Below are 57,671 nucleotides of genomic sequence, written 5' to 3'. Positions count from 1 at the left end.
GGGCAAATTCGGCGATCAGCATGGTGATTTTTCCGATTGACTGTGGAGTGCGCTCCGCAGTTATAGCCTGTGTTCGTCCCAATCAGGAGAGTGAAAATGACGAACACCGACACGAAGATCCCGCAGGTCGCCCTGGGTCGGAACGGCCCGCTGGTCGGCATCCAGGGCCTTGGCTGCATGGGGATGAGCGAGTTCTACGGCGCAGCCGACCCGGCGCAGTCGCGCGCGACGCTCGATCTGGCGCTGGAGCTTGGCGTCACGCTTTTCGACACCGCCGATATGTATGGTGTTGGCAAAAATGAAGAATTCCTTGCTCCATTCCTGCGGGCCCATCGCGGCGCTGCGCAGATCGCCACGAAATACGGCTACCGGCGCAGCGCCGATGCCCCCGATGACTGGGGCGTCACCAATGATCCTGCCCATATTCGCCGCGCGGCCGAGGCTTCGCTGAAACGCCTCGGGGTCGAGGTGATCGACCTCTACTACATGCACCGCCGAGATCCTTCGGTGCCGCTGGCCGACTCCATCGGCGCCATGGCGGATCTGGTGGCCGAGGGGAAGGTGCGCGCGCTTGGCCTGTGTGAAGTGGGCGCGGCCGAACTGGCCGAAGCCCATGCGATCCACCCCATCGCGGCGCTGCAGTCGGAATGGTCGGTCTTCTCGCGTGATATCGAGGACGAGGTTGCCGGCACGGCCGCACAGCTCGGCATCGCCGTCGTGCCCTACGCCCCCTTGGGCCGGGGCTTGCTGACCGGGCAGCTGGCATTGGCTGCCGACGATGCGCGGCGCAGCTTCCCGCGCTTTTCCGAAGACAATCTCGATGCCAATACCCGCGCGGCCGAGACGGTGACGTCCTTGGCCCGTGCGCGGGGCGTGACGCCTGCACAGGTCGCACTGGCCTGGCTGCACGACCGTGCCCGGGTCTTCGGCGTGACCGTGATCCCGATCCCCGGCACCCGCAAGGCGGCGCGTCTGCGCCAGAACCTCGGCGCGCTGCAGATCACACTGACCGAGGCCGAGCTCGCCGCGCTGGAGGCGCTGGCGACACAGGTGCAGGGGCAGCGGGTGTGAACAACCGCCCCTGGAACGGACCTATCGTGCTGCGAGGAGTCGCCGGACCACCTCGAGCAGGGATGCATCGCCATAGGGCTTGCCAAGATAGTCGTCATATTGCGGCGGCGGGTCCTTCGGCACGTTCCGCTCCGGAATCGAGGTTGCCAAGATGATCGGCGTTTTCACGCCCCGGTCGCGCAGCTGGCGGATCATTTCCAGACCGTTCATGCGCGGCATCATGTAATCGGTCACGATGAGGTCGGGCCCGGAGGTCAGCGCCTCGGCAAGGCCCGCTTCCCCGTTCGCGGCAACAAGAACCGCAAACCCCTCGTCCTCAAGGATCATCCTGCTGCCGAAGGCGATGACAAACTCGTCCTCTACGAGGAGTATCGTTGCCATCCTATTCGATCTCACCATCGCCGGCAGCGTCCGGACGGTGCTTCTGCGACTCGGCGCCTCCAAATAGAACGCCCCGGTCGGTGATGTGAAAGACCTCCGGATAGGCATCAAACTCGCTGTCGCGGATCTTGAGTACCAGCAGCTCCCGGTTCATGATCCGGGTCCGCCGCTGCGGATCGTTGTCCTCCTGCAGCCGCACATAGTGCGTGAGGATGACGTTCTCGACCATGCTGGACAGTTCTTCAGTCATGATCTGGTCCGGCATGAACAGGCTGGTCAGCTCAAGCGAATAGATGACAGTCGTCTCGCTTGCCCGCAGGGTGTTGTTGATGGCGTTGATGAAGAGAGGCAAGCGCTCCGGGAACAAGAAAGCATGGCGCAGCGCACCAATGCCGTCAAAGAAGATCCGTTTGACCTTTCTTTTCTCGACCGCCTGCAGCAGCCGATGGCCCAACTCGTCGGGCAGATTTTCCGCCGGTGACTGCCACAGGATCTCGAGAGCGCCGGACGCGAGCAGACTGTCAATGTCGATCCCGATGCTTCGTGCCTTGGTCCGAAGCCGGGCGGGCGTCTCGTAGAACCCGAAGAGAAGCCCGGGCTCTTCAGGCGTTGCCTGAGAGAGGAACTGCAGACCGAGCGTGGTCTTTCCCGTCCCGGACGGCCCGGCGAAGATCGTTGATGATCCGCTTGGATAGCCACCACCGATCATCCGGTCGAAACCCGGGATTCCGGAACGAACGCGCACGTCAGCTTCTGACTCTGCAGGTTGCCGGGTCAGCGCCGCCTCGAGTCGCGGGAAGATGCTGATACCATTGTCGGTGATGCGGAAGTGGTGCCGACCGCGCAGATGCCTCCCTCCGCGTTGCTTCTTCAGGATCATGCTCCGAACGGAACGGGCGCCGCACATCTCGTCGAGCAGTTCGATCCAGCCGTCGACCATTGTGTGCTCGGGAGACCCTGGCGGGCGATCTTGGTTGGTCAGGATCAGGAGCGTGCATTGAGCGAGCGCCGCTGCGCCCTGAAGATCATGGATGAAGGATCTGAACTCCTTGTCATCCTCGGCTGTGTCCTGCGCGACGAACAGACCATCAAGGACGAGAAGGCTTGCCTCGTGGCGTCGCATTTCACGGTGGATCATCCTGAGCAGGCCGCTGAGCTTTTCCTCCACAAGCGTGGAATAGGCGCTCATGTAGTAGATGGAGCCGGGCACCGCCCCCTCATCAAAGAACCCCATGGTGCTCATGTGGTCGAGCATCCGGTCATGGGACTCGGCCAAGAGCGACAGGTAGAGCGTCTTTCTGCCATTGCGGGCAAGGTTGAAGCATAGCTGGTTGGCCAGCACGGTCTTCCCCGCCCCCGGCGGGCCCTGAAGGATGTAGGCACATCCAGGCACCAGTCCACCGCCAAGCACGACGTCAAACCCATCAATGCCTGTCGCGATGCGAACCTCAACGCCTGTATTCATCTCCACCTTTCCATGCCTGAAAGTCCGTCTGCGGGACATAACACATGGGCTCTCGGGTCCATGATGTAAACCACGTCATCGGCTGCACCTAGTTGCGCTCCGCCGCGTTGGGCCGCGCCTCCTGGCTTCCCAGTCCCCCGCCAGACATCGGATCCCGATGCCGGTCGGCCACGCGATCCTGCCGGCGCGACAAATGGAGTCACCTCCTGATTGATCAAGACTGCGAGCAGGCGAGAGAAGCCAGCAGGCTTCCCGCGAAGACGAGGGCAGTCAGCTTGCAACGCTCTTGAAGGCGCTCGCATCCCTCTCGCTCTGCATATGCAGGACCTCCCTGACGGCCTGTTCGAGCTGGGACTGAAAATATGGTTTGTCGAGCTTCAAGGCCACATTCGAATGATCCGCAGGCAGTTGTGCGTAGCCTGTCGCGAGGATTATGGGCAGGCTCGGGCGCGTCACCTTGATGGCTTCGGCGAGCTGGGACCCGTTCATTTTCGGCATCGCCTGATCGGTGATGACCAGATCCACCTCGGCCGCTTGGCTTAGAACTCTCAGGGCATCCTCGCCGTTATGCGCGGTCAGAACACGGTGCCCCATATCCTCGAGCATGGCTTGCAAGTTCATCAGCAGCAAGAAATCGTCGTCCACTGCCAGTATGACCGCTGTCCTTGCCCGATGCGCTACGGGCTCGCTCGGGGCGGGCCGGTTTCTCAGGGCAGGCGCGGTGCCCTGAGCAGCTGGAAGAATGATGGTGGCTTTGGTTCCTTCGCCAGGTTGGCTGGCAATGCGAAGCTGCCCACCGGATTGCGCGGCAAACCCATGCACCATGGGAAGGCCCAACCCGGTTCCCTTTGACGGACCCTTGGTCGTGAAGAATGGCTCCGTGGCACGGGCAAGTGTGGCGGGATCCATCCCGCCGCCTTGGTCGATCACCTCGATTGCGATCTGGTCGTCCTTGCCGATCTCCTTGACATGGTCCACCCGTATCTTGATCGCGCCGCCGTCAGGCATCGCGTCGCGCGCGTTGACGACCAAGTTCAGCAGCGCCATCTCGAGTTGGTTCTCATCAACATCGGCGACAGCTGTCACGCCCTCCTCCGGCAGCAGCAGTTCATGTTGCGGCCCGAGCGACCGCTGAAGCAGGTCCATCATTCCGCGCATCAGGGCGACAACATCCACGGGTTGGGGATCAAGGCTCTGGCGACGCGCAAAGGCGAGCATGCGTTGGACAAGAGTGGCGCCGCGCTGAACGCCTTGGATAGCAGTGTCGATCAGCTGTCGCGAACGCTCATCGGCAGTGGTCCGCTTCTGCAGCAATTCCAGATTGCCAAGTATGATGGAAAGCAAGTTGTTAAAGTCGTGCGCAACACCGCCAGTCAGCTGCCCCAGCATCTCCATCTTCTGGGTCTGCCGAAGGGCATTTTCGGCCTCCTTGCGCGCCGTCACATCTACGACCCCCTCGACGCATGATTGGAATTCTCCATTCACCTCACGCTCGATCTGGCTGGTAATCTCCACGTCGATCACCCTTCCATCGCGCGCCACGAGGTTCGCCTCAACGCCACGAGCTTCGCCGGCTTGCAGGAGCAAGGGCCAAATCGTCTCGGCTCGCTGGCGCGCAGAGTCGGCTGTCATGAAGGATCGAAGTGGCAGACCCACTACTTCGCTACGCTCATAGCCCAGCAGGGTGAGCCAGGCATCGCTGACATCGATGATGCGTTCTTCCTGGTCGACCGCATGTAGCGGGAGGGGCGTTCTGCGATAGAAAGACCGAAAACGTTCCTCGCTGTTCCTGAGGAGTTCCGCCTCCCGTTGGCTTTGCTGGGCAAGACGGCGGTCGAAGACAGCGGCCATGAGTGCCAGAGCCAGGATGGTGAAGGTAATCGCGGAGATGCCGATTGCCAGTGACTCATTGTTAACGCTAGGGGCCACGGATGTTCTGACACCCGGGAGCGGCGCATACATGACGGCACGCATGCCTGCGAAATGCATTCCCGATATCGCGGCCCCCATCACAACAGCAGCGATGAATTTCTCGACATGTCCCTTGTTCATGAGGGCGAGCCACAGAGCGGCTGTGGCGGCACTAATGGCGATCAGCAGGGAAACCGCGACCCAGACCGGGTCGTAGATCGCGCGCATGGGGATTTTCAGCGCAGCCATGCCGGTGTAGTGCATCGCGGCGATCCCCATACCCATCAGCGGGCCGCTCAGCAGCAATGCCTTCATCCGTTGCTGCCATTTGCTCACGATGACAAAGCCTGCACCCGTTCCGCAGACCGCCAGCAGGAATGACAGCACCGTTAGTCCGAGTGCATAGGATGGCTGCATTCCGGGCAATGAGTGGGCCAGCATGGCAACGAAGTGCATGGACCAGGTGCCCCCGCCCAATGAGAAGGCTGCACCCGAAATCCAGACCATGCGTGCGACCCGCGATGTCGCTGCTCCGGCTCGTCCTGCAAGATCCAACGCGGTATAGGACGTGGCAACTGCAATCAGTAGGGCAAGAAAGACAAGAGCTTCGTTATGAGTTCCGTGCATACCACCCCTTGCCACTGCCGTTAATCCGGAGACATGTTACACAAACAGGAGCAGGCGTGTTAGGTCGTTCTGCGATTGCCACAGCACCTGAACTTGCATTCAGAAACCCGGGCTTCAACCGGCGGAGGCGGAGATATCATCTGGGAGGCCTCCGCCGCCTATTGGTATCGACATTCAGCTTCATCCGAATTATCTATAATCGATGCACTCACCCCCCGAAGCGACCCACGCCACCCGCATCGCTCGTGTACTGGCAGACCGGATCATCACCGGCGAAATCGCGCCAGGTGCGCGACTGCGGCAGGACCATATCGCAGTAGAGTTCGGCGCAAGTCATGTGCCGGTGCGCGAGGCCTTCCGCGAGCTGCAGGCGCAGGGGCTGGCCGAAAGCCTGCCGCGCCGGGGCTTCCGCGTCACCGAATTCGACGTGGCGGAGTTGCGCGAGGTGGCCGAGATGCGGGCAAGCCTCGAAGCGCTGGCGCTGCGCCATGCCGCGCCGCATATCACCCGGGAAATTCTGTTGGAAGCAGAAGAGGTTACCCGCCGCGGCGACAGCGCCGACACGGTGCGCGACTGGGAGGCGGCAAACCGGCATTTTCACCGGCTGATCCTGGCGCCCAGCCGGATGCCGCGCCTGCTGCGGACCATCGACGACCTGCAGGCGGCCAGCGCCCGCTTCCTGTTCGCCGCCTGGCGGCGGGACTGGGAGGCGCGCACCGACCACGACCACCGCGCCATTCTGGAGGCGCTGCGCAAGGGCCGGAGCGATCTCGCCTGCGCGACGCTGGCCCGCCATGTCGGCTGGATCGGCAAGCGGAAACCTGCCACAAAAAATTCTGACCTGCGCGAGACTTACGAGATACCTGGCTGATTATCTATAATCCTGATTGCCGGCCGATCTCGCACCTCCGTAACTTTAGATGGATTACACATCCATCTTCGGAGAGCCCATGACATCGCTGACCTTCTCCCTGTCCCGCTCCGCCCCGCTGTGGCGCGGACTGGCCTTCGCGCTTTCCGGCGCGACGCTGATCACCCTTGGCGCGAAGGTCCAGATCCCGTTCTGGCCGGTGCCGATGACGCTGCACACGCTCGCGGTGTTTCTCGTTGCAGCCGCGCTTGGCTCCCGCCTCGGTCTGGCCGCCATGGCCGCCTATCTCGGCGCGGGCGCGATCGGCCTGCCGGTGTTTTCCGGCGCGCCCGAACGTGGCATTGGCATTGCCTATCTGGCCGGGCCCACGGGCGGCTATCTGGCGGGCTATCTGGTTGCGGCAGGGCTGATCGGGTGGCTGGCGGCGGGACGTGGCTGGATGGGGCGCGCCCTTGCGATGCTGGCGGGGCTTGTGGTGGTCTATGCAGCGGGGCTGGCCTGGCTCGCGATCTTCGTGCCGGGACCGAAGCTGCTGGCCGTCGGCCTCGTGCCCTTCCTGCCGGGAGATCTGGTGAAGGTCGCGCTGGCGACGACACTCCTCTCCGGCCTGAACCGCCTGAAGGGCCGCGCACAATGATCCGCACCGACTGGACGATGGCGGAGGCGCGGGCGATCCACGCCCTGCCCTTTCCCGACCTGCTGCACCGCGCGCAGACCACCCACCGCGCGCATTTCGACCCCACCGTGATCGAGACCGCCAGTCTGCTGAGCATCAAGACCGGCGGCTGCCCCGAGGATTGTGGCTATTGCTCGCAATCCGCGCATCACGACACCGGGGTGAAGGCGACCCGGCTGATGGGCGCGGATGAGGTGCTGGCGGCGGCGCGGCGCGCCAAGGCGGCGGGCGCGCAGCGGTTCTGCATGGGGGCCGCCTGGCGCAGCCCCAAGGACCGCGACATGGACAAGCTCTGCGACATGGTGCGGGGCGTGGCCGGGCTGGGGTTGGAGACCTGCATGACGCTGGGGATGCTCTCCCCCGATCAGGTGGCGCGGCTGAAGGCGGCGGGGCTCGATTTCTACAACCACAACATCGACACTTCGCCGGGCTATTACCCGCAGATCGCCAGCACCCGGACGATGGAAGACCGGCTGCAGACGGTCGAGGCGGTGCGCCGCGGCGGCATCAAGGTCTGCTGCGGCGGCATTCTCGGCATGGGCGAGGCCGAAGAGGACCGCATCGCCCTGCTGGTGGTGCTGGCCACCCTGCCCGCGCATCCCGAAAGCGTGCCGGTGAACCTGTGGAGCGAGGTCAAGGGCGTGCCGGTGCAGGACCGCGCTGCGGCGGTAGATCCCTTCGCACTGGTCCGCATCGTGGCGCTCGCCCGGATCCTGATGCCGGCCTCGGTGGTGCGCCTTTCGGCGGGGCGCACAGGGATGAGCGACGAGCTGGAGGCGCTGTGCTTCCTCGCCGGGGCCAATTCGATCTTCGTCGGAGATCAGCTGCTGACCACCGGCAACCCGGCTGCTTGGCAGGATGCGGATCTGCTGGTGCGGCTGGGAATGCACGTCGCCCCGGCGACGGTCCGGCAGGAGGCGGCAGAGTAACCTGCCGCATCCTGCTGCCCTTGGGCTTGATATCGGATGCGCTCACGGCCCAGTTCCACGCCAGACCGGCGAACCGCAAGAGGTCGCCGATGACAAAGATCTCGCTGATGACCGGACGGGGCGTGCCCCGTGCCGGCAGCAGTGCCCGAGCAGGATCATGAAGGGGCTTGTGGAGCGCCCGCTGATCCTTCGCTTGGAAGTGCGGGAGGGCGACGATCAGGCCGGTCGGCGCGTGCATGGCGGGGAGGTGAAGGCCGTGACCCTACATCCGTGAGCTTGGGCAAGCTGTGCCCATCCAGCGATCTGCAGCCGCCCGACGATGCTGCGGCAGAGGTAGAACCAGTGCAGCAGCAGGCTGTGTCACGGCGGGTAGGTGGCAATGGATGCCCTGGTCGGAAGCTGCGCAACGGCCAAGGGCCACTTCGATCCCTGCAGGGGCCCGCTGCGCACGAGCTTCAGGAAGGCCCGCGCCGGAGGCGACAGGGTTCTCCCCGAACGCCAGACCAGCCCAATCCGCCGCGAAGCGCCAAAATCGGCGATGGGGCGGATGATCAGATCACGCCCACCCAAGACCGGAAGCGTCAGCTGTGGCATGGCCGAGATCCCCAGACCCTGCGACACCAGCGCTCCGGCCGTTGCCAGATGCGACACCTCGAAGCGAGGCTCGACCTGAAGGCCCGCCAAGCCGCAGGCCCCGTCCAGTATCTCGCGGACACTTGTGCCGCGGGCCATGGCGATGAACGGCATGCCGATCAGCTCGGCCAGCGCATAGGGCCGATCCTCGGCAAGAAGCCCGTCGCGCCGGCCCACCGCGACGAACTGGTCCTCCATCAGCGCCTGGAACGACAGCTGGTCGCGCGTGCCGACGGTTCCGGCTGTAAAGCCCAGATCGGCCTCGCCATTGGCCACACTGGCCACCACCAAGTCCGACAATGCGTCGAGGATCCTGAGATCGACTTCGGGATGTGCCTTGGCGAAGCGCTCCAGCAACTCGGGCAGAAGCCCCGCAGTGACCGAGGGCAGACCCGCGATCACCAGCCGGCCGCGCCGGGCATTCAGGAAGGCCGCGAAGTCCGCAGCCCCCCCCGCCGCCGTGTTGAGCAGCCGTTCTGCCAGCCGGGCGAAGGCAAGACCCTCGTCGGTGGCCTCGACATTGCGGGTGTCGCGATCGAACAATCGCGCGCCAAGCCGGATTTCCAGCCCGGCGATCGACCGCGACAGCGTCGAGGCGGATTGCCCCAGCTTTTCCGCTGCAAGCCTGAAAGATCTGGCCTCGACCAGGGCGAGGACGGCACGACAGTCTTCGAGATCGAAATTATTGCGATTCATGCATGAATTATTGCGACGTTTACGGTTTTCGCAATGGTCAAACTGCGCATGATGTCGGGAACGGCTCGTGGAGGGGCCGGGAGGAGGAAAGATGATGACCAGACCCATTTGCGCCCTGACGGCGGCGCTGCTCTGTGCGAGCCCAGTGGCCGCTCAGCAGACCGACCTGCTGATCGGCTCGACCTCGGCCTCGTCCAGCCATTACGGCTATTTCGTTGCCGTCGGGCAGATCGTGAACGAGGCGGTTGAAGGGCTCAACGCCGCAGTCGTCGAAACCGGCGCCACCATGGACAACATTCGCCGGATGGAGCGCCAGCAGATCGATCTGGGTCTCGTCACCACGAACGTGGCGCAGCACGCGGTCTCGGGCACGCAGGAGTTCGAGGGCAAGACGCAGGATCTGTCGCTGCTCTGGGTCTATACCGGCGCGCCGCAGAACGTCATCGTCCGCGCCGATGCGGGCATCGACAGTCTCGAGGCGCTGGAGGGGCAGCGGTTCAACCCGGGCATCCGCGGCTCGGCCACGGAAACGACCACCGAAGCGGTCTTCGGCACGCTGGGTCTCACCGCGGACTGGGTGCGCGGCTCGACCACCGACATCGTCGACGCGATCAAGGACAATCGGGTCACGGGCTATGTCAAGTCCGGCTCCGGGCTGCGGCTGGATGCATCGACGATGGATGTGGCCACCTTCACCGACATCTCCGTGCTCGGCCTGTCGCCCGCCCAGGCTGACAAGCTGCGGGCCGAGATGCCCGACATCTCGATCGTCGAGATCCCGGAAGGCGCAGCCGAGGGTGTGCCGGCCTATACCACCTGGAGCTTCGGCGTCGGGGTCGGCACCACCTCGGCCATGTCCGAGGAGGATGCGTACAAGATCGTTTCGGCGGTGATGGCCGACAAGACGGTGCAGGTGAACGCGCTGGCCGAGCTGAAGGAGGCGAGCCTTGCCGATCTGACGCTGCAATACGGCACGGTTCCGCTTCATCCCGGCGCGGCGCGTTGGTTCGAGGAGAATGGCTACGAGCTGCCCGAGCAGCTTCGGCCAGCGGAGTAAGCCGCCATGCTTGGCCGGGTTCAACAGGCGCTGGCGCTGCTTCTGGGGCTGTTCGTCTTCTGGACGGCTGCCGCGGGTGCCTTCGAGGGGCTGCAGCAGCGGGCGCTGTTTCTGGGCCTGGTCACCACACTGGGCTTCGCCCTCTATCCTCTGGGCGCCGGTACAGGCTGGCGCCCCTTGGGGCTGGCGGTCGATCTGGCGCTAACCGCCGCCTCACTGGCGGCCTGCGGCTATATCGTCTGGAACTACGAGACGATCATGGGCGCGCTGCCCTGGGCCAGCACGCTTGACGTCGCGCTGACCACAGGCCTTCTGGTGGCGGTGCTGGAGCTGGGGCGCCGCACGGTCGGGATGATCTTTCCGACGCTGGTCGTGTTGGGTCTGGGCTATGCGCTCTTCGGCGGGAGCATCCCGGGGGCGCTGGGGCACAGGGGCTTCGACATCCAGTTCGTGACCGAGACGGTGTTTCTCGGCGATCTGGGCATCTGGGGCATGCTGACCGGCGTCGCCGCAACGGTCATCGCGGCCTTCGTGCTGTTCGGCGCTCTGCTGCTGCATTCGGGCGGCGGTCAGGCCTTCATGGATCTGGCGATGCGGCTCGGCGGGCGTCAGCCCGGGGGTGCTGCCAAGATCGCCACCATCGCCAGCGGGCTCTTCGGCATGATCTCCGGCTCGGCGGTGGCCAATGTCGCCACCACCGGCAATTTCACCATCCCGATGATGATCCGCCTCGGCTATCCGCGCCCCTTCGCTGCCGCGGTCGAGGCCGTGGCCTCCACCGGCGGGCAGCTTGCGCCGCCGATCATGGGAGCTGCAGCCTTTGTCATGGCCGAGATCCTCGGCGTGCCCTACGTCACGATCATGGTGGCGGCGATCATCCCGGCGCTGCTGTTCTATCTCGCCGTCTTCGTCACCGTGCATCTGGTGGCGGTGCGCCGCGGCCTCGCGACCGTTCCTGAGGACGAACTTCCGCCGTGGCGGGTGATCGCCGCGCCGCGCCGCGTGCTGCCGATCGTGACGGCGCTCGGCGGGCTCGGTCTCGGCATCTGGCTCGGGCGGTCGGTCGCGACCTCGGCCTTCTACGGTATCATGGGTCTTCTGGTTGCCTTCGTCGTGACCCAGGCAGGCCAGATGCCGCCCCGCACAATGGCCGGGAAGATCGTCGAGGGGCTGGTCGACGCCGGCAAGGGGCTGGTGATCATCGGCGTGCTGCTGGCGGGCGCGCAGGTGCTGGTGTCGATGATCAACCTCACGGGCATCGGCGTCACGCTGTCCTCTATGATCGTGACGCTGGCGGGCGACAATGTGGCTCTGGTGGCGGTGATCGTCGGCTTCGTCTGCCTGATCATGGGGATGGGCCTGCCCACCACGGCGGCCTATGTGCTGGTCGCCGCCGTTCTGGCGCCGGCGATGACTGCGGTCGGGGTCGACCCGCTGGCGGCGCATCTCTTCGTCTTCTACTTCGCGACCATCTCGGTCATCACGCCGCCGGTCTGCGTCGCGGTCTTCGTCGGCGCGGGCATCGCCCAGACCTCTTGGACGAGCGCCGCGGGCGAAGCGGTGCGGCTGGGGGCGGTGACCTATGTCGTGCCCTTCATGCTGCTGCTCTATCCCGGGATGATCATGCAGGGCGGGCCTCTCGCCATCGTCGAGGCGGCGATCTCTGGGCTGGTGCTGGTGCTGGCGATCCCGGGGCTGCTCTCGGGCACCCGGATCACGGGGCAGCGCGTTCTGGACGCCGCGATCTTCGCGGGCAGCATCGCGCTTGCGATCTGGCCGCATCCCCTCGGGCCGGTGTTGGCGCTCGGGCTGCTGGCGGGCGGCTGGAATTTCGGCCGCCGCCAGCGCGCGGGCGCGGTCTGACGCCATGGCTCTCCAAAGCGACAAGGACAATGCAGCAATGCAGGACAGCTTTCTGATCGGCAGCGGTGCCGGATTCTCGGGGGACCGGGTGGATGCCGCCATTCCGGTGGTTGAGGCCATCGCCGCGGCGGGGCGCGGCGGGGCGATCATCTTCGAGACGCTCGGCGAACGCACCCTGGCGCTGGGTCAGGTCGCGCGTCACGCCGATCCGGACCGTGGCTACGAGCCGCTGCTGCCACAGTTCCTCGCCCCAATTCTTGCCCCGGCGCTTCAGGCGGGCATCACCATCGTCGGCAATTTCGGCGCCGCGAACCCGCAGGCTGCCGCGCGGGCGGTGGCGGATCTGGCGCACGGTCACGGCTTGTCGCCGCGGATCGCGGTGATCAGCGGTGACGACATGCTGGGCAATCCGGCCTTTGCCGAGAGCGAACTCTGGGAAGGCGACGCGGGCCTGCCCGACCCCGAGAGCGCGCCGATCGCGATCAACGTCTATCTGGGTGCGCGCAGCATCGCCGAGGCGATCCGGGCAGGAGCGCAGGTCGTGGTCACCGGGCGCGTGGCGGACCCGGCGCTGGCCCTCGGCCCGCTGGTCGCGCATTTCGGCTGGGACTGGGACGATCTGGACCGGATCGCGGCGGGCACGATGATCGGCCATCTGCTGGAATGCGGCAGCCAGGTCTCGGGCGGCTATTTCGCCGATCCCGGCTTCAAGGACGTGGCCGGGATGGCGAGCCTCGGCTTTCCCATCGCCGAGGTCGCGGCGGACGGCTCGGCGGTGCTGGGCAAGGCGCCGGGCAGCGGCGGGCGGATCGACCTTGCGACCGTCAAGGAGCAGCTGCTCTACGAGATCCACGATCCCGCCGCCTATCTGACGCCCGATGTCACGCTCGACGTGACCGGGGTAAGGCTGGCGCAGCTCGGCCCCGACCGCGTTCAGGTCAGCGGCGCGCGCGGCCACCCGGCCCCGGCGCGGCTGAAGGCGACGGTCAGCTATCCGGGGGAATGGCTGGGCGAAGCGGGGATTTCCTATGCCGGCCCCAATGCAAGGGCGCGGGCCGAGCTCGCGATCCGCACGATCCGCGAGCGGCTGGCCCTGCGCGGCCTGACCCCGCGGCTGCGTGCCGACATCCTCGGCACAGTGAGCGTCTTCGACGACGATGGCGGCACCCTGCGCCAGCGCCAGAGCGGGCCCGCGGACGGCGACTTCCGCGCCCATTTCGCCTTCGGCGGCGACGAGAACACGGTGCGGGCCGCCTGCCAGGAGGTCGGCGCCCTCTACTGCTGCGGCCCTGCGGGAGGCGGCGGGGCGCGCATCCATATCTCGCCGCGCTTCGTGACCCGCAGCCGGATGATCGCCCGTGACAAGGTACGCTCAGGCTTCGAATTCCTGCAGGAGGCCCGGCCATGACACGTGTTCCGCTGCATCGTCTGGCCCATGGCCGCACCGGCGACAAGGGCAACCGGCTGAACGCCAGCGTCATCGCCTATGACCCCGCCGACTGGGATCTGCTGGTCGATCAGGTGACGGAGGCGCGGGTGCTTGAGCTGTTCGCCCACAAGGGAGCGAGCACCGTGCGCCGCTATCTGATGCCCGGCATGGCCGCTATGAACTTCGTGATCGAGGACGCTCTGGAAGGCGGCGTGAACACCGCTCTGTGCCTGGACTCCCATGGCAAGACGCTGTCCTTCCTGCTGCTGGCAATGGACATCGCGCTTCCACGCGATCACACTCTTGCCGCTGCAGGATGACGCTGTTTCAACACCGCGGAAACACAGCATTCGGCCCCACGCGCTTGGTCCAGCCGCGAGCCTGCACTGCAGTTTGCTCGATCCGGCCACCCACGGCAGGGGAGGCATTGTGCGCTGCTGCCGGTTTTGTGACAGTAGGTCAAGCTGGTAACTGTGTCTCTGTGCCCAGTTGAGGCTCTCATGGGACGCCAGCGCGCCGCAGCTTCACCCGACCGGCCACTCGTGCATTGCGCGGCACGTTGTTGCTTGCCAGGCCCATCTGGTCACCGGAAAAAAGTGGGCCGGCGCTTTGTCCCGGGCAGACATGACTTTCAGGGAAAGCTCGCTATTTCATGGCGTCTTGCCAGGGCAGCATCGCTCATCTGCCCCTGAATGCGACAAGGAGGCCGCCATCCGCTTTTCAGTCACCATCGCCCTCATTCTCGTTCTCTCCGCCGTGGGCTTGACCTACGAGATCGCCGCGGGTCGCGTGCTCGCGCCTTTCTTTGGCACCTCACTGCTGACCTGGACGACCGTGATCGCGACGGTTCTGGGTGGGTTTTCCCTGGGCAGCGCCCTTGGCGGGGTCGTGGCGGAACGGCCGCGCGCCGTCGCATTTCGCAGTGTCCGCAACGCGCTTGTTGCGACGGCGGTGCTGATGGCAGTGTCGCCAACGCTGCTCGGCCTGCTCCATGCCTGGGGCACACGTGGCACCGGGGGAATGATACTCAGCGTATTCCTCGTATTCTTTCCGGCATCTGTCTATGTGACTCTGCCGTCACCTTTGCTTGCGAAACTCGCAATGGAAGCGCGCCCGGGACGAGAGGGATCGTCACTGGGCCTCGTGCTCGCTGCAGGGTCGGTCGGGGCGATCTTTGGAGCCGTCCTCGCCGGGTTCGTGACCTTGCCTTTGATTGGCTCGACAGCGACCTTCGCCGCCTGCGGGGCAGTGGCGCTGCTCTGCCTACCCTTCGTTCGCGGCGGCCAGCCGGGGACGCCCGGCGTGACCATCGCGGCGGCGGCTTTTGTCGGCTTTGCTGGCCTCGCTGGATCTCCGGCCTGCCAATACGAATCCGGTCTGTCCTGCTTGCACGTCGTCCAGTCGGGCCCGGAAGTCCGCCTCGTTTCGGACGGCACATTGCAGGCAGCCGAGCGGATCACGCAGTTAGAGGCCGAAGATGGCATGGCCGGGCTTGTCCTGAGCTACACCGAGTGGCTCTGGGCGCGCATGGATCGCGATCTGGGGCTGGAGGCATCGGTTCTGTTCGTCGGTGGCGGCGGTTACACGCTGCCGACAAAGCTGCTCGCCTCGCGCCCGAAGGCGCAGGCGGTGGCCGTCGAGATCGACCCTCTGGTGACGAAGGTGGTGCGCATGCACATGCCGAGCGCAGCGCAAATGATCGGGCTGGCTGGCTATGACGCATCCGAAGATGACGGCGCAGACGGTCGGCTTGGCATCGTTCATGCCGACGGGCGGGTCTTCCTGAACGAAACAGAACGACGTTTTGACGCCGCCGTAATGGATGCGTTCTCCTCCGGCTCGGTCCCGGCGCATCTGGTCACGCGTGAGACCTTCGCCCGCCTGCGGGAGATCGTCGATGGGCCGATCTATGTGAACCTTCTGGATACACCCGACGGTCCCCTCGCGCGCGGCGTCCAAGCGATCCTGCGGGAATTCTATCCACACATCGAGGCCGTTCAGGGCCGGGTAAGCGCGCGCGGCCGAACCAATATCCTCTTCGTCGCCTCTCTCCGACCGCTTGAGCCCCTGGACAGTTTGCCAGACGGCTACGGCCCCGCACAAATCTCTGGCGCGCGCGCCTTTACCGACGATCGTGGGTGGGTCGGGCACAGGTAGATCTGACGAGCTAAGCGGTGGGTCAGTTCATTACGCCACGCGACAGCTTCGGGATGCTGCAGTGCGTATCTCCCAGACCAGACATTGGGGCTCGGGGATCACCTCGGATGTTTACGGCGCGCGCTCGATTTCGGGGCGGCGTGACAGCTGGAGACGGACGAGGCCCCTGCCCACGCGGACCAGACGCACGGGGCAGCATTTTTCCTCGAGCCGCTCCCGCAGAAGCAGGAGTCGGGTTTCGAGATTGTCCTTGAAATCCGGCAAGCGGAGTTCTGGGGCCAGCCGAATTTCGCGGTTCGAGAATTCCACGCGGCCTCCGATGAGATAGCGTTCAAGCAGATAGACCAGCAGCCGCCCGGCGACGCCGCGGATCACGTAGTCGTTGTCGATGAAGACACTGTCGTCGAAGACGTGGTGAACGACGCGGAAGCTGGCCGTCGGCAGCTTGGCTGCTGCCTTCAACGGGGCTGCCACCGCTTCGTCTGCCATGACTTCGCCAATCAGAAGCGTAGCCGCCGCGTGATTCCCGATCAAGGAAAGGGCCGCAGCATCGTCCCTGCGAAAGGCGAGGCGCCTGGGACTTTCAGCAAAAAGGATCCCGTAAAGCGTTCCCTTGACATACATCGGCACGGCGAGCTGGCTTTGCGCCTCGGTCATGCCCGGCAGGGGAATGGTGCGAGTTTCCTCCTCGGTCGAGGAGGTGTCGCGGATCGCCGACCCGAAGCGACGCAGCCGGCTCATGTCGCTGACCCGCACCGGCCGCCCAAGCGCCGCGGCCGCGCCCGCGATGCCTTGGCCCACTGCAACTTCCGATCCTACCCCGGTTCGGGGATAGCCGCGGCTGGCGAGTGTCACCAGCATCTCGCGTCCGGGATCGAGTTGGAACAGGATGGCCGCGGGCGCGTCGAGGAGCTTGCAGGCGCCATCGAGCGCGGTCTCGACGATCCCCGCCGTTTCGGTTTCGGCGGCGATGCGGGTGACAGCTTCGGCGGCCAGCGCAAGGCTCGGGCGTGGCGGTGGCGTCGGTTCGGGCTCCACTCCCTCGGGATGGGGAATGACGGTGATGTCGTCCACTTGGAAGACCGCCACACTGGCAAGGCGCATGACATCGGCCATCCCGACCTGAGCACTCGATGCGCGGAGGCTTGCGGTCATCGCCTCGAACAGCGGCCCCTCGGCCTCGTCGCGCAGCCAGGTCACGGCCAGCCGGACCTGCCGCCCGCTGGCCGCGTCTACCAGAATGACGCAAGCTTGGGGATTGTCGCGCAGGTTGCGGGCGGTCTTGCCGAAGAACTGGTTCGACAGCGCGATGTGATGATCGTCAATCTCCTCGAGATGGCTGAGATACGAGACATTGGGCACGCCATCGGCGGAGGTGGTGGCAATGATCGACGGGATCACCCCCTCGAAGCAGTCGCGAAGGTCGCCCAGCCGCAGGCTCATGTCACCACCTGTCCCGCCCGAGGGCCCGGCGTCTGCTCGAAGATGCGTTCCACATCCAGCGTGGCCATGACGATCTCACGCGCCGTCAGCCAGAAATCGACTGCCGAGTGTTCGACTCCGAAACTGACGAGACGTTGACGAAGCTGCGCGACATAGGCTTCGGCACGGTCGCAGTCGCGCGCATCGGCGGCGCGCAGTGTCGCCCGGCCCTTCAGTTGAAAGGCATGATAGCTTTCCGGGTCGACGAAGGTGACGGAGAGCGCGCTGTTGTTGCGCAGGTTGGCGACCGTCTCGGGCCAGAGCCTGCCCGATATGGCCACTTCCAACCGGCCGGGGGCGATCAGGCTGTGCCCGCCTGAGCCGCGCCCGATCATCGGTCGGTTCTCGGCGTCGCGGGTCGCAAGCGAGGTCAGCACCGGTCCCTGGATGAACTGGGCGATCACGGCAGGGATGATCATCGCGTCCGGCCCTCGCAGGAAATTGGTTAGGGAACATTTAGGAAAGCAGAGCTGCACTTAGCAAGCATTTAGGAAGCCCGTCATTCGGCGCCAGCTTATCGTCCCCCCACGACCAAATTCCAGCAGGTCCAATCCCATCCATGCAAAAATAAGGAACGAGAGACGATGAATTCTGTCACTGCCATATCCACCGAAACAGCCGAGACCTCGCATCTCTGGTTCGGAAATACGCGCGTCGCGATCCGCGTAGCGTCGCATCAAGGGGCCGACGGCATGAGCGTGATCGAGCACTGGATGCCCTGCGGCGAAGCCCCGCCCCTGCACATTCACCGCACCGAGGACGAAGTCTTCCATGTCATCAAGGGGCGGATGCGCTTTCGCATCGGCGAGCAGAGCCTCGTGGCGGGCGCCGGCGAGACGGTGCTGGCGCCGAAGGGCATCCCCCATCATTTCCGCGTCGAAAGCGAGGAAGGCGCGCAATGTCTCACGATCACCCGTGGCGCAGACTTCGAGACCATGGTGAGGGCGGTATCGCGCCAGACCGGCGCGGACTGGCTGCCGCCCTTTGTGATGCCGGATGCCGCAACGGCTGAATCCCTCACCGCAGCCTGTGCCGCCAACGGTATCGAGATCATCGGCATGCCGCTGCTGTGACGGCCCGCAAGCGTTCCCAAAGGATGAGCACCATGTTTTGCAGCCTCCGGATCGCATCCGCCCTGGTTGAACTGACGCTGGCCGCAGGGCCGTGGCTGCAGTTCAGCCGGGCGCGCCGCCCCCGCCCTCTGCGAACAACCCCGCGCATACCAGCGTCACCGGAAGCCTCGATCACTTCGGGCTGTCGCACTCGACCGCCCGTTGCGTAGGGTCCGAGGCACGCTCGCTTTGGTGCCGGAAAACCAGGTCATCTCGACTCTGCTGGTCGAGATCGACCCAAATCCGCCCCTACCGTGGTGGCCCACCACACATGATCTACGCATTACGATGACCAGCATCGGCGAGCCGCGCCGTCTTGGGTGGATCATTTTATCATGACCGTCAGCCGCTTAGAGAGGCAGGCGCTTTTTGCTTTTTAGGAATCCCGACAGTCGTTGCTTATCTTGCGCAGCGTCTGACAAGCCGAAATCCACCGGTATTTCCGGAAGTTGGCGCATGGCGTTGAAAAACTTGACGAACCGCCTGTAGACTTGCGTGACTCACCTCATCAAACACAAGGCGGGTGCGGGGCAGCATAGCCAGAAAGGCGATGCAAACCCGGAGTTTGCGTGTTTGAACCAAATTCTCGTCGTCACCAGATCAGGGAAGATAAAAATGCCTTCTTCAGCCAACGACCAATGGTGGGTTAACGATCAGATGCCGGATAATCCATTTGGCAAAAGTGAAGATTATGACGCTTTCCTGGATTATCTCGGTGATCTGAACCGAAGCTTGACGCCCGAAATCGCTGCTGAACCGCTGAGAATCAACCTTCAGGACCTCAATGATCATCCGGATTACAAGGCGGCTGCGGTTGGCGCCTTACAGACCTGGGCCTCGGTCACGCCGCTGCAGTTCGAAATCGTCGATGATGCGCCTTTCGATGAGACAACCGACTGGATGGAGGTGGTAAGCCCCGAACTGGGGGAGCCAAGCGATGGCAGCGCGTTTTCAGCCAATCGCTATGTCAGCATCGGGCAACGCTTTCATGATACCGAGCCGGACAAGACCGACATTGGCGGTTATGTATTCGACTCCTTCGTTCACGAATTCGGGCACGAATTTGGCCTGAATCACCCCGGCCTCTATAACTACAGCGGCCCCGGCGGCGTCCAGATCAATTACCTCAACAATGCAACATGGATCTATGATCGCCAGCAATACAGCGTCATGTCCTATTTCGATGGGATCGACGTCGGCGAAACCAGCCGCTGGTCTCCTTCGACACCTCTGACCGCTGATATCGAGGCGGTGATCCGTCGATTTTTCTCCGCCGTCGACGACGACGGGGTGCGGACATATCAGACCATCAACCTGAACACTGGCGACGACGTCTATGGCTTCAACAGCACGGTCTATGGCTATGAACTGACCTCTTCAGGTCTTCAGGCCGACATCGGATTTGTGATCCATGACACCGGCGGGACGGACACGGTCGACTTCTCTGGCTCCACCGCAGGCACGATCCTCGATCTGCGCGCCGGGCAGTTTTCCAGCGTGAACGGCCACAGCAACAACGTATCGATCTTTGCCGGGCACAATGCCGACCCGACGGAATACTATGTGGAGAACGGCATCGGCAGCAGCCATGACGACATCCTCATCGGCAACGGCGGCAGCAACGTGCTGGACGGGCGCGGTGGTGCCGACCGCATGGCCGGGTTCGGAGGGGACGATACCTACTTCGTCGATTCCGCCGACGACATCGTGCGCGAGACCGCGGATGGTGGGACGGACACGGTCATCGTGCTGACCGCGGGTCTGGACCTTGGCGAGATCGCGAATGTCGAGTCCATCATCTACGCCGAGGGGTCACCGACTCCAACGGATGACGGGGGCGACGAAACGCTGCCCGGCGGCGGTGGCGCGCTGACCAGCATTCTTGTCGGCGATGCGGGCAACGAGACGCTCGACGGCGGTGCAGCGGGCGATACGATCCTCGGTCGGGGCGGTGATGACCTGATCATCGGCGGCCGCGACTCGCTGGCCAGCCGCGACATCAACAACACCATCGCGGTCGAGGATCTGGAGGACCAGACCGAGAGCGACGATGGCAACGACGCCCTCTATGGCGGCGCCGGCAACGATACGATCAACGGCGGCGCGGGGGACGATACGCTCGACGGCGGTGCTGGCGACGATGTCCTGCGCGGTCAGGACGGCATTGATGTGTTCCGTGGCGGCGCGGGCGTCGACACCGTCGACTTCGGTCAGGAGAGCCCGTTCCAGTTGCTCGTCAACCTCGAGACCAATGTCGCCAATGGCGGCACTGCGTCGGGCGACACCTTCGACAGCATCGAAAACCTGATCGGCTCGGATGACCGCATCGACCGCTTTATCGGCACCTCCGACGCCAACCATTTCTGGGGGCGCGGCGGCGGCGACTACTTCAACGGTCGCGGCGGCGCTGACATTCTGGACGGCGGCGCCGACGGCGACATCCTCTATGGCGAGGGCGGCAACGACACGATCATCGGCGGCTCCGGGCAGGATTACCTGGACGGCGGCGCGGGCATCGATACCGTGGTCTATGCGGACAGTTCGGCCGGGGTACGGATCGATCTCGCCGATGGCAGCGCCCGAGGCGGCGACGCCGATGGTCCCGTGCAGATCGTCGGGCGCGGCACGGTCATCCGCCACGACATCCTCGCCGGCTTCGAGAATGCCGTCGGGTCTGCCCAGGATGATCAGATCATCGGCGATGGCAAGGCAAACACGCTCGCGGGCGGTGCGGGAGACGACACCCTTACAGGCGGCGGCGGGGCCGACATGCTGCGCGGTGGGGCGGGTAGCGACACGGCCGACTACAGCGACGCGGGCAGTGGGGTCGACCTGAACCTCGCCAACGGGGAGTCCGAGGGCGACATCTACACATCGATCGAAAACCTCGCCGGATCGGGCTTCGACGACCGCCTGATTGGCAACAGCGCGGCCAACGTGCTGGTCGGGCAAGGCGGGGCCGACACGCTGCGGGGCGGCGGTGGTGACGACACGCTCTTCGGCGACTTCGCCGATCAGGGCGAGGCGCCGCCTGCTCCGGGCATGGGGACAGGCTATGCCACGCTTGGGCCGGATGCTGCGAACAACTCGATCGAGACCGCCTTCGACATCTCGGACAACTTCTCGCTCACCGCCGATCCGGACATCTTCGACTCGACGACATCCTTGCACACGACCGTCACCGCGACCGGGAACGGCCAGGGCGGTTACTATCGGCTCGAGCTTGCGGCGGGCACTGTGATCTCGATCGATATCGACGGGATCGCCGATGAAAATGTGCATGACAGCTGGGTCAGGTTGTTGAACAGCGACGGCGAGATCGTGGCCGAGAATGACGATGGCGGCGGCGACCCCGGCTCGAGCTCGAGCCGCGACTCAAGCACCGTCTTCACCGTTGAGGAGACAGGCGCCTACTACATCGTCGAGGGCAGTTGGTCGCCCACCGCTCCGGATGACGGCTGGGCCGAGGAGGTGCCGGAGGGGTCCAGCTACAAGCTCAACGTCTCGGTGGAGTTCCCGCCCGCACCGGTCCAGCCAGGCGAGGCAGGCGCTGACCGGCTGGTTGGCGGTGGCGGCAGCGACATGCTTGACGGCGGGTTGGCCGCCGACGTGCTGATTGGTGGCGCGGGCGAGGACTCGTTCCGCTTCTCCACAGCGCTCGGCAACGGCAATGTTGACCGACTGCAGGATTTCGATGTGGGCGACGACCAGATCCTCCTGGTGAGCGAGATCTTTACCGGGATCGGCGAGCCGGGAGCCCTGACCTTCGGCGCGTTCCACAAGAGCGCCTCGGGGATTGCGCAGGATGCCAACGACCGCATCCTCTATGACACTGACAGCGGGTTCCTGTCATTCGATGTTGATGGTTCGGGAGACGCCGACGCTATCCGCTTTGCCCGCCTGGAGGCCGACCTTGCCCTCTCGGCCCGGGACTTCTACCTCATCTGAGACGGTGCGGGCAGGCGCGTTCAAGCGCTTGCCCGTCACAGCTTGGGCGACGCGACGTGGGGCGTCTGTCGTCGCCTGACATTCAAGGAGCACCCGATGAAGCGTCATGATCGCCATGCGATAGTCCTTGCTGCGGGCGCTGCAATGGCCGTTGCGGTCGCAGGCATGGTATCCGCAGCCGAAGACATTCGCGGCACTGTCGCCTTTGAGGGGGGGGCGGTCATTCCGAGAGGGCAGATCGAGATCACTCTCGATCCGGCGGGTGAGGAAAGTGCGCAGCCGGCGAGCACACGAGTGGCCAGCGAGGGCAAGTCGGAAGCACTGGACTTCCTCCTCCCAGCGCTGACCGGTTCGGCTGTATCGCCGAACACCCGGATCGTTGCGCGGCTGGAGCGTGAGGATGGCTGGCTGCTGGCGCGCGGCAGCGCCCGGATCACACCCGGGGAGCCGGTGGAGATCACGCTCCACGCCGCGATGTATTGACGGCAAGAGCCGGAGCACCCGAGATACCGCTTGCTCACGTCGCTCGTCGCGGCGGGCAGAGCGGCCCTATGCCAGAGCAACCCCACCCGTGGCTACGTGCCTCGCGCCGGGCAACCTCGCTGCTTGGGAAACATTCGCGCAGGAACATAATTCTCGAACGCGCGTGGTCCCCCACGGACGCGCGCTACGGCCGGGCCGCTCCCGAGGGAATGCCGGGTCATAGCCCAACCCGGCCTGCCGAAAGCGCTGTTTTCGTGCTGCTGGAGCATAAGCCTTTCAGGTGCTTCGGCATGAGCCGCGACAATTGAGGCTCGACGAGGGCGCCTGCTTGCTTCAAACGCGCGCAGATGTCAGACCCGGCTGTTCCAGTAGAAAAGAAGCCGCCCTAGGCAGGAACCAAAACTTCTTTCTACCGTTTCCAAAGTTGGCACAGTTAGGGGCAGTAATTGAACGACCTTCTTATCGTGGGCATCGGCGCGTCGGCTGGTGGGATTGCCGCGCTGGGAGGGTTCTTCAGCCGGATACCTCCTGACAGCGGGATGGCCTTTGTCGTCGTGACTCACCTCAGCCCCGACAGGAAGAGTCTGCTCGCCGATGTTGTTTCGCGCCAGTCGCAGCTTCCGGTCTCCGTTGCAGAGGACGGCAGCAAGGTCTTGCCGAACACCGTCCACATCATGCCGGAGGGCCGAATCATCACCATCTCGGACGGTTGCCTGCGGCTGACCGCTCTTGATCCGGTGAACCGAGAGCGGAAACCGGTGGATGTCTTTCTCAGTTCGCTGGCGGAAGATCAGGGGGAAAACGCCGCTGGCATCATCATGTCCGGTGGCGACTCCGATGGCACGCTCGGGATCAAGGCCATCAAGCAGCACGGCGGGATCACCATGGCACAGGTCGCCGACGGGACCGCGCCGGGCAATCCCGAAATGCCCAACAATGCCATCGCCAGCGGCTTTGTGGACTTCCCGCTTCCTGTCGAGCAAATGTTCGACCGGCTGCAGGATATTCGCAACGGGGTCGCTTCGCTCCATCCCGTCCTCGCCGCGGACGAGCCGGGCAAGTCACACCAACAGCCGCAGCAGGAGATCTCGCGGCTGCTGCGCAACCATTCCGGGCACGACTTCTCCGGCTACAAGAGCAAGACCTTTTTTCGCCGCGTTGCCCGGCGGATGCAGGTGCTGCACCTGGAGGAGGTCGAGGCCTATATCGAACATCTTCGCGCCGAGCCATCCGAGCGGGCACTGCTGTTTCGCGATCTGCTGATCAACGTCACCGGGTTCTTCCGTGATCCTCTCGCGTTCGAAGCGCTGAGGACGCAGGTGCTGCCGCGCCTGCTCGAGGGCAGGGGCGCCGATCAGACGATCCGGATCTGGGTTCCGGGCTGCGCCACCGGAGAGGAAGTCTATTCGATCGCCATCCTGATGCGCGAGGCGCTGGCGAGCCTTCACGATGTTCCGCGCGTGCAGGTATTCGCCACGGATATCGATGAGGCCGCGCTTTCGATTGCCCGGGCAGGTCGATACCCCTACCCTTTCGTGGCCAGCATCGATCCTGAGGTTGTCCAGAGGCACTTTCGGCAGGACAGCGGCGGTGTGATCGTCTGCAAGGAGGTGCGAGAGATGTGCATCTTCTCGATGCACAGCGTCACGAGCGACCCACCATTCTCGCGCATGGACCTCATCTCCTGCCGCAACCTGCTGATCTACCTCGGGGCTGATCTTCAGGATCGCGTCATCCCGACCTTCCACTATGCGTTGAAGCCGGGCGGCTACCTGTTTCTGGGCATGGCAGAGAGTGCCAGCAGGTTCGGCGAGCTGTTCACCCCGGTGGACAAGGCGAAGCGCATCTTCCAGAGCCGAGAAGCTACCTCAAAGCTCCGCACCTTGTCGCTTGACCTGTCGGACCGCCTGCCAAGAGGACGACCATCAGAAAGGCAAGCGGCAGAAACCTCCCGCTTCAACCTCCGCCAGCGGGTCGAGACCCACGTTCTTGAAAGCTACGCCCCGGCCCATGTGGTCGTCTCGCAGAGCGGCGACATCGTCTATTTCTCCTCCCACACGGCTCGCTATCTCGAGATGCCGCGCGGCACGCCCACGCGCCAGTTGATGGACACGGTTCGACCCGACCTCCGATTGGATCTGCGGGTCGCGCTCCAGAAGGTGATGGACAGCGGCCGGCGGGTAGAGCGACGCGTCCTGCTGCTGGACAAGGATCCAAGTCAGAGGGACATAATCCAACTCAGTGTGGAGCCCTTGGCAAGATCGGGAAGCGAGCCGCCGCTGTTTCTCGTCGTCTTCGCGCCGATCCAGCTTGCCCCCGCCCCCGAGCCGAACGGATCGCCGTCGGAAGAAATCGAAAGGCGTGAGGCTAACGAACGCGACCTTCGTGAGATCCGCGAGCGCCTCCAGTCCACGGTTGAGGAATACGAGACCGCGCTGGAGGAACTGAAGGCATCCAACGAAGAGCTGCTGTCGGTTAACGAAGAAGGCCAGTCGACCAACGAGGAACTTGAGGCCTCGAAGGAGGAGGCACAGTCGCTGAACGAGGAACTGTCGACGATCAACGCGGAACTGCAACAGAACGTCGAGCAGCTCGATCGGGCGAACGCGGATCTGAAGAACCTCTTTGCCGCCACTCAAGTCGCCACCATCTTTCTTGATGGAAAGCTCGCAATCCGGGAATACACCCCGGCCGCATCCCGCATCTTCAACCTCCGGAGCAGCGATCTGGGCAGGCCCCTGACCGATCTGGTAAGTGCGCTCGACTATCCCGAACTTCAGGACCATGTGGAAACCGTGTTCCGCATGCGGGAGACCATCGACCACCGGACAGTGTCGCGCGACGGGCAGAGCCACTTTCTGGTGCGGCTGGCTCCCTACATCGACGAGAAGGACGCCTTCCATGGCGTGGTTTCGACCTTCGTCGACATCAGCGTCCTGGCTCAGGCGGAGGCGCAGCAACGTATTCTGATCGAAGAGTTGAACCATCGTGTGAAGAACATGCTGGCCGTAGTGATCAGCGTGGTAACCGCTACGCATCGCAGGGCATCTACGCCCGAGATGTTCGTGGAACAGCTTGTCGGGCGGCTTCACGGCATGTCTCGCGCCTATGCCCTGATGTCGAGCGCATACTGGGACCATGTCGAAGTGAGGGACCTGATCGAGGTCGAGGCTCAGGCGCATGACGGCACCCGCATTGAGGCCGCAGGCCAGCACGTGCGTCTTGGGCCTGACCATGCTCTGCCGCTCGGAATGGTGCTGCACGAGCTGTTCACCAATGCTGTGAAATACGGTGCGCTTTCCGCCGCCACCGGCCTCGTCCGGATCAGCTGGGAGCTCGATGGCGGCATTTTCGCGATGACTTGGCGCGAGAGCGGCGGACCAGTGGTGTCGCCGCCATTGGAATCTGGGTTCGGCCTGGCGCTGATTTCGGGGCAGGTGAAGGGTCAGCTAGGAGGGAGTCTGGAAACCGCCTTCGACGCCTCTGGATTGACGGTAAGGATCAACCTCCCCCTACGTTAGGGGAATGCATCGCCTCGGTTCGTCCCGAACCAAGCGGATTTGGCCCACGCTCCCTCGCTCAGGCCATGAAGGCGCAGAGCTCTTGCTTGGCCCTGCGGTCTGTTCATTGACGCCGACCGCAAATTCTGGGCTTTGTCTCCCGCATTGACCCTGCCTCCAAGACGATGAGTGACATGCACAGGAAAAACAACGGCGCCCGGACCGGCAGCGGCCTGGGAAAGATGGCGACCTTGGCTCTGGCCACAGCGCTGGCCTTCTTCGTGCTCAGCGGTGCGCTCGCAGTTTATACAACCGAGCGTCTGCGCACAGCCAACGACCGGGTCGTTCAGACCCATCGGGTCATCGTCGCCGTCGATCAGCTCCTGCTGGACGTGCAGAATGCCGAAACCGGTCAACGCGGATTTCTGCTGACGGGCGACGAGCAATACCTTGCGCCTTACCTGACAGCAGTCGGTAGGTTGGACAGTCGACTGACCCACGCGCGAAATCTGGTTGTCGATGATGATGTGCAGCGCGCGCAATTCGACGAATTGCAGGATTTTATCGAGACCAAGTTCGGCGTCATGGAGCAGACCATCGCGACCTATCGCAGCGAAGGGCAAACCGCTGCTATCGCCCAGATCAGTGCCGACCAAGGCATTGCAGCGATGGATAATATCAGGGATCTGATTGCCCAGCTGCGCGAGGCCGAGACCACTGTGCGGACGCAACGCTTGTCCGAAATGGACAGCGTCTTCTCCTTTGCCGTCCTCGTGAGCGTGCTGACGGGGTTGCTGGGGGCAGCGCTGACGCTCTTGATCGGAATGATGATGCGGCGCGCTGCGCTCGCCGACCGCCACCATCAATGGGTGCAATCTGCGCAGCTAGGCCTTGGTGGCGATCTGGCGGGCGAGTTGTCGGTCGATCAGGTTGGCCGGCAGACCTTGCGTTACCTGACCCACTCCCTCGGCGCCGTGGCAGGCGCTTTCTATGTCGAACAGGACGGTCAGTTCGATCTGGCCGCCGTGCATGGCGTGCCCGAAGGTGGGGGCATAGCCAAGCATGTCAGCCAGACGGACAGCCTGTTCAGCCACGTACTGCACGACCACCGCCCCATCGCCGTGGGCGAAGTGCCCGATGGCTACATCACCTTCGGTTCCGGGCTGGGGCAGGATCGTCCGCGCTATCTGGCCTTGGCGCCGGCCATCGTTGACGGCGAAACGATGGCGCTCTTTGAGCTGGGGTTCCTCAACCCGATCCCCGACCAGACGCTGACACTGCTGGAGCAGGTCTCGACCACCATCGCCACGGCGGTCCGCTCTGCCGCATATCGCACAAGACTGCGCGACCTCGTGCTGGAAACGCAGCGCCAGTCCGAAACGCTTCAGGTGCAGGGCGAGGAATTGCGCGTCTCCAACGAAGAGCTGGAGGAGCAAGGCCGCGCCTTGAAGGAGTCGGCCGCGCGGCTGGAGGAGCAGCAGGTCGAACTGGAGCAGACCAATTCACAGCTGGAAGAACAGGCGCAGGAGCTGGAGCGCCAGCGCAACCACCTGGAAAAGGCCAATGTCGATATCCAGCTGAAGGCGCAGGAGGTCGAACAGGCCAGCCGTTACAAGTCCGATTTCCTTGCCAACATGTCCCATGAGCTGCGCACGCCGCTGAATTCGTCCCTGATCCTGTCCAAGCTTCTGGCTGACAACCCCGACGACAATCTGACGGCCGAACAGGTCAAGTTCGCCCTGACGATCCACAATGCGGGCAACGATCTGCTTGACCTGATCAACGACATCCTTGATCTTTCCAAGATCGAGGCGGGTCATGTCGAGATCCACCCGGAGCCCGTGTCGGTCGAACGTATGGTCGACGGCCTGCGGCATCTCTTCGATCCTCTGGCCCACGACAAGGGTCTGACCCTCTTGCTGGACGTGGCCGAGGATGTCGCCCCGGTCATCCAGACGGACCCGCAGCGCTTGGAACAGGTGCTCAAGAACCTGCTGTCCAACGCCATCAAGTTCACGGAAAAGGGCCAGGTGACGCTGAAGGTGCGCACGACGGACGACCGGCAGGTCGCACTGTCCGTCACCGATACAGGCATCGGCATTGCCGAAGAACAACAGCGCCGGATCTTCGAGGCATTCCACCAGGCCGACAGCACGATCAGCCGCAGGTTCGGCGGCACCGGGCTTGGCCTCTCCATTTCGCGCGAACTCGTCCGTCTGCTGGGCGGCAGGCTGCAACTGTCAAGCACGCCGGGCAGCGGCAGCACCTTCACCGTGATCATCCCGCAGGTCTACGATCCAGCTTCCATGACAGCCGCGGCACCCGTCTTCGCCAAACAGGTCGCCACGCCGCCGGAGGTTTCTGCAGCGCCGGTCACTTCTCCGGTGCAGGTGCCGACGCAGAGATCGGCGATCGTGCAGGATGATCGCCTGCAGACTGGGGGCCACGCGCGCACGCTGCTGATCATCGAAGATGACCCCACTTTTGCGACGATTCTGCGAGATCTGGCCCGCCAACTGAAGTTCCAGGCCATCGTCGCCGGCACGGCACATGAGGCGCTCGATCTGGCGCGTCAGCACATGCCAAGCGCCATTGTGCTGGACGTCGGCCTGCCGGATCAATCGGGCTTGTCGGTGCTGGACCGGCTGAAGCACGACGTGCGCACCCGGCATATCCCGATCCATATCGTATCGGGCGAGGATTCGGCAGAACGCGCCATGTCGCTCGGGGCCATCGGCTTTGCGATGAAACCCCTCCTGCGGGAAGAACTGATCGCCGTGCTTCAGTCCCTCGATGCGAAGGTATCCCAGAACGTCCGACGCGTATTGATCGTCGAAGACAATGCCGTGCAGCGGGATGCTGTAGCTGCCCTGATCGCATCGCATGATGTGGAAACGGTCGGGGCCGGCACCGGTGCGGAATGTCTGGCCCTGCTGAAGGAACAGACATTCGACTGCATGGTGCTTGATCTGTCACTCCCGGATTCCTCGGGTCTCGCGCTTCTCGACACGATCAGCCAGGACGACACCCATTCGTTTCCCCCGGTCATCGTCTACACCGGCCGCGTGTTGAGCGCGGCAGAGGAACAGGAACTGCGCCGCTACTCGCGGTCCATCATCATCAAGGGGGCCAAGTCCCCGGAACGCCTGCTCGACGAGGTTACGTTGTTCCTGCATCAGGTCGTGTCCGACCTGCCCGACGAACAGCAGAGGATGATCCGCAAGGCGCACAACCGTGACGCCCTGCTGGAAGGCCGGCGCATCCTGATCGTCGAGGATGACGTGCGCAACGTCTATGCGCTGACCAACATCCTGGAGCCGCGCGGGGCCGTCGTCGACATCGCCCGCAATGGCGAAGAGGCGCTGAAGAAGCTGAAGCAGTTCGGAACCGATCCGAGCGCCGGGATCGACCTCGTGCTGATGGATGTGATGATGCCGGTGATGGACGGCCTGACCGCCACACGCCAGATCCGCAGCAACGCGGATTGGAAGAAGTTGCCGATCATCATGCTGACAGCCAAGGCCATGCCCGATGACCAACGCCGCTGCATCGAGGCGGGTGCCAATGACTACATGGCAAAGCCGCTGGATGTGGAAAAGCTGCTGTCGCTGGTGCGGGTCTGGATGCCGCGATGACCGACAGGATCGAAAAGGTCGAGGATATCGAAATCCGGCTCCTTCTGGACGCGCTTTATCATCGCTATCACTATGACTTTCGCAATTACGCAATGTCATCGATCCGCCGCAGGTTGCGGCAGGCGAGAACGGATCTGAATTGCGCCACAATCTCTGCATTGCAGGAACGGGTGCTGCATGACCCTGACGTGATGCCGCGGATGCTGCGGTATCTGACCGTGCAGGTCAGTGAGATGTTCCGCGACCCCTCCTATTTTCTTGCAATCCGCGAGAAGGTCGTGCCGCACCTGCGCACCTACCCGTCGCTCAAGGTGTGGATCGCCGGATGCAGCACGGGTGAGGAGCTGTATTCGCTTGTCATCCTGTTCCGAGAAGAGGGCTTGGAAGATCGCACGTTGTTCTATGCCACCGACATCAATCCTGAAGCGCTCGCGCAGGCGGAGGCAGGGGTCTACCATCTGGAACGGGTGCGTCAGTTCACCGAAAATCATCGCCTAGCCGGGGGGATGACGTCCCTGTCCGACTATTATCAGACCGGCTACAACCGCTGCGTTTTGGACAAGAGCCTGCGTCGCAAGGTCGTCTTTTCCGACCACAGCCTTGTCACCGATCAGGTCTTCGGGGAAATGCAGTTCGTGTCGTGTCGCAATGTGATGATCTATTTTGACCGCGCCCTGCAGGATCGTGCCGTCGGCTTGTTCAAGGATGCGCTGCCGCGCAACGGCTTTCTGGGTCTCGGGGCCAAGGAAACGCTGCGCTTTTCCGATCACGCCGAGGCCTTTCGTGAATTCGTCTCGGGCGAGAAGATCTACCAAAGGACCGGCGCATGACCCGGTCACCCCAACGAGCGGTCATCATTGGCGCCTCTGCCGGCGCGCTCGAGGCCCTGTCGGCGATCCTGCCTGACCTTCCAGCGGACTTCGCCTGCCCGGTCTTTGTCATCGTGCATGTTCCGCCGCACAAGCGCAGTGTGCTGGCCGACATCTTCGCCGCGAAATGCCGTCTGCCCGCCATCGAGGTGGCCGACAAGGAGCCGGTGGCGGCAGGGGGCATCTATTTCGCGCCGCCGAACTATCACATGCTGATCGAGGACGAGGCGCACGTCGCCTTGTCGAGCGACGAGGAAGTGCTGTTCTCGCGCCCCTCGATCGACGTGGCGTTCGAAAGTGCCGCCGACGTCTGGGGGGACCGCCTGACCGGCATCATCCTGACAGGGGCCAATCACGATGGGGCCCGTGGCTTGCAAGCGATTGCCGCCGCAGGTGGCATCACGATCGTGCAGGACCCGGAGACGGCCTATGCCAAGGCGATGCCTGAGGCGGCCATTGCGTCCTGCCCCCAGGCCCTGGTGTTGGGCCTGTCCGACATTTCCTCTTATTTGCGGGGAGCACCGGCATGACGGAACCGGTCAAGTTTCTGCTTGTGGACGACCTGTCCGAAAACCTGCTGTCGTTGGAGGCGCTGCTGCGGCGCGACGATCTGATCCTGCTCAAGGCGCAGTCGGGCGACGAGGCGTTGGAATTGCTGCTGGAGCATGATGTCGCCCTGGCTCTGATCGACGTGCAGATGCCGGGGCTTGACGGGTTCGAGCTGGCCGAGTTGATGCGCGGCAGCGAACGCACGCGGCGCGTGCCGATCATCTTCGTGACCGCAGGCAGCCATAGCGCAGAAAGGCGCTTTCGCGGATACGAGGCCGGTGCCGTGGATTTCATCCAGAAGCCAATTGAGCCGGACGTGCTGCGCAGCAAGGCAGAGGTCTTTCTGGAAATCTACCGTCAGCGCCAGATGATCGCGGCTCAGCGCGACCAGTTGCAGGTTCAGGCGCAGGCGCTGCAACAGGCAGATCGACACAAGAACGAATTCCTTGCGACTCTGGTTCATGAATTACGCAATCCGATCGCTTCCCTGCAGGGCGGGCTGCGGCTTTTGCGGCGCAGCGCCGATGCCGCGAAAGCCGAGGAGATCGGCGACCTCATGCAGGACCAGATGAAGCATCTGCTGCGGCTGGTTGACGATCTTCTTGATATCTCCCGCATCAGTCAGGGCAAGATCGAACTCCGCAAGACCACGTTTGATCTGGCCGACGCTATCAGGATGGCGGTCGCTATGACCAAGTCAGCGCTGACCGAAAGAGACCATACCCTGACGCTCGATATCCCTGACACCGCCCTGCCGGTGATAGCCGACGAGGTGCGGATCACGCAGTGCATCATCAATCTGCTGAACAATGCTGCGAAGTACACCGATGCCGGCGGGCGCATCGACCTGAGCGTCATGCCGGATGCAACGTGCTACCGCATCACCGTGACCGACACCGGCTTGGGGCTCCCGGAACATGCCTTGAAATCGATCTTTGGCCTGTTCGAACAAGTGGAAGGTCATCGTAGCAGCGCACAGGGAGGCCTCGGAATAGGCCTGGCGCTGGTCAGGCAGCTGATGGAACTGCATGGTGGCGGGGTGTCCGCCGCAAGTGCTGGCCCCGGCCACGGCAGCGCCTTCACGCTTGAAGTACCGCGCGGGATCTGATGTTTTCGTGACATACCCACGTTGTCGCGAGGTGATACCGTGGCAGAAGGCCGTGCGCCACCGATCAATCAGTGCAGGATCGTGTCCCGCGGGTGCTCCGCCCGCCGTCCGCGACAAGTGAAGGATCAGGCTAGCCTGGTCTGCCGTAGTTCATCACGCCGCGCCGCCCGCAGTGGAACGGCATGGCCGAGTGAGTCATCTGGACGCTGAAGGAGCAATGCATCCACCACCCGCGCTTCAACAGCCAACATGCGACACGCGCCATCGACGCCTGGATCTGCTTCTACAATCACCGACACCCGCATAAGGCGCTGGCAATGAAAACCTCGGCCGCGGCATTCGCACTAGTGGCTTAGTCCGTGCTGATCCCGCTGGGGCGATACAGACGCCTCTCGCGTCGATGAGGCGCGGCGGTCATGCAGGGCAGCATACTGCAGCCCAGAACTGAGCCGGGTTCCGAGGGAACCCATCCTGCGGCGCGCGCTTTCGGTTGCACGAGCTTCGCTTTCTCGGCAACGTTGGATCCTTCCAGAGGGACACCGCTAGTGATCATCGAGATCGACGTAACGTTGGACTACCGCTTGGGGAAGACGCGGCTTGCCCAGCTGGTCATCGAGGCCGCCTCGGGCTTTGGCCAAGAGGTGCTGTCGGAGGATCTCCGCATCGCCGATGCCGCGGTCGACCGCGTCTACGGCGATGATCTGGTCGGGCAGCGGATCTGGGCCAACCTGTCGTCCGACAGGTTGCAGGTGACCTACCGAGCGACCGTGTCTGTGATCCGCGTCGCTGCGGATCTCCCTGCTCTCGTTGCGACGCCGCTTCACCGGCTTCCTGCCGCAACGGTGCAATACCTGCGTCCCTCGCGCTACGTGCCTGCCGAGAAGTTCACAGGCTTCATTGCCCGCCGCTTCGCAGGGCTGCAGGGTGGAGTCGCGGTGGCGTCGATCCGCGACTGGGTGGCCGCCGAAATGTCCTACCAAGCCGGCACCTCAAATGCCGACACCACAGCACTGGAGACCTTTGCTGCTCGCGCGGGTGTCTGTCGAGACTACACGCATCTGGTTTGCGCCTTCGCTCGCGCGGCCGGCATCCCGGCTCGCATGGCTGCGGTCTATGGGCCGGACGTGGCGCCGTCGGATTTTCATGCTGTCGCGCAGGTCTGGCTTGAGGGAGGTTGGCATCTGGTCGACGCGACAGGCATGTCGACACCAGAGCGCTTGGCGATAATCGCCGTGGGGCGGGATGCCGCCGATGTGGCCTTCCTGGACGCGGGTGAAGAGGCAGAGCTCGTGGTGCAATCTGTCAAGGTAACTGCACTAGAGACTGCGAACTAAAGGACCTTTCTTAGCGCTTTCGAGCAGGGCACCCGCAGCTGACATACCTCGCCTCAGGGCCGGAACTCTGCGCCAGACTTGTGCTTTGCACGGGGGCGCCGTGGGCAAGAAGATCACCATCTTTTACTCAGGGATCTCCAAAAGTAACCGCAAACTCTGCTGATCGGCGGGGAGGCATTCAGTAATCGCCGACCGCTCCCGCAATACAACCTGTACCGCTGACGAGGGATCCGTTCGGTCTGAAGCTGGACAATCTCCGTGCCACGCGACGCTTTGCCCGGCCATGATGCCTTTGCAGCCCCCAAGCGACCGACAGCGGAGCTGAGGCCTTCGGAACAGCGTCGAGACGGATCACCTCCGGAAAGTTGCGCCAATCCCAGCCGACCCCGTTGCGTCGGCGGAACCAGACAGAGGCTCCCGAGCATTGAGGCCTGCGCCCAAGACGAAACGCTCTGCGGCGCGAACAGAGCATTGAACCGGAGGAATGCAGCCGTGGGTATTTTCGACTCGATCAAGAACGCAATATGGAGCGATGATGAAGCGAGCGCCGCCCCAACACCGCCGGCAGACAAGCCCGCGATCATCGCCTCTGCAGCACCGGGTAGGCCCGCCGACAAACCGACTGTCACAGGGGCTGCCGGAGCGCCGTCAGGAGCACAGGCTGTCGCCATCACTACGGCATCCGGCGCCGCGCCCGCATCCACTCCGGCCGCGAAGGAAAAGACCGTTGATGTTGCAGCCATGCTCGATGCGGCGCAGAAGCGCTCGGGAGAGGAACTCGACTGGCGCCGCTCAATCGTCGACCTGATGAAGGCCCTCGACCTCGACAGCAGCCTTGCCAACCGCAAGAACTTGGCGCGCGAGTTGAACTACACGGGTGACACGAGCGACTCGGCCACGATGAACATCTGGCTGCACAAGGCGCTCATGAGGAAGCTGTCTGAGAACGGGGGGCAGGTTCCGACCGAGCTGACGGACTAGCAGTCCTACCTGACGGGCAGTTCGCCGTGGCGCGGCAATAATGAGGGTCCGCTCTAATTTTCCGGGCCCTCATTTACCGCGAAAGGACTGTTCTAGCCCTGGCACGGGGCCGAGGCCGCGAAGGCCGCTTTGGTCGACGGCACGACCGACCTCGCTATCTCAGTCTTCCCCGACATGGACGACGACATCCACCGCGAGGAACTGCTGGCCGAGAGCTATGTCGTCGCCTTGCACCCGGGCCATCCGGCGATACCGGGCTTCGGTCTTGATGCTTGGCTGGCATGGCCGCATATCCTCGTCTCGGGCCGGGGCGAGGCGCGCAGCCCGTTCGACGCGGAACTCGCGCGCCTCGGCGGCGCGCGCCGTGTCGGCCTGGTTGTGCCGAGCTTTGGCCTGGTTCCCGACGTGCTGCGCGGCTCCGACATGATCGCCATGCTGCCTTCGCGCGTAATGGCGGCAGCGGGCGATCTGATGACGCTGCCCACCCCAATCCCAGTCACCGGCTTCCCCCTCCATCTCGCCTGGCACCGCCGACGTGCAAAGGACTGCGCCCTGCGGTATGCCGCGGGGTGCTGGTTGGACTGCTGCAGTGAAGGCACGCCCCGGTTAAGTGCGAGGGAAATGCGGCCCTGAGTTGCCGGTCGGCGCCGCAGGAATACGCGCGGCGGCGCTCCCTAAGGCCGCCACTCGAAACACGGCCTGCGAAGCCAGCCCTGGCATCGCAAATGCTTGCAGAATCGACACAACGCGCCCTGCGCTGATATCGGCGGCCACGTCCGACCCATTTGCCTACAATGCCTTGCCCGCCCAGTCCCGCACCAGTGCACCGTCATTGGTCACCCGATTGCCGCGCACGGCGTGTCTTTTGATCTGCCCGTTGATCTGAAACGGCCAAGACCGGTCAGTCTCAAGGCCAAAGCGACTCAGTAGGCGATTATGCTTGGCCAGATTTACGGGATGTTCTGGCATCCGCACCGGTCCAGATAGCGCCGCATATATCAGGTGGCGGCTCGCGGTCAGGCGACGTTCGCGCAGGCTTGAATCCGCCAAATCGCCAAACCTGATGCCAGATCCCGCCCAATGCCTAAAGGTCCAGCGCCTGCCAATTCCCCATCACAAGTCCCGCAGCGGCTGGCGGACAGCCTGCCACTGGCTGATTTCGACCCAAGCACCCTGCTCGGGGGCCGGGCCGGAGGTTTACCACCTACCGCCCTATGGCGCATCGCCCCAATCGCGAAAGGATGAAGGCCATCGACCAGACCCGCTACCCGGCCGCCTGACAGGTACGTTCCGGGACGCCCCGCTCAGGCAAAGCGCCCGAGACGGAACGGCGATAGATCGATGTCCGGCCTTGCGCCGGTGACGACGGCTCCTGCCGCACGGCCCGCAGAAGCGCCGTTGATCATGCCGGAGGAGGAGAAGCCAAAAGCGTAGAACAGGCCGTCCTTCCGCCGGGAGGCGTCGATGATCGGCAGGCCGTCGGGCAGGTAGGAGCGGTAGCCGCGCCATTGCACCGTCTCGGCGGTGCGGATGCCGGGCAGCACCTTGCCGATATGGGCGAGCATGCTGTCGACCAGATCCTTGCGGAACGGTCGGCCCTGCCCGCCGAACTCGTAGATCCCCGCGAGCCGGATAGACTTTCCCATCGGCGTGATGGCGAAGCGGAAGTCGATCGGCAGCACCGGCCTGTCGAGAGTGATGCCCGGATCGTTCAGCATGACGTGATAGCCGCCGACCGCCTGATGCGGCACCGCCTCGCCCATTGCCTTGGCGAAGACGGCCGATCCGGTGCCACAGGCGACCAGAACGCTTTCGCCCGCGATCTCGCCGTCGGCGGTGACGACCCCTGTGACGCGCTTGCCCTGCGTCTCGATCCGGCGGACCTCCTCACGGAACAGCTCGCCGCCACGCGCCCGGAACAGCGCCACGAGGCGGGCGATCAGGCCTTGCGGGTCGAGCGCGTGCTGGAAGGACGGGGAGTAAAGGCCATGGGTGTAGCCATGGCTGACGCTGGGCACGAGGGCGCGCAGTTCGTCCGGGCCGACCTGCCGCATCTCCACACCCATCTCGCGGATCTGCGAGAGCGCCTTCCACTGCGTCTGGACGCTTGCCTCCGATCGGTGCAACGCCACGTTTCCCTTGCCATCGACCACCTCATGCGCCTCTGCCGCGCTCCAGATCTCGGCATAGAGACCGGCGCCCGGCTGGCACAGATCGCCCAGGGCGCGGGTGATCCGCGCCACCTCGGCGGGCCCCGCATGCCGCAGCATCCGCAGGAACCACGGCACCATCACCGGGAAACGCGACCAGTTCACGTTGAGCGGCGAGGCCGGATTGCGCAGCATCTGGAAGAAGGAGAGCGGCGTCATTCCGGCGAAGACGGGCCGGAGATTGGTGTTCACCATGATCCCGGCATTGCCGAAGGAGGCGCCCGAGCCGGGCTCCGCCGCATCCACAAGCGCCACCTTCTGACCGCGGCGCTGCAGGTCGAGCGCGGCACAGACGCCAATGATGCCTGCTCCGACGACGATACAGTCAAAGCCCGTGCGCGGCGCGGCGGTGGTCTGGTTCATGCTCTCATGTCCTTGCTGCGTGCGGCCCCTGCCCGGCCGATCGGCGCGGGGCGCCCCGGAGGGTCAGGAAGCGTCGGCGACGACGATCATCTCGACTTTCAGGTTCTTGTTCGCGAGATCCACCTGTGCGCAGGCGCGGACCGGCGGATGCTCGGGGTCGACCCATTCGTTCCAGACCTCGGTCACCTCCTGAAAATGCAGCAGATGCGACAGCCAGATGGTGATATGCGCGATCCGGCTCTTGTCCGAGCCGATGCTGGCGAGCCGGCGCTCGATCTCGGCAAAGATCGCGCGGGCCTGATCGGCGGCGCTGCTGTCGGCGGCGATGGGCAGCGGCGGGATCACCGTCATGTGGGCGGTGTTGTTCACCACCGCGATGGAAGAGGAGCGGACCGCAGAGCGCGACTGCGCGTCTGCCGATTTCAGGTGGTGCTGGATCATGGGGTCTGCCGCCTCGTCTTCTGCCTTCGGGGGATGCGGACCGGTGCATCCCAAGTCCCTGCATCGCGGAAAACCTTGCATAATCGGGTGCGGCTTGGCAAGATATTTGTCAGGCAGCCTGTTCAATTACCCCGCCTGCAGAGCATGCCGCGCCGGAGCGCGAATTGACGACGCGACGTAGATTGGCTAGGCTACCTTGCAAATATTCCGACCGCGAAGGCCGGGGTGCAGCCACATGACCGGAGTTTCCCATTGATGGCTCAAGATATTTTTCATCCCGACTGGGCTGCCCGCCCACTCTGGTGGGACGACCTGCCGCCCCGCTCCTCCGAGGCCGATCTGCCGGCTCAGGTCGAGGTGGCCATCGTCGGCAGCGGCTATTGCGGGCTTTCGGCGGCGCGGGTTCTGGCGCGGGCGGGGGTGAATGTCGCCGTGCTCGAGGCGCGCGAGCCGGGCTTCGGCGCCAGCACGCGCAATCACGGCATGGTCGCCGGTGGCCTGAAGGTGCCGATCGACATTGACGCCCGGGTGGGCGCCGAACGCGGCCAGCGCATCCGGGACGGGGCGCGGCAATCCTTCATCGACTTCAAGGCGCTGATCGACAATGAAGGACTGCAGGTGGATTGGGTCAAGGGCGGCCGCTTCACCGGAGCCCACACGCCCGCTGCCTACCAGCGGCAGGTGCGCCGCGCCGAATATCTGCGCAAGACCTTCGGTTATCACACCCGCCCCCTGCCCCGAGAAGAGCAGCGCGCAGAGATCGGCAGCGATTTCTACTACGGCGGTCTCCTGATCGAGGAATCGGCGGGGCTGCATCCGGCGAAACTCTACGACGGGTTCCGGCGGCTGGCCGAGACGGCGGGTGCGCGGATTGTCGGCAATGCCGAGGTGCGCGACATTTCCGGCCAGCAAGGCAATTTTGTGCTGCAGACGGCCAAGGGAGACCTGCGCGCGGCTCAGGTCATGCTCGCGACCAATGCCTATACCGGCACGATGAACCGCTCGCTCTCGCCCTGGCTTGCGCGGCGGGTGGTGCCGGTGACCGCCTACATGATCGCGACCGAGGAACTGCCGCAAGGACTGGCGGAGGAATTGCTGCCCACCAACCGGATGTGCGGCGATACCAAACGCTCGCTCTTCGCGTTCCGGCTTTCGCCCGATCGCAAGCGCATCGTTTTCGCCGGACGCGCCAAGTTCCGCGATATCGGCGAACGCGAGGCGACGCCGATCCTGCAGAAATTCATGGCCTCGGTCTTTCCGCAGCTGACGCAAACACGCGTATCGCACACCTGGAAGGGCCAGGTCTGCTTCACCTTCGACGATCTGCCGCATATCGGGCTGCACGACGGCATCCATTTCGCGGCGGGCTGTCAGGGGAGCGGCGTGGTGATGATGTCCTATCTCGGGGAACAGACGGCACAGAAGATCATTTCCAGCAATCCGGACCAGTGCGGCCTCGATCTGCCCAGTTTCCCGACCGCGCCGCTCTATCACGGCAAGCCGTGGTTTTTGCCGACCATCGGGGGTTACTACAAGATCCGCGACCATGTAGAGCGGGCAATTGCCGCGCGGTCGGCGTAGAATGCGGAAGCTTGCGGAAAGTCCTTTCCGAGGCAATGCTGTCTTGCAGCTCGTGGAGATAGAATGAGTAACGACAACAAGACATTGCTGCATCGCGCCCCGCTTCTGGCCGACAGGATCGCCGAGACGCTGTTTGCCGATATCAAATCGGGCAAATACAGCCGGGGCCAGAAATTGCCGACGGAACGCGCGCTGGCGGAAACCTATGGCGTCAGCCGCCCCATCGTGCGCGAAGCGCTTGGCCTGCTGCGGCAGGACAATGTGATCGTCTCGCGTCAGGGGTCCGGCGCCTTCGTTGCGGATGAGGTCTCCTCGGTCTTCCGGCTGAAGGCGGCGGACACGCTCAACCCGGGCGACGTGCATCAGATCATCGAACTGCTGATCGCCGTGGAAGCGACCGCTTCGGGCTATGCCGCCGAACGGCGCAGCGCGACGCAGCTCAAGGCGATCAAGAAGACGCTGACCGATCTGCAGGATGCCATCGATACCGGAGGCACCGGGATCGAGGAGGACATCGCCTTTCACCGCGCCATCGTCGAGGCGACGGGAAATCCGGTGTTTCTCGACATGCTGAACTTTCTCGACGGGCGGGTGCGCAGCTTCATCCGAACCGCGCGGCTGAACTCGTCGCGCATCGACGGGCTGGCGCAGCAGGTGGTCGAGGAGCATGCGGCGATCGTCGATGCGATCGAGCGGCAGGACCGGGGCGGCGCCATCAAGGCGGCGGCGGATCACCTCAACAACGCCCTCGCCCGCCTGTCGCGCTATCGGCCCGACCAGAAGACCGAAGCCGCCAGCTGAACACGCAGACCTGCAGGCGATGGGGGCCGCGGCTTTGCCCGGCCCCCTATCCTGTTTACGCCGACAGCTCGGCACAGGCCGCGTCGAGGGCGGCGCAGGCTTCTTCGATGTGGCTGGCGTCGATCACCAGCGGCGGCAGGACGCGCACGACATTGTGGCCCGCCGGACCCGCGATCATCCGCTGCCGCCGCAGGGCGGCAAGCAGGTCGGTATTCGTCACCGCATCGGCGCAGCGCAGCCCGAGCAGGAGCCCGAGCCCGCGAACTTCGGCGATCACCGTCGGATGACGGGCAGCCACATCCTCGAGCCTGCCGCGCAGCTCCGCCGCGGTCTTCTCGACCTGCGCAAGGAAACCCTCGGCCAAGAGGATGTCGAGCACGGTGTTGCCGACCGCCGCAGCCAGAGGGTTGCCACCCAGCGTGGAACCATGGCTGCCCGGCGTGACCGTCGCCGCCACCTCTGCCGTCGCGAGGACGGCGCCGAGCGGAAAGCCCGCGCCGAGGCCCTTCGCGCAGGCCATGATATCGGGCGTGATGCCGTAATGCTCATGCGCGAAGAGCTTGCCCGTCCGCCCCACCCCGGTCTGCACCTCGTCGAGGACCAGAAGCAGCCCGTGCGCGTCGCAATGCGCCCGCAGCTCGGTAACGAAGTCGCGCGGGAAGCTGCGGATGCCGCCGTCGCCCTGCACCAGCTCCAGCAGCACCGCCGCGGTCTCGGGGCCGGTCGCGCGGCGCACCGCCTCGATGTCGGCAAAGGGCACGCAATCGAAGCCGGACATGATCGGCTCGTAGCCCTTCTGCAGCTTGGCCTGCCCGCCCGCGGCGATATCGGCCATCGTGCGGCCGTGGAAGCCGTCGACAAAGGTGATCGTGCGCCAGCGCCCGGGGCTGCTGCCCATGTTCTGCACGCGGCGCACCAGTTTCAGGGCGAAGTCGACCGCCTCGCCGCCAGAGTTGGTGAAGAACACCCCTTTGGCAAAGCTCGCCGCGCAGAGCCGTTCCGCCAGCCGCTCCTGCCCCGCAGTTTGCAGGAGGTTGGAGGAATGCCAGAGCTGCCCCGCCTGACGGGTCAGCGACTCGACCAGCGCGGGATGGCAATGGCCAAGCGCATTGACCGCGACACCGGCGAGGAAGTCGAGATAGCGCGTGCCGTCCTCGTCCCAGAGATAGCAACCCTCGCCGCGGGCGGCGCGGATCGGAGCCGGGGAATAGGCGCTCATCAGCGCGCGGCGCGGGGTCTGGGGGCTGTTCATCACTGTGTCTCCATCCGGGTTGCCGCGGGCGCTGTCGCTGCTGCGCGGGCATCTGCTAGGATCATGTCGGAGGCCTTCTCGGCGATCATCATCACCGCGGCCTGCGTATTCGCCGAGGGCATGAGCGGCATTACCGAGGCATCGACGATGCGCAGCCCCCCGAGCCCGTGAGCCCGCAACCGCTCGTCCACCACGGCACCGGGGCCCGAGCCCATCGCGCAGGTGCCGACGGGGTGGTAGATGCTCTGACCGTTGGCGCGGGCGAAGGACAGCCAGTCGGCATCGCTCGCGACCTCTGCACCGGGCGTGAGCTCGCCCGCCACCCAAGGCTGCATGGCAGGCTGGCCGATCACGTGGCGTGCGACCTTCATGCCATCGACGATGACGCGGCGGTCGGTCTCGCTGTCGAGGAAGTTGGGGCGGATCACCGGGGCGTCGCGATGACTGGCACTGCGCGCATGGATCGTCCCGCGCGACTCCGGGCGAAGCTGGGTCACTCCGACCGTGAGCCCCGGTTTGCGGTCGAGCTTGCGGTTGCCCGCATCCGGATAGCTGGCATGGACGAAGAAGAACTGCACATCCGGCCGCTCCACCTCGGGGCGCGAGCGCACGAACCCATGCGCAAGCCCGGTGCCGAGCGTCAGCACCCCGCGGCGGAACAGCAGATACTGGCCCATCGCCACCCCGAGATGCCAGCCGCGCGTCCGCTCGTTCAGGGTGATCGGTTGTGTCACCCGCCAGTTCATCCGCGTGGCGAAATGCTCCTGATAATTGGCCCCGACACCCGGAAGCGCATGGTGCACCGGCAGCTGCAGCCGCGCCAGCTCGCGCGGATCGCCGATGCCCGACAGCTCCAGAAGCTGCGGCGACTGAACGGCCCCGGCGCAGAGGATGACCTCGCGCCGCGCCCGCACCGATGTGGCTGCGCCCTGCCATAGGAAGCTCGCGCCGACCACGCGCCTGCCGTCCAGATCAAGGCGGGTCACCTCGGCGCCGGTGAGGATGGTCAGGTTCGGGCGGTTCTGCGCCGGATCGAGATAGGCCTCGGCCATGTGCCAGCGGCGGCCCTGCTTCTGCAGCACCTGATAATAGCCGAAGCCCTCCTGATCGGCGCCGTTGTAATCGGGATTGACCGGATGGCCCGCTTCCGCCGCGGCCCGGATGAAACTGTCCGAGATCGGGTTCGTCTCGGACACCTGCACGACGCTGACTGGCCCCGAGCGCCCGCGGATCGCCGGATCGCCGCCGGAATAGCTTTCCAGCTTGCGGAAATAGGGCAGGACATCCTCGTAGTTCCAGCCACGCGCGCCGAACTGGCCCCAGCTGTCGTAGTCCTCGGGCTGGCCGCGCACATAGATCATGCCGTTGATCAGGCTGGAGCCGCCCAGCCCGCGTCCGCGCGGCACCACGATCTGCCGGTTGTTGAGCGCGGGTTCCGGCTCGGTCCGAAAGCCCCAGTTGTAGGCGGGATGGTTCATCAGCTTGACGAAACCCGCAGGCATCCGGATCCAGGGGCTGCGCGGCGCGCTGCCCGCCTCCAGCACCAGCACCCGGTTGCGTGCATCGGCGGAAAGCCTGTTGGCCAGAATGCACCCCGCCGTCCCGCCACCGACGATGACGTAGTCCCAGTCGCGTTCGGCAAGTGTCATCGGGTCATCCCGAGAAAGGCCGCCATCAGCCCCAGCTGAGCCGCGAGCATCGGCGCGCCCTTGTGGATGCGGCAGCCGGTGGCAGCGGCATGGCTCAGCATCGGCGTCATCTCGGGCGCCATGATCACCTCGGCCACCGCCATCTCCGGCGTGAGGCGCAAGAGATCGAAGGGCGCCGGATCGCCCGGCTTCATGCCGAGCGCGGTCGCATTGACCGCAAGATCGTGGCCGGAAGGATCGCTGCCAGCAGTGACCGGGAGGGAGGGGAAGGAGGCACTGAGCCGTGCGGCAAGATCGCGGGCGGTCGCTTCCGTGCGGTTGTGGATCGTCAGCCGGGCGATCCCGGCTTCGGCCAGACCGAAGGCGATGGCATTCCCCGCCCCGCCTGCCCCCGCCAGAAACACCGAGCGTCCGGCGGGCGGGAGGCCCGCGCCACGCAGCCCCTCGACGAAGCCCAGCCCGTCCAGCATATCCGCCACCAGCCGGCCATCCGGCTCGCGTCGCACCGCATTGGCCGCGCCGATGGCCTGCGCGCGCGGGCTGGCCTCGTCGACAAGCCCGAGGATCGCCTTCTTGTGCGGCACGGTGACGATGCAGCCGCCGAAGTTCCGCATCTGCCGCAGAGCGCGCACGACCTCCGGCAGCTCGGCCGCGCCGACATGCATCGGGACCATGACGCCGTCGGTGCCGCGCTCTGCCATCAGCGCGTTCAGCCCCTGCGGTGTCCGGACCTGCGCGATCGGATCGGCGAGGATCGCGAACAGGCGGGTGGCGCCGGTGATCGGCATCATGCGTCCCGGTCCCCGCCCACCGCCTTCTGGCTGGCGGACTTGGTCAGGTTGCCGATCCACATCATGCCGACCGTGACGGTGACGAAGACGGTCGAGGCCGCGGCGATGATCGGGGACAGCGAGAACTCGATATCCTCGAAGAGCTTGCGGGTGATGGTCTTGTGCTCCACGCCGGAGATGAAGAACGAGACGATGGTCTCGTCGAAGGAGGCGAGAAAGGCGAAGATCAGGCTGGCCGAGACCGCGGGCAGGATCAGCGGCAGCGTGATCGTACGGAAGGCGGTCAGCCGCGACGCCCCGAGGTTCAGCGCCGCCATCTCGAGCGAGGGCGAGAGCCGCTGCAGCGCCGCCGAGATCAGCAGCACGACATAGGGCACGGCCAGCGCGGTGTGGATCAGCACGAAGCCGAGCCGCGTGCCGGTGAGGCCGAGCGGTGCGAACTGCAGATAGACCGCGATGGCCACGATGATATGCGGCACGATCAGAGGGGCGAGCACCAGCGCCTCGATCGTGCTCCGCCCCGGCAGACCGCCACGCACCAGCGCGATGGCCGCCATCGTGCCGACCACAGTGGCGCAGATCGCCGTGGCGAAGGCGATCTGCAGCGAGAACAGCGTCGCCGAGATCCAGGCCGAGTCCGAGAAGAAGGCCGTATACCAGCGCAGCGAGAAGCCGTCCGGCGGGAACTTCAGATAGCTCGACGGGCTCACCGACATTGGGATGATCAGCAGCGTCGGCAGGATCAGGAAGACCAGGATCAGCATGCTGAAGGCGACGAAGGTCCGGTCGGCCCAGGTTTTCTGCTCAGTCATTGGCGACCACCCGTTCTAGATTCAGGAAACGCTTGAAGGCGATGGTGATGCCCAGCGACAGGACGAGAAGCACCAGCGAGATCGCCCCGGCGAAAGGCCAGTTCAGAAGCTCGGTCGCCTGCTGTCCGATCAGCGTCGCGATCATCAGCGTGTTGGGCCCGCCGAGCAGCGCCGGGGTGACGTAGAAGCCCAGCGACATGACGAAGACGATCAGGCAGCCGGCAAAGACTCCCGGCAGGCTCAGCGGGAGCACCACTGAGACGAAGGTGCGTATCCGCCCCGCGCCGAGATTGGCCGCGGCCAGTGGCAGATCCTTGGGCAGGCTCTTCAGCGACGAGAAGATCGGCAGCACCATGAAGGGCAGCAGCACATGGGCCATCGCCACCAGCACCGCCCCCTCGGTGTAAAGCAGGGTCAGCGGCTTGTCGGTGATGCCCAGCCCCTGCAGCGCGCTGTTGATCAGCCCGCGCCGTTCCAGAAGCACGATCCAGGCGTAGGAGCGGACCAGCACCGATGTCCAGAGCGGCACCAGCACGCAGATCATCGCCAGCTTGGTCACCCATCCGCTGGAGCGGGCCATCAGCGCCGCCACCGGATAGCCGAGGCAGAGCGCGATGAAGGTGGTGATGCAGGCGATCCAGATCGTGCGCCAGATGACGCTGAGATAGAGCGGCTCGTCCCAGATGCGGCGGTAGTTGTCGAGATTCAGGTTCGGCTCGGTCACGCTGGTCAGGATCAGCCTGCCGATGGGCAGGAAGAACGACCATCCCAGCAGCAACACGAGCGGCAGGATCAGCATGACCGCCATGATCAGCGGCATCTGGCCACGCGGCGCGGATTTGGTTCGGGCTGTCATCGCGTCACCCGGCGGCCGGAAACAGGCTGGCGCGGTCCGGCTGCCAGCTTGCGCGGACGGCGGTGCCCGGCTGCAGGCTGGCCGCCGGCGAGATCGCGGGCACGTCGGCGCGCAGCGTGGCACCGCCCGGCAGGGCGATGTGGACGGCGACGGTCGCGCCGTTGAACACCACCTGCGCCACCTTACCCAGAAGCCCCGGAGCCGTGGCTTCGGTAGCGACAGAGACATGCTCGGGCCGGACGGCCAGCACTGCCGCCTCGCCCTGTTTCAGCGTCTCGTTCATCCGGGCCTGCGCCGTGCCTGCGGGTGTCTCGACGACGCAGATCCCCCCGGTCGCCCCGGCAATCCGGCCCGGCACGAAGCTCGTCTCGCCGATGAACTCGGCGACGAAGGCATTGGCCGGATGGTCGTAGAGGCTGCGCGGGCTGCCGAGCTGCGCAAGGCGGCCGTGGTTCATCACCGCGACCCGGTCGGACATGGTGAGCGCCTCTTCCTGATCGTGGGTCACGTAGATGACCGTGGCGCCCAGCCGCTGCTGCAGCTCCTTCAGCTCGATCTGCATGTGTTGGCGCAGTTTCTTGTCCAGTGCGCCCAGCGGCTCGTCCATCAGGATCACGGGCGGGTCGAAGACGATGGCGCGGGCCAGAGCCACGCGCTGCTGCTGACCACCCGACAGTTCCGAAGGCTTGCGTTCGGCGAAGGCTTCGAGCTTGACCATCTCCAGCGCCCCCCGCAGGCGCTCGTCGCGCTCGGACCGGCCCATCTTGCGCATCTTCAGCGGGAAGAGGATGTTGTCGGCCACGCTCATATGCGGAAAAAGTGCATAGCGCTGGAAGACGAGGGCGATGTCGCGCTTGTTGGCAGGCACATGGGTGATGTCGCGCCCGCCGACGGTAATCCGACCGGATTGCGGATGATCGAAGCCCGCGAGCATCATCAGCAGCGTCGTCTTGCCCGAGCCAGAGGGGCCGAGAAGCGACACGAATTCACCCGCCCCGACATCCAGCGACACATCGGCCACGGCGTTCACGGGGCCATAGCTTCGCCAGAGGTTTTCGACGGTTACCTGCAGTCCCTTGGCGGTCATGCACGATTCCTTTCTGGAAGGGGGTCAAGCTGGGCGGCCCGAGCATCGGAAGAAGGGTCGATTGTGGCCAAGTTGCCTGACCAATAACGGCAAACGATCCACGTTTCAAGCGTCACGGCGCTCACCCTGAAAACTTGGCCTTCAGGGCCCGGGCGCCGTTCAGGACAAGCGACTGGTCGGAGCCGCAGACGAAGACGCTGACGCCTTCGGCCTGCCACTCCTGCATCTTGTCGGGGCTGCCGACGAAGAGCCCGCTGGCCTTGCCGGCCCGCCGCGCGGCGGCGACGACGGCCCGGATCGCCTCGATCATCTGTGGCGCATCCTGACGGCAACCGAGGGACAGTGCCAGATCGGCAGGTCCGACAAAGAGCACATCGACCTGCGGCACCGCGGCGATCTCGTCCAGCCGCTGCAGCGCCGCCTCATCCTCGATCTGCGCCATGATGACGGTCTCGGCATCCATCCGGCTGCGATACTCGGCGGCATCGCAGGTGCCATAGTCCCCTGCCCTGCCCGACGGCGAGAAGCCCCGCTGGCCCAGATCGTATTTCACGGCCCCGGCAATGGCCTCGGCAGTGGCGGCGCTGGCGACATGCGGCGTCATCACCCCGATGCAGCCCAGGTCGAGGCCCGGCCAGATCGCGTTCGCCTCGGTGCCTGCCGAGCGGAACAGAAGCGGCAGGCCCGTGGATCGCGCCCCGAGGGCAAGGAGGTCGAGCGCACCCAGATCGATCGGGGCATGCTCCATGTCAGCCACCGCGAAATCCAGACCGGCACGGCCCAGAAGCTCGGTCACATGCGGCGCCGGGGTCTTGACGAAGACGCCGACCAGCGGCTCCCCGCGCAGGATCCGGGCGCGCAGCCCCTGTTCGGGTGTCTGAGAGGTGGCAGAGGCTGCACCCATTCCGGCATTCCTTCCAACTGAAACGGTCTATGTTGCGGCGCCGCCCGTCACTCGGGCAGCGGGATGTCCAGCCAGCGGCTGGCCCGTTCGATCACCCGCGCCGCGCGCAGGACCAAGGCCTCGTCGAACCGCCGCCCGACGATCTGAACGGCCAGCGGCAGCCCGTCGCGGCTGAGCCCCAGCGGCACGCTGATCGCCGGATGGCCCGACACGTTGAAGGCGGTCGATTGCAGCGGCCAGCGGCTCGCCGCCCCTGTCGCATCGAGCGGCGGCGCGGGGGCAAGCGAGATCGCCGTCACCAGCAGGTCGTGCCGCTCCAACACCGCATCGACCCGCCCCGCGAGGTCGCGCTGCAGATCGAGCGCCGCGAGATACTCCTGCGTCGAGACCGCTGCCCCGATGGCAAAGCGCCGGGCGGCGACCGCCCCGTAGTCCTTTGCGCGGGTGCGCAGCTGACCGCGATGGATGGCATAGGCCTCGGCCAGCATGATCGTGCGACCGCAGGCCTGGAACAGCCCCTGGTCCGGCAGCTCGCAGGTCTCGACCGAGGCGCCGGCATCGGCCACATGGGCTAGCGCCTGTTCGATGGCGTCGGCGGAGTCGGGGTCGAGATCCGGGACGTCGCCGAAGAACGCGCGGGGCACGCCGATGCTCTTGCCCGAGACACCCGCCTCGAGCCCGGCCAGATAGTCGGCAACGGGCACGTCGGCGCTGCCCGGATCGGCAGGGTCGTGACCCGCCATCACCGTCAGCGCGATGGCCGCATCCTCGACGCTGCGCGTCAGGGGGCCGCAATGGTCGAGACTGCCCGCCAGCGGATAGACCCCCCGCCGCGATACCCGCCCGAAGGTCGGCTTCAGGCCCACCGCGCCGCACCAGGCGGCGGGGCCTCGGATCGAGCCGGTCGTGCAGCTGCCGAGTGCGAGCGCCACATATCCGGCGGCAACCGCCGCGCCCGAGCCGGAGGAGGACCCGCCCGGCACCCGGTCGAGGTTCCACGGATTGCGCGCGGGCGGAAACGGCAGATCATAGCTCGGCCCGCCGAGAGCGAATTCGAAAGTGTCGAGCTTGCCCAGAAGGATCGCCCCGGCCTCCCTGAAGGCGGAGGCCATGGCCGAGTCTTCAGGAGCCCGGTGGTCGAGCCGCAGCCAGGAGCCACAGGTCGTCGGCAACCCGGCGGCGTCGTAGATGTCCTTGAGCGCGTAGGGGATGCCATGCATCGGCCCGCGGTCGCGGCCCTCCGCCAGTTCGGCATCCGCCCGTCTGGCTGCGGCGAGTGCCGCCCCGGCGTCGAGAGTGACGAAGGCATGGACCCTGTCGTCCCGCGACGCGATGCGGCTCAGGGCAAGGCGCGTGAGCGTCTCCGAAGACACCTTCCCCCGGCGCAGGAGGCGTGCCGCCTCGCGGATCGACAGGGCCGGCCTGCCCCCGGGTGGTTGCGTCGCCGGGCCAGACGCCGCGCGCACCTGCGAGAGCTTGTCGCGAAGGTCGGCATATTCGGTTGCAGCGTCGTCGAGCCGGTCCTCGGCGAGGGTGATCCCCTCGGCCTGCAGCACCCGCAACAGCCCTTCGCGAGGCGGCCCCGCCAAGGAGGCGGGGCCGGTCGTCGGCGGGCTGCCCGCGACTTCGTCAGGGGCAGCCGGTTCGCTCATCAGCTGGCGATCCAGGCGTTCCAGCGCTCCAGCGCCGCAGCACGGTTCTGCTCGAGCCAGTCGGCATCGGGCACGATGATCTGGTCGATGATCTCGGGCACTGCGCCGAACACCCGCTTTTCCTCTTCGCCCAGCAGAGCCTGCGCCTCGACATTGGAGGTCGCGTAGCCGGTCTCGCGGGTGAAGTTGACGTGGTTCTGCGGGTTGCTCATGTAGAAGTCGATGAAGGCCCGGGCGGCGTTCGGGTGCGGCGCGCCCTTCAGGATGGCCCAGGCGCCGAAATCGGCCACCGCATTGTCCCAGGACCATTCCAGTGGAACGCCCTGCTCTCGCGTCGCATAGGCCGTGCCGCTCCACATCAGCGTCATCACCGCATCGCCCGAACGCATCACGTCCTGCGCCTGCGAGCCGGTGCGCCACCAGACCGAGATATGCGGCTTGATCTCGTCAAGCTTGGCGAAGGCACGGTCGAGATCCAGCGGGAAGATCTCTGCCGGAGCCACACCGTCGGCGATCAGCGCCGCGATCAGCGTGGCCCAGGGGCTGCCGGTGTTCGGGAGGGCGCGCGGGCCGGGGAAGCCCTCGAAATCCCACATGTCAGCCCAGGTCTGCGGCTTTTTCTCGGCGAAGACCTCGGGGTTGAAGGCCAGAACCTGTCCGCCGACAAGGTATTGCACGCCACGACCGCCGCAGGCGCGCGGGATGCCCGCGGTGGCGACATTCGGCATGGCCGAGCAGTCGCCTAGATCTTCCAGAAGATCGGGCATCTTGTTCAGCTCGTAATACTGCGGCGAGATGATGTCCCACTCCACGCGGCCCGCAGTCTGCATCGCCGTCGATTTGGCGATCATGTCGCCATAGGAGGCCTCGACCGGCACGACGCGCACGCCCGTCGCCTCGGTGAAGGGGTCGAAGAAGTTGCGCTTGAGCGCCTCGCCAAAGCTGCCCCCCGTCGAGCGGATGATCAGCGTGTCCTCCAGCCCCTCGGTTGCGGCAAGAGCCTGCCCCGGCAGCGCGAGCCCGGTCAGACCGCCTCCGATGGCGACGGCGCCGATCCCGGCGGTGCCCTTCAGCATTCCACGACGTGTGAGCATTCTCATTCCTCTCCTGCTAAACGCTTGGCTCTGCGACCAACAGGTAACCATGTTACCAGACCAATTTTGCAAATCAACTCTTTGCTGACGCAGCGTCGTCCTTTCTGGTTCCATGTTTGGAATCAATAGGATGGCGGAGAAACCGCACTGACGATCCGGGCCACGCTGCTGCCGACATTGCGAAACCTGTGCGGCTCGCTGCTGTCGAAATAGTAACCGTCACCCTCCCTCAGAACACGAATCTGCTCGCCCACAGTCACCTCGACCGCACCGGCGACGACACATCCCGCCTCCTGCGCGGCATGGGTCAGCATCTCGCCGGTATCCGCCCCGACGGCATAGCTCTCCTTGAGAAACTGGAAGCTGCGGTAGGGATGGTGCAGGCCGATCAGGCGGTAGGAAATGCTGTCCGGATTGCCGATCTCGGGCAGGTCGGTCGCCGGATAGAAGGGGCTGCGCCTGCCGTCATGCAGCCCATCAAGAAACTCTGCCAACCTGCTGCCGAGCGCGTCGAGTATCGCCTGCAGCGTGTCGATGCTGGGGCTGATCCGGTCGCGCTCGATGAGCGAGACCGTCGTGTGGGACACGCCCGAGCGCAGCGCCAGTTCCCGGGTGCTGAGCTGGCGCCGCGTCCGCAGCGCCCGAAGCCGATTGCCGATCTTGGCCATTATACCGTCCATATCCTTGTTGACCGAACAGGAATTTCTGCCATTCGCCGAGAACGGATGGAAGGAATAGTTTCCAACCCGCCTCCCCCGTCTATCGCGTTGCGCGCTTGCAGATAGAGTCACGCGGAAAGACCTGCTGCCGGAACATGCCGCCACGTGTGAAATCCGGCCCGATTTACCCTCCCATCGAATGGACGCTCGCATGACCGAACCCTCAGGCATCACCTATATCAAGAAGCCCTCGCGCAGCGCGGTGGGCGACAACGCCCCGGTCGAGAAGCTGGTGGCCGAAGTGCTGGCCGCCGTGCGCAAGGACGGCGACGCCGCGGTGCGCACCTTCTCGCGCCAGTTCGACAAGGCCGATCTGGAAAGCTTCGAGGTGACCCCGGCGGAACGGCAAGCGGCACTCGACGCGCTCGACCCGCAGAGCCGCAAGGACACCGAATTCGCCATCGCCAATGTCCGCGCCTTCGCGGAGGCGCAGCTCGCCACCATGCAGCCGCTGGAGGTCGAGCTTCTGCCGGGGGTCCACATGGGCCATCGCGTGATCCCGGTGGAGCGCGTCGGCTGCTACGTCCCGGGCGGGCGCTACCCGCTGCTCTCGGCGCCGGTAATGACCATCGTTCCGGCCAAGGTGGCCGGGGTCGACGAGATCGTTGCCTGCCTGCCGCCGAACGCCCATCCGGCGATGATCGCGGGCTGCCACCTGTCAGGGGCGGACCGCATCTTCCGCATCGGCGGCGCGCAGGCCATCGCCGCCATGGCCTTCGGCACCGAGACCGTGCCGGCGGTGGACAAGATCGTCGGTCCCGGCAATGCCTTCGTGAACGAGGCCAAGCGTCAGGTTTTCGGCCCCATCGGCATCGACCAGCTGGCAGGCCCTTCCGAGATCTTCATCGTCGCGGACGAGACCGGCGATGCCGAGATGATCGCCACCGACCTTCTGGCGCAGGCCGAGCATGACGTGCGGACCCGCGTCGGCCTGATCACCACGCATGAGCCGCTGGCGCGCGCCGTGCTGCAGGAGATGGACCGTCAGCTCGCCGATCTCTCCACCGCCGAGACCGCAGGGGCGGCCTGGCGCGACTATGGCGAGATCGCGCTCTGCGCCGACGCCGCGGCGATGATCGCCTATTCCGACCACATCGCCGCCGAACATCTGCAGGTCCACACCGCCGATGCACGCCAGTTCGCCACCCGACTCAGGAACTACGGTTCGCTCTTCATCGGCGAGCTGGCCTCGGTGGTCTATTCCGACAAGTGCTCGGGGACCAACCACACCCTGCCGACGATGGCCGCAGGCCGCTATACCGGCGGGCTCTGGGTCGGGACCTACGTCAAGATCGCCACGCACCAGTGGCTCACCGCCGAGGGCGTGAGCCAGGTTGCCCCACCCGCCGCGCGGCAGGCTGCGAACGAAGGTCTCGAAGGCCATCGCCGCGCCGCGCAACTTCGGCTCGACCGGCTGCAGGCGTCCTGAAGATAGCGAGGGGGCCGCTGTCCCCCCTTCCCCCACGCGACCCTCGGCCCGCCGTCCAGCCGCCGTCCAGCATCAGCGCCGAGGCGTTGGATTATTAACCTGCGCCGACAGGCGTAGATGACCACCGGGCTCCGGTCGCGGCTGGGTGAAAGACCAATGGCAGGTCACTGGGCGCCTAATACAAAGGAAAAAAATCTGCAGTGCTCCGGCGCCTAGCGTTAGGTTAGGCCGGAGCGGCCTTCTATTTCGGTCGTGGCGCGTGTCTTTTAAATAGCAAGTAATTTGCGGCGCCACCCCACAGGGAAATCTCCGATACTGAGGGTATCCTGATAACTCGAGCTGCGTTAACGACAAAACCGACAACTGTTTGGCTCTGAATGCCTACGGTTGGAGCTGCCGCAGCTATGCGGCTCCCCGATATGCGGGGCAGGCTCCGGGACCGATCAGCTCGGGGCCCCCGGCTGGGGACGCTCAAGGATGTCCCGCAGATCGCGGCGGTAGTCTGAGGTCAGACGTGACTCGCATCATCCACGCGTCCCGCGTAGAGGATCAGCCCAATGAACCATAACTGCGCGTGGCGTTCCACCGACCCGGGGTGGCTGAAAACAAGGTTTGTGCAAGAGGAAACGGATACGATCAACGCTCCGTCACGCGGACCCCTGCAGTATCTCCAGATACTCCTGCCGGGTGGCAATTCGTGGGTTGGTGCCGTGGCAATGGTCATTCATTGCAGAGTGTGACACCTGTTCCATCATCTCCTCAGTCACGCCCATCGCAGCCAATCCCGAGGGCATTCCCAGACGCGCGTTCAGCGCAGCCCATTGCGTGGCGGGATCGCCGCCCATGCGGTTCGTGAGCACGTCCCATTTCATTCCGATACTGGGCCGATTGAAGCGCAGCACCTCCGGCATCAGCACGGCATTCAGCGTCCCATGATGCAGGTTGAGTGCACGGATTGCACCCAAGGGGTGGGTAAGCGCGTGTACCGCGCCCAGCCCCTTCTGGAAAGCCATCGCCCCGTGCAGCGCACAAACCATCATGTCGCGCCGTGCCTGCCGATCGCTGCCATCCTTGGTCGCCACCTCAATGGCGCGCAGGCCATGGTCCAACCCATACAGGGCAATTGCATCAGCTGGCGGATTGAATGAAGGTGCCATGTAAGTCTCAAGGCAGTGTGACAGTGCGTCCATTCCTGTCGCCGCCGTCAGCATCGGCGGCAGGCCGTAACTCAATTCGGGATCGCAAAGCGCGATGGTCGGCAGGATGTGGGGCGAGATGATGCCCAGCTTGCGGCCTTCGGCAGTAATGATGACCGCGGCGCGCCCGACTTCGGAGCCGGTGCCGGAGGTGGTAGGGACGGCGATCATCGGGCAGATGTTCGCGTGGATCAGCCTGACGCCGCCATTGACGGCAGCATATTGGTCCAGCGGCGGCTGGTGCCCCGATAGAAGCCGCACCGCCTTAGCCAAGTCCAGCGACGAACCGCCACCAATGCCCACGATCCCGTCACAACCCTCGGCTCTGTAGACTTCCAAGGCATCCATGACCGCGGCCTCGGTCGGGTTGGCGGGAGTCGCATCATAGACTACCGCCAAAGGGAGCGCGGACGTTGCACGCTCAACGATCCCGGTAGCCATCAGCCCCCTGTCCGTGGCGATGAGCGGCTTTGTCACCCCGATTTCGGCCAAGAGCGCTGGCAGCCTGCTGATCTGCCCTTCACCGAACTCTATTCGCGTCAGGTAGGAGATCGTGCCGCTCACGGCTTCCCACTGTGCCGCGGCGGCAATTTGAATGGTCATATCTTCCTCCCGATCGCCTCTGCATGAATGTCTTGGACGCGGTTTTGCAAACCGTTCCGATACACATGTAATTCGTGTCGACGCTGCCTTCCTCGAAGGCTACTCATCACCGGGTGTCGTCCTCTCCGATCCATAGCGTCGAACTCCGTGATTTGGTGCATCTTGATACTGTCTAGGCACGTTCAAGAAACTCGTCAGTCTTGGCTGTCTCGAAGGCCCGGAACGTCGGCAGCTTGCGCACGGCATTCAGCGCCGCCTGCTCTTCCTCGGTCAACGGTTCCGTCAAAACAGCCGCGTTAGCGGCAAGATACTCCGGCCGGTCAACACCGAGAATGATGACATCCGCATCTTCGGCAGCGGCCCATTTAAGGGCGGCGCGTGCCAAGAGACTCCGGTCGGTGATGCCAGCCTCTTCACCAAACTCGAAAAGAGCACTTTTGAAGAAAACCTCTCGCGCCACAATCCCGAGGCCCAGCCTGCGGGCATGTGGCATAACGCGTTCACGCGCAAGAGGATCGGCAAAGCTGAGGTCGGTGTTCAACGCATCGAACGCTCCGGAGTTCAGCATCGCGATATAGAGCCGTTCGCCCGAGAATGAATCGGCCACGGCAAAGCGGATCAGGCCCTCTTGCTTCAATATGTTGAGGTTGTGCTTCAGCCGCTCCAGATAATCGGGGGTGTTATCGATCGACCAGGCAAGCAAACCGACATTGAAAAAGTCGATCGTCTCGCGCCGGATCAGCCCCAGCCCCCGCTGCAGCTCTCGCCGCAGCAGGGTAAGGTCGAGCATCTTGGCGTTGTTTTGATCGTAGGAATAACAAAAGCCTTCGGGGCGGGTCTGCACGTAGACCTCGTACGGGGGTGGGATTTCAGCGAAGTTCCTGCCCAAGGCGTCTTTTTCGGAGTCGATGGTCACGTCGAAGATATTGATGCCAAGGTCGTAGGCCGCCGACAGGATGGCCTTGCGGTTGGGGCCGCCATAGCCTTCGCCAATATAGCCCGGTGTCACAGCAAGGCGCATGTCTTCGTTGAAACCTCGCGACTTGCTATTTGGCAGGTACTCGTGCCCGCCTAGGGCGATCCGCGACAGGGAAAGGCCCGTACGGCCAAATGGGCGCTTTTCGATCATCAGGACCTCCTTTGTTCTGCTTTGAGCGGGGCCGCGCATACCGATGTTCTCGGGGGTGTCGAAGAAGGTGATCCCTGACTCCCATATCCGGCGGAAGACCGGGTGCCCGGCCTCTTCTTCCGGTATCCAGTCCCGCCGAACTTCGAGGGTTCCGAAGGAAAGGCAGCCCAAGCAGGGCTGGATACCTCGCGGTCAGCGCTTCTGAATCTGCAAACCCCCATGTCGCCTCCTTCGCGATTGTGTGCATGCGTCAGTCTGTGCCCAGGCCGCTCTCGGCAAGGTAGCGTTTCATTGTCTCGGGGCTGGGGGGGTAGTAGCCGCGGACACCGCTACCCGCCGCGACCTGCTTTTGGATCCATGCATCCTGCCTTTCCTTGGCAACGGCCGCGTCGGCCACTTCTGCGGCCAGCGCAGCGGGGATGATGGCGACGCCGTCTTCATCCGCGACCACGAAATCGCCGGGCACGACCGCGACGCCGCCGCAGCCGATGATCGTCTGCATGTCGGCGGGCATCAATCCAGCAGGCGCGGGCGGGGCAGCGGGTCCAGCACAGTAGATCGGCAAGCCGAGCGCCTTGATCTGCTGGACGTCGCGCATCCCACCATCAGCCACAATGCCGGCTACGCCACGATATATAAGCTGTGTGATGAGTACGTCGCCGAGTGCGCCCACGCGCGCATCACGGTACATGTCGACGACCAACGTGGCACCCTCAGGGATTTCCTCCAGCGCCTTGGCGACCAAGCTGTCGGGCGAACCGAGGTCGGTCGAGACATTCATGTCCTCGCGCTGCGGCACATAGCGAAGGGTGTATGCCGGGCCGGCGAAGGTGCAATTCGCAGGATCCAGCGGCTTAACACCCTGAACTGCTCGAAAGCGGAGCCCGTGCTTCTTGTAAAGCTGGCCAGTGATCGCCGCAGTGGGAATGGTTCTGAGCCGGGCCGAAAGCTTCTTGATCTCGTCATCTGTCATAGTCAGGATCCTACATGTATTTGGTTTTGACCGCACGGCGCGCGGTCAAATCAGGCGCTTGCCGTTCGGGGTGGCGCCGTCGAAAAAGTGCGCCTTGTCTTCCGGGACAGCGAGGCCGATTACCTCGCCCGGACGCGCCTCAACACGCTCGCGGACAAGGGCCGTCACCGAGCCGCCGGCAGTTTCGGTCTGGACAATGGTTTCCGCGCCTGTGGGTTCAAGCAGGACCACCTTCGCCCGCAAGGCGTTGGGCGCGTCGGGGTCGCAAATGGTCAGATCCTCGGGACGGACGCCCAAGATCGCCCGCGTTCCCGCGGGAACGCTTGGCAGCCGGTTCAACTTCAACGCCGCCTCGCCCGTGGCGGAAAAACCGTCGGCGGTGATCTCGCCAGCCAGGAAGTTCATCGACGGCGAGCCGATGAATCCCGCCACGAACAGGCTGGCCGGACGATCGTAGACATCCAGCGGCGCGCCCATCTGTTCGATGTTGCCGTCCAGCATGACCACGATCTTGTCGGCCATGGTCATCGCTTCAATCTGGTCGTGGGTCACGTACACGGTGGTCGTCTTCAGCCGCTGATGCAGGTTCTTCACCTCGGCGCGCATCTGCACGCGCAGCTTGGCATCGAGGTTCGACAGCGGCTCGTCGAACAGGAAGACCTCGGGGTTGCGCACGATGGCGCGACCCATCGCCACGCGCTGACGCTGGCCGCCCGACAGCTGGCGGGGATAGCGGTCAAGCAGCTTGTCCATCCCTAGGATTGCGGCGGCATCCGCGACCTTGCCCTTGATTTCGTCTGGAGAATGGCGCCGCAGCTTGAGCGAGAAGCCCCTGTTCTCCTCGACGTTCATATGCGGATAGAGCGCGTAGTTCTGGAACACCATCGCAACATCCCGTTCCTTGGGAGGCGTGTCGCAACGCAATCTGTTCCTGAAGCCCAAATATCAGGCGATTCTTGCCACAGTTAAGTCGCAGTGATCGATCTTAAACTCCTCCTGGAAAAAACGGTTTGCTTGAAGGTTGGCCTTGCCATGAAGATGGAGTCTCTGTCTGTCGCAATCGTGCTGCCTTGTCTGAATGAAGCGGCAACCATTGCATCATGCGTTCGGCGCGCTCGTGAGGCAGTCGCTGAGATCCGGCGGCGGCATGGTCTCTCCGGTGAAGTGATTGTTGCTGACAATGGCAGCAGGGACGGGAGTAAAGAGATCGCCCGTCAAGCTGGTGCCAGAGTGATTGACGTGGCCGAGAGGGGCTATGGTGCAGCTCTGATGGGAGGGTTTGATGTGGTCTGCCCCCTGAAAAGTGGTCCTCCCTGAGGTAGGCTTTTGAGCCCATTGGAGGATGAGAAAATGGCACAGAAG

General features: G+C 64.6%; 47 protein-coding genes and 3 pseudogenes (1 of these 50 running past the window's edge). 25 read left to right on the top strand and 25 right to left on the bottom strand.

Annotated features, from left to right (window positions below; all coding sequences use genetic code 11):
- Nucleotides 1–22: the beginning of a helix-turn-helix domain-containing protein gene (locus AC3A5Z_RS12420; protein ID WP_487519658.1), read on the bottom strand. Its footprint begins 368 nt before the window's first position; only the first 22 of its 390 coding nucleotides appear in the window; the start codon lies at nt 20–22; its stop codon lies off the left edge, out of view.
- Nucleotides 23–96: 74 nt separating this feature from the next.
- Between AC3A5Z_RS12420 and AC3A5Z_RS12415 the strand changes: the two genes are divergently transcribed.
- Nucleotides 97–1,071 carry an aldo/keto reductase gene (locus tag AC3A5Z_RS12415; RefSeq protein ID WP_487519657.1) on the top strand — a complete coding sequence of 325 codons (975 nt, stop codon included), beginning with the start codon at nt 97–99 and terminating at the stop codon, nt 1,069–1,071.
- 21 nt (nt 1,072–1,092) lie between these two features.
- Here the strand turns inward: AC3A5Z_RS12415 and AC3A5Z_RS12410 are convergent, their stop codons facing one another.
- The 3 genes from AC3A5Z_RS12410 to AC3A5Z_RS12400 form a co-directional block, all read right to left on the bottom strand.
- Nucleotides 1,093–1,452, bottom strand: a complete 360-nt coding sequence (locus AC3A5Z_RS12410) for a response regulator transcription factor (RefSeq protein ID WP_487519656.1) — start codon at nt 1,450–1,452, stop codon at nt 1,093–1,095.
- A 1-nt stretch (nt 1,453) separates the two neighbouring features.
- On the bottom strand, nt 1,454–2,917 hold the full coding sequence (locus tag AC3A5Z_RS12405) for an RAD55 family ATPase (RefSeq protein ID WP_487519655.1): 1,464 nt from the start codon (nt 2,915–2,917) through the stop codon (nt 1,454–1,456).
- 270 nt (nt 2,918–3,187) lie between these two features.
- On the bottom strand, nt 3,188–5,335 hold the full coding sequence (locus AC3A5Z_RS12400) for an MHYT domain-containing protein (RefSeq protein WP_487519654.1): 2,148 nt from the start codon (nt 5,333–5,335) through the stop codon (nt 3,188–3,190).
- Between the two features lie 322 nt (nt 5,336–5,657).
- Here AC3A5Z_RS12400 and AC3A5Z_RS12395 point away from each other — a divergent pair, with 322 nt between their 5' ends.
- The 3 genes from AC3A5Z_RS12395 (at nt 5,658) to bioB (ending at nt 7,931) form a co-directional block, all read left to right on the top strand.
- Entirely contained in the window at nt 5,658–6,326 is a 669-nt protein-coding gene (locus AC3A5Z_RS12395; protein ID WP_487519653.1) for a GntR family transcriptional regulator, read from the top strand.
- Nucleotides 6,327–6,405: 79 nt separating this feature from the next.
- Nucleotides 6,406–6,963: a biotin transporter BioY gene (locus AC3A5Z_RS12390; protein WP_487519652.1), complete on the top strand. Its 558-nt coding sequence runs from the start codon at nt 6,406–6,408 to the stop codon at nt 6,961–6,963.
- Complete coding sequence (gene bioB / locus AC3A5Z_RS12385) at nt 6,960–7,931, top strand: biotin synthase BioB (protein ID WP_487519651.1); 972 nt, start codon at nt 6,960–6,962, stop codon at nt 7,929–7,931. The genes AC3A5Z_RS12390 and bioB overlap by 4 nt, the downstream gene beginning before the upstream one ends.
- 360 nt (nt 7,932–8,291) lie before the next feature.
- On the opposite strand, the gene AC3A5Z_RS12380 is transcribed toward bioB, so the two are convergent.
- Complete coding sequence (locus AC3A5Z_RS12380; RefSeq protein WP_487519650.1) at nt 8,292–9,368, bottom strand: LysR substrate-binding domain-containing protein; 1,077 nt, start codon at nt 9,366–9,368, stop codon at nt 8,292–8,294.
- On the opposite strand from AC3A5Z_RS12380, the gene AC3A5Z_RS12375 reads away from it, so the two are divergent.
- The 5 genes from AC3A5Z_RS12375 (at nt 9,355) to AC3A5Z_RS12355 (ending at nt 15,766) form a co-directional block, all read left to right on the top strand.
- Entirely contained in the window at nt 9,355–10,317 is a 963-nt protein-coding gene (locus AC3A5Z_RS12375) for a TAXI family TRAP transporter solute-binding subunit (RefSeq protein WP_487519649.1), read from the top strand. The genes AC3A5Z_RS12380 and AC3A5Z_RS12375 overlap by 14 nt on opposite strands.
- A 6-nt stretch (nt 10,318–10,323) precedes the next feature.
- Nucleotides 10,324–12,180: a TRAP transporter permease gene (locus AC3A5Z_RS12370; protein WP_487519648.1), complete on the top strand. Its 1,857-nt coding sequence runs from the start codon at nt 10,324–10,326 to the stop codon at nt 12,178–12,180.
- Nucleotides 12,181–12,217: 37 nt separating this feature from the next.
- A complete protein-coding gene (locus tag AC3A5Z_RS12365) occupies nt 12,218–13,588 on the top strand; it encodes an acyclic terpene utilization AtuA family protein (RefSeq protein ID WP_487519647.1) in 1,371 nt (456 codons plus the stop codon).
- A complete protein-coding gene (locus tag AC3A5Z_RS12360; protein ID WP_487519646.1) occupies nt 13,585–13,929 on the top strand; it encodes an AtuA-related protein in 345 nt (114 codons plus the stop codon). Before AC3A5Z_RS12365 ends, AC3A5Z_RS12360 begins: the two co-directional genes overlap by 4 nt.
- Before the next feature lie 304 nt (nt 13,930–14,233).
- Entirely contained in the window at nt 14,234–15,766 is a 1,533-nt protein-coding gene (locus AC3A5Z_RS12355) for a fused MFS/spermidine synthase (protein ID WP_487519645.1), read from the top strand.
- Between the two features lie 111 nt (nt 15,767–15,877).
- On the opposite strand, the gene AC3A5Z_RS12350 is transcribed toward AC3A5Z_RS12355, so the two are convergent.
- Nucleotides 15,878–17,209, bottom strand: a complete 1,332-nt coding sequence (locus tag AC3A5Z_RS12350) for a GAF domain-containing protein (RefSeq protein ID WP_487519644.1) — start codon at nt 17,207–17,209, stop codon at nt 15,878–15,880.
- On the bottom strand, nt 17,206–17,667 hold the full coding sequence (locus AC3A5Z_RS12345; RefSeq protein WP_487519643.1) for a pyridoxamine 5'-phosphate oxidase family protein: 462 nt from the start codon (nt 17,665–17,667) through the stop codon (nt 17,206–17,208). The genes AC3A5Z_RS12350 and AC3A5Z_RS12345 overlap by 4 nt, the downstream gene beginning before the upstream one ends.
- Nucleotides 17,668–17,940: 273 nt before the next feature.
- On the opposite strand from AC3A5Z_RS12345, the gene AC3A5Z_RS12340 reads away from it, so the two are divergent.
- The 12 genes from AC3A5Z_RS12340 (at nt 17,941) to AC3A5Z_RS12285 (ending at nt 35,400) form a co-directional block, all read left to right on the top strand.
- Complete coding sequence (locus AC3A5Z_RS12340; RefSeq protein ID WP_487519642.1) at nt 17,941–18,321, top strand: cupin domain-containing protein; 381 nt, start codon at nt 17,941–17,943, stop codon at nt 18,319–18,321.
- A 534-nt stretch (nt 18,322–18,855) separates the two neighbouring features.
- Nucleotides 18,856–22,308, top strand: a complete 3,453-nt coding sequence (locus tag AC3A5Z_RS12335) for a M10 family metallopeptidase C-terminal domain-containing protein (RefSeq protein ID WP_487519641.1) — start codon at nt 18,856–18,858, stop codon at nt 22,306–22,308.
- A gap of 96 nt (nt 22,309–22,404) precedes the next feature.
- Nucleotides 22,405–22,791, top strand: coding sequence for a hypothetical protein (locus AC3A5Z_RS12330; RefSeq protein ID WP_487519640.1), 387 nt, complete (start codon nt 22,405–22,407; stop codon nt 22,789–22,791).
- Nucleotides 22,792–23,237: 446 nt separating this feature from the next.
- Nucleotides 23,238–26,312 carry a CheR family methyltransferase gene (locus AC3A5Z_RS12325; protein WP_487519639.1) on the top strand — a complete coding sequence of 1,025 codons (3,075 nt, stop codon included), beginning with the start codon at nt 23,238–23,240 and terminating at the stop codon, nt 26,310–26,312.
- Nucleotides 26,313–26,485: 173 nt separating this feature from the next.
- On the top strand, nt 26,486–29,926 hold the full coding sequence (locus AC3A5Z_RS12320) for a response regulator (protein ID WP_487519638.1): 3,441 nt from the start codon (nt 26,486–26,488) through the stop codon (nt 29,924–29,926).
- Complete coding sequence (locus AC3A5Z_RS12315; RefSeq protein ID WP_487519637.1) at nt 29,923–30,756, top strand: CheR family methyltransferase; 834 nt, start codon at nt 29,923–29,925, stop codon at nt 30,754–30,756. The genes AC3A5Z_RS12320 and AC3A5Z_RS12315 overlap by 4 nt, the downstream gene beginning before the upstream one ends.
- Nucleotides 30,753–31,325, top strand: a complete 573-nt coding sequence (locus AC3A5Z_RS12310) for a chemotaxis protein CheB (protein WP_487519636.1) — start codon at nt 30,753–30,755, stop codon at nt 31,323–31,325. The genes AC3A5Z_RS12315 and AC3A5Z_RS12310 overlap by 4 nt, the downstream gene beginning before the upstream one ends.
- A complete protein-coding gene (locus AC3A5Z_RS12305) occupies nt 31,322–32,452 on the top strand; it encodes a hybrid sensor histidine kinase/response regulator (RefSeq protein WP_487519635.1) in 1,131 nt (376 codons plus the stop codon). Before AC3A5Z_RS12310 ends, AC3A5Z_RS12305 begins: the two co-directional genes overlap by 4 nt.
- A gap of 197 nt (nt 32,453–32,649) precedes the next feature.
- Nucleotides 32,650–32,808, top strand: a complete 159-nt coding sequence (locus tag AC3A5Z_RS12300; RefSeq protein ID WP_487520109.1) for an integrase core domain-containing protein — start codon at nt 32,650–32,652, stop codon at nt 32,806–32,808.
- Nucleotides 32,809–32,997: 189 nt separating this feature from the next.
- Nucleotides 32,998–33,786 carry a transglutaminase-like domain-containing protein gene (locus AC3A5Z_RS12295; protein WP_487519634.1) on the top strand — a complete coding sequence of 263 codons (789 nt, stop codon included), beginning with the start codon at nt 32,998–33,000 and terminating at the stop codon, nt 33,784–33,786.
- 492 nt (nt 33,787–34,278) lie between these two features.
- On the top strand, nt 34,279–34,767 hold the full coding sequence (locus AC3A5Z_RS12290) for a DUF3597 domain-containing protein (RefSeq protein ID WP_487519633.1): 489 nt from the start codon (nt 34,279–34,281) through the stop codon (nt 34,765–34,767).
- 129 nt (nt 34,768–34,896) lie between these two features.
- Nucleotides 34,897–35,400, top strand: coding sequence for a LysR substrate-binding domain-containing protein (locus tag AC3A5Z_RS12285; RefSeq protein WP_487519632.1), 504 nt, complete (start codon nt 34,897–34,899; stop codon nt 35,398–35,400).
- Nucleotides 35,401–36,071: 671 nt separating this feature from the next.
- On the opposite strand, the gene AC3A5Z_RS12280 is transcribed toward AC3A5Z_RS12285, so the two are convergent.
- Nucleotides 36,072–37,340, bottom strand: coding sequence for an NAD(P)/FAD-dependent oxidoreductase (locus tag AC3A5Z_RS12280; protein WP_487519631.1), 1,269 nt, complete (start codon nt 37,338–37,340; stop codon nt 36,072–36,074).
- A gap of 63 nt (nt 37,341–37,403) precedes the next feature.
- Nucleotides 37,404–37,781, bottom strand: a complete 378-nt coding sequence (locus AC3A5Z_RS12275; RefSeq protein WP_487519630.1) for a Rid family hydrolase — start codon at nt 37,779–37,781, stop codon at nt 37,404–37,406.
- 255 nt (nt 37,782–38,036) lie between these two features.
- On the opposite strand from AC3A5Z_RS12275, the gene AC3A5Z_RS12270 reads away from it, so the two are divergent.
- Both AC3A5Z_RS12270 and AC3A5Z_RS12265 read left to right on the top strand, forming a co-directional pair.
- Nucleotides 38,037–39,362, top strand: a complete 1,326-nt coding sequence (locus AC3A5Z_RS12270; RefSeq protein ID WP_487519629.1) for an NAD(P)/FAD-dependent oxidoreductase — start codon at nt 38,037–38,039, stop codon at nt 39,360–39,362.
- Nucleotides 39,363–39,425: 63 nt separating this feature from the next.
- A complete protein-coding gene (locus AC3A5Z_RS12265; RefSeq protein WP_487519628.1) occupies nt 39,426–40,163 on the top strand; it encodes a FadR/GntR family transcriptional regulator in 738 nt (245 codons plus the stop codon).
- A gap of 55 nt (nt 40,164–40,218) precedes the next feature.
- Here AC3A5Z_RS12265 and AC3A5Z_RS12260 read toward each other — a convergent pair whose 3' ends face one another.
- The 10 genes from AC3A5Z_RS12260 to AC3A5Z_RS12215 all read right to left on the bottom strand — a co-directional run bounded on the left by AC3A5Z_RS12260 (nt 40,219) and on the right by AC3A5Z_RS12215 (nt 50,928).
- Nucleotides 40,219–41,415 carry an acetylornithine transaminase gene (locus tag AC3A5Z_RS12260; protein ID WP_487519627.1) on the bottom strand — a complete coding sequence of 399 codons (1,197 nt, stop codon included), beginning with the start codon at nt 41,413–41,415 and terminating at the stop codon, nt 40,219–40,221.
- Nucleotides 41,415–43,064, bottom strand: a complete 1,650-nt coding sequence (locus tag AC3A5Z_RS12255; protein WP_487519626.1) for a GMC family oxidoreductase — start codon at nt 43,062–43,064, stop codon at nt 41,415–41,417. Before AC3A5Z_RS12255 ends, AC3A5Z_RS12260 begins: the two co-directional genes overlap by 1 nt.
- Nucleotides 43,061–43,855 carry a shikimate dehydrogenase family protein gene (locus AC3A5Z_RS12250; protein ID WP_487519625.1) on the bottom strand — a complete coding sequence of 265 codons (795 nt, stop codon included), beginning with the start codon at nt 43,853–43,855 and terminating at the stop codon, nt 43,061–43,063. The genes AC3A5Z_RS12255 and AC3A5Z_RS12250 overlap by 4 nt, the downstream gene beginning before the upstream one ends.
- A complete protein-coding gene (locus AC3A5Z_RS12245) occupies nt 43,852–44,667 on the bottom strand; it encodes an ABC transporter permease (RefSeq protein ID WP_487519624.1) in 816 nt (271 codons plus the stop codon). Before AC3A5Z_RS12245 ends, AC3A5Z_RS12250 begins: the two co-directional genes overlap by 4 nt.
- On the bottom strand, nt 44,660–45,523 hold the full coding sequence (locus tag AC3A5Z_RS12240) for an ABC transporter permease (protein WP_487519623.1): 864 nt from the start codon (nt 45,521–45,523) through the stop codon (nt 44,660–44,662). The genes AC3A5Z_RS12245 and AC3A5Z_RS12240 overlap by 8 nt, the downstream gene beginning before the upstream one ends.
- Nucleotides 45,524–45,527: 4 nt before the next feature.
- Entirely contained in the window at nt 45,528–46,610 is a 1,083-nt protein-coding gene (locus AC3A5Z_RS12235; RefSeq protein WP_487519622.1) for an ABC transporter ATP-binding protein, read from the bottom strand.
- 121 nt (nt 46,611–46,731) lie between these two features.
- Complete coding sequence (locus tag AC3A5Z_RS12230) at nt 46,732–47,514, bottom strand: HpcH/HpaI aldolase family protein (protein WP_487519621.1); 783 nt, start codon at nt 47,512–47,514, stop codon at nt 46,732–46,734.
- A 47-nt stretch (nt 47,515–47,561) separates the two neighbouring features.
- Nucleotides 47,562–49,166 (bottom strand): amidase, encoded by a 1,605-nt coding sequence (locus AC3A5Z_RS12225; RefSeq protein ID WP_487519620.1) that lies wholly within the window; start codon nt 49,164–49,166, stop codon nt 47,562–47,564.
- Entirely contained in the window at nt 49,166–50,260 is a 1,095-nt protein-coding gene (locus AC3A5Z_RS12220; protein ID WP_487519619.1) for an ABC transporter substrate-binding protein, read from the bottom strand. The genes AC3A5Z_RS12225 and AC3A5Z_RS12220 overlap by 1 nt, the downstream gene beginning before the upstream one ends.
- 122 nt (nt 50,261–50,382) lie before the next feature.
- Nucleotides 50,383–50,928 (bottom strand): cupin domain-containing protein, encoded by a 546-nt coding sequence (locus AC3A5Z_RS12215; protein ID WP_487519618.1) that lies wholly within the window; start codon nt 50,926–50,928, stop codon nt 50,383–50,385.
- Between the two features lie 202 nt (nt 50,929–51,130).
- Here AC3A5Z_RS12215 and hisD point away from each other — a divergent pair, with 202 nt between their 5' ends.
- Nucleotides 51,131–52,408 (top strand): histidinol dehydrogenase, encoded by a 1,278-nt coding sequence (gene hisD, locus AC3A5Z_RS12210; RefSeq protein ID WP_487519617.1) that lies wholly within the window; start codon nt 51,131–51,133, stop codon nt 52,406–52,408.
- A 647-nt stretch (nt 52,409–53,055) separates the two neighbouring features.
- Here the strand turns inward: hisD and AC3A5Z_RS12205 are convergent.
- The 6 genes and pseudogenes from AC3A5Z_RS12205 to AC3A5Z_RS12180 all read right to left on the bottom strand — a co-directional run.
- Entirely contained in the window at nt 53,056–54,207 is a 1,152-nt protein-coding gene (locus AC3A5Z_RS12205) for an iron-containing alcohol dehydrogenase (RefSeq protein WP_487519616.1), read from the bottom strand.
- 172 nt (nt 54,208–54,379) lie between these two features.
- Nucleotides 54,380–55,336 (bottom strand): hypothetical protein, encoded by a 957-nt coding sequence (locus tag AC3A5Z_RS12200; protein WP_487519615.1) that lies wholly within the window; start codon nt 55,334–55,336, stop codon nt 54,380–54,382.
- 250 nt (nt 55,337–55,586) lie between these two features.
- Nucleotides 55,587–56,309 (bottom strand): RraA family protein, encoded by a 723-nt coding sequence (locus tag AC3A5Z_RS12195; RefSeq protein ID WP_487519614.1) that lies wholly within the window; start codon nt 56,307–56,309, stop codon nt 55,587–55,589.
- A gap of 45 nt (nt 56,310–56,354) precedes the next feature.
- Nucleotides 56,355–56,594: pseudogene (locus AC3A5Z_RS12190) on the bottom strand (TOBE domain-containing protein); the annotation flags it as partial.
- Nucleotides 56,595–56,714: pseudogene (locus AC3A5Z_RS12185) on the bottom strand (hypothetical protein); the annotation flags it as partial.
- A gap of 243 nt (nt 56,715–56,957) precedes the next feature.
- Nucleotides 56,958–57,233: pseudogene (locus tag AC3A5Z_RS12180) on the bottom strand (ATP-binding cassette domain-containing protein); the annotation flags it as partial.
- Nucleotides 57,234–57,341: 108 nt separating this feature from the next.
- Here AC3A5Z_RS12180 and AC3A5Z_RS12175 point away from each other — a divergent pair.
- Entirely contained in the window at nt 57,342–57,626 is a 285-nt protein-coding gene (locus AC3A5Z_RS12175; RefSeq protein ID WP_487520108.1) for a glycosyltransferase, read from the top strand.
- Nucleotides 57,627–57,671: the final 45 nt, after the last annotated feature.

The organism is Cereibacter sp. Soil_C_27 (assembly GCF_057657095.1).
This window is presented reverse-complemented; position numbering and strand designations above follow the sequence as displayed.

Excerpts from the sequence above, each read along its gene's own strand:
- AC3A5Z_RS12415 (WP_487519657.1), top strand. The coding sequence starts at position 97 with ATGACGAACACCGACACGAAGATCCCGCAGGTCGCCCTGGGTCGGAAC.
- AC3A5Z_RS12410 (WP_487519656.1), bottom strand. The coding sequence starts at position 1,452 with ATGGCAACGATACTCCTCGTAGAGGACGAGTTTGTCATCGCCTTCGGC.
- AC3A5Z_RS12405 (WP_487519655.1), bottom strand. The coding sequence starts at position 2,917 with ATGAATACAGGCGTTGAGGTTCGCATCGCGACAGGCATTGATGGGTTT.
- AC3A5Z_RS12400 (WP_487519654.1), bottom strand. The coding sequence starts at position 5,335 with ATGGTCTGGATTTCGGGTGCAGCCTTCTCATTGGGCGGGGGCACCTGG.
- AC3A5Z_RS12395 (WP_487519653.1), top strand. The coding sequence starts at position 5,658 with ATGCACTCACCCCCCGAAGCGACCCACGCCACCCGCATCGCTCGTGTA.
- AC3A5Z_RS12390 (WP_487519652.1), top strand. The coding sequence starts at position 6,406 with ATGACATCGCTGACCTTCTCCCTGTCCCGCTCCGCCCCGCTGTGGCGC.
- bioB (WP_487519651.1), top strand. The coding sequence starts at position 6,960 with ATGATCCGCACCGACTGGACGATGGCGGAGGCGCGGGCGATCCACGCC.
- AC3A5Z_RS12375 (WP_487519649.1), top strand. The coding sequence starts at position 9,355 with ATGACCAGACCCATTTGCGCCCTGACGGCGGCGCTGCTCTGTGCGAGC.
- AC3A5Z_RS12380 (WP_487519650.1), bottom strand. The coding sequence starts at position 9,368 with ATGGGTCTGGTCATCATCTTTCCTCCTCCCGGCCCCTCCACGAGCCGT.
- AC3A5Z_RS12370 (WP_487519648.1), top strand. The coding sequence starts at position 10,324 with ATGCTTGGCCGGGTTCAACAGGCGCTGGCGCTGCTTCTGGGGCTGTTC.
- AC3A5Z_RS12365 (WP_487519647.1), top strand. The coding sequence starts at position 12,218 with ATGCAGGACAGCTTTCTGATCGGCAGCGGTGCCGGATTCTCGGGGGAC.
- AC3A5Z_RS12360 (WP_487519646.1), top strand. The coding sequence starts at position 13,585 with ATGACACGTGTTCCGCTGCATCGTCTGGCCCATGGCCGCACCGGCGAC.
- AC3A5Z_RS12355 (WP_487519645.1), top strand. The coding sequence starts at position 14,234 with ATGACTTTCAGGGAAAGCTCGCTATTTCATGGCGTCTTGCCAGGGCAG.
- AC3A5Z_RS12350 (WP_487519644.1), bottom strand. The coding sequence starts at position 17,209 with ATGAGCCTGCGGCTGGGCGACCTTCGCGACTGCTTCGAGGGGGTGATC.
- AC3A5Z_RS12345 (WP_487519643.1), bottom strand. The coding sequence starts at position 17,667 with ATGATCATCCCTGCCGTGATCGCCCAGTTCATCCAGGGACCGGTGCTG.
- AC3A5Z_RS12340 (WP_487519642.1), top strand. The coding sequence starts at position 17,941 with ATGAGCGTGATCGAGCACTGGATGCCCTGCGGCGAAGCCCCGCCCCTG.
- AC3A5Z_RS12330 (WP_487519640.1), top strand. The coding sequence starts at position 22,405 with ATGAAGCGTCATGATCGCCATGCGATAGTCCTTGCTGCGGGCGCTGCA.
- AC3A5Z_RS12320 (WP_487519638.1), top strand. The coding sequence starts at position 26,486 with ATGCACAGGAAAAACAACGGCGCCCGGACCGGCAGCGGCCTGGGAAAG.
- AC3A5Z_RS12315 (WP_487519637.1), top strand. The coding sequence starts at position 29,923 with ATGACCGACAGGATCGAAAAGGTCGAGGATATCGAAATCCGGCTCCTT.
- AC3A5Z_RS12310 (WP_487519636.1), top strand. The coding sequence starts at position 30,753 with ATGACCCGGTCACCCCAACGAGCGGTCATCATTGGCGCCTCTGCCGGC.
- AC3A5Z_RS12305 (WP_487519635.1), top strand. The coding sequence starts at position 31,322 with ATGACGGAACCGGTCAAGTTTCTGCTTGTGGACGACCTGTCCGAAAAC.
- AC3A5Z_RS12280 (WP_487519631.1), bottom strand. The coding sequence starts at position 37,340 with ATGAACCAGACCACCGCCGCGCCGCGCACGGGCTTTGACTGTATCGTC.
- AC3A5Z_RS12275 (WP_487519630.1), bottom strand. The coding sequence starts at position 37,781 with ATGATCCAGCACCACCTGAAATCGGCAGACGCGCAGTCGCGCTCTGCG.
- AC3A5Z_RS12270 (WP_487519629.1), top strand. The coding sequence starts at position 38,037 with ATGGCTCAAGATATTTTTCATCCCGACTGGGCTGCCCGCCCACTCTGG.
- AC3A5Z_RS12265 (WP_487519628.1), top strand. The coding sequence starts at position 39,426 with ATGAGTAACGACAACAAGACATTGCTGCATCGCGCCCCGCTTCTGGCC.
- AC3A5Z_RS12260 (WP_487519627.1), bottom strand. The coding sequence starts at position 41,415 with ATGAACAGCCCCCAGACCCCGCGCCGCGCGCTGATGAGCGCCTATTCC.
- AC3A5Z_RS12255 (WP_487519626.1), bottom strand. The coding sequence starts at position 43,064 with ATGACACTTGCCGAACGCGACTGGGACTACGTCATCGTCGGTGGCGGG.
- AC3A5Z_RS12250 (WP_487519625.1), bottom strand. The coding sequence starts at position 43,855 with ATGATGCCGATCACCGGCGCCACCCGCCTGTTCGCGATCCTCGCCGAT.
- AC3A5Z_RS12245 (WP_487519624.1), bottom strand. The coding sequence starts at position 44,667 with ATGACTGAGCAGAAAACCTGGGCCGACCGGACCTTCGTCGCCTTCAGC.
- AC3A5Z_RS12240 (WP_487519623.1), bottom strand. The coding sequence starts at position 45,523 with ATGACAGCCCGAACCAAATCCGCGCCGCGTGGCCAGATGCCGCTGATC.
- AC3A5Z_RS12235 (WP_487519622.1), bottom strand. The coding sequence starts at position 46,610 with ATGACCGCCAAGGGACTGCAGGTAACCGTCGAAAACCTCTGGCGAAGC.
- AC3A5Z_RS12230 (WP_487519621.1), bottom strand. The coding sequence starts at position 47,514 with ATGGGTGCAGCCTCTGCCACCTCTCAGACACCCGAACAGGGGCTGCGC.
- AC3A5Z_RS12225 (WP_487519620.1), bottom strand. The coding sequence starts at position 49,166 with ATGAGCGAACCGGCTGCCCCTGACGAAGTCGCGGGCAGCCCGCCGACG.
- AC3A5Z_RS12220 (WP_487519619.1), bottom strand. The coding sequence starts at position 50,260 with ATGCTCACACGTCGTGGAATGCTGAAGGGCACCGCCGGGATCGGCGCC.
- AC3A5Z_RS12215 (WP_487519618.1), bottom strand. The coding sequence starts at position 50,928 with ATGGCCAAGATCGGCAATCGGCTTCGGGCGCTGCGGACGCGGCGCCAG.
- hisD (WP_487519617.1), top strand. The coding sequence starts at position 51,131 with ATGACCGAACCCTCAGGCATCACCTATATCAAGAAGCCCTCGCGCAGC.
- AC3A5Z_RS12205 (WP_487519616.1), bottom strand. The coding sequence starts at position 54,207 with ATGACCATTCAAATTGCCGCCGCGGCACAGTGGGAAGCCGTGAGCGGC.
- AC3A5Z_RS12200 (WP_487519615.1), bottom strand. The coding sequence starts at position 55,336 with ATGATCGAAAAGCGCCCATTTGGCCGTACGGGCCTTTCCCTGTCGCGG.
- AC3A5Z_RS12195 (WP_487519614.1), bottom strand. The coding sequence starts at position 56,309 with ATGACAGATGACGAGATCAAGAAGCTTTCGGCCCGGCTCAGAACCATT.
- AC3A5Z_RS12175 (WP_487520108.1), top strand. The coding sequence starts at position 57,342 with ATGAAGATGGAGTCTCTGTCTGTCGCAATCGTGCTGCCTTGTCTGAAT.